This is a genomic window from Streptomyces sp. NPDC047981 (assembly GCF_040653315.1).
Lineage (GTDB): Bacteria > Actinomycetota > Actinomycetes > Streptomycetales > Streptomycetaceae > Streptomyces.
Genome location: NZ_JBEZNQ010000049.1, coordinates 1 through 55,152, shown reverse-complemented (window position 1 = coordinate 55,152; position 55,152 = coordinate 1). Strand labels below are relative to the sequence as shown.

At 72.8% G+C, this 55,152-nt stretch carries 56 protein-coding genes and 1 tRNA gene; 19 read left to right on the top strand and 38 right to left on the bottom strand.

The genetic code is table 11. From position 1 onward, the window contains the following. Positions 1 to 83: 83 nt before the first annotated feature. The 8 genes from AB0E14_RS26280 to rsmI all read right to left on the bottom strand — a co-directional run bounded on the left by AB0E14_RS26280 (position 84) and on the right by rsmI (position 8,157). On the bottom strand, positions 84 to 1,421 hold the full coding sequence (locus AB0E14_RS26280; RefSeq protein ID WP_362422914.1) for an acyltransferase: 1,338 nt from the start codon (positions 1,419 to 1,421) through the stop codon (positions 84 to 86). Between the two features lie 69 nt (positions 1,422 to 1,490). Then, entirely contained in the window at positions 1,491 to 2,276 is a 786-nt protein-coding gene (locus AB0E14_RS26275) for a hypothetical protein (protein ID WP_362422911.1), read from the bottom strand. Between the two features lie 106 nt (positions 2,277 to 2,382). Continuing rightward, positions 2,383 to 3,312 (bottom strand): 4-(cytidine 5'-diphospho)-2-C-methyl-D-erythritol kinase, encoded by a 930-nt coding sequence (locus AB0E14_RS26270; RefSeq protein WP_362422908.1) that lies wholly within the window; start codon positions 3,310 to 3,312, stop codon positions 2,383 to 2,385. Next, positions 3,309 to 4,181, bottom strand: a complete 873-nt coding sequence (gene rsmA, locus AB0E14_RS26265) for a 16S rRNA (adenine(1518)-N(6)/adenine(1519)-N(6))-dimethyltransferase RsmA (RefSeq protein WP_362422905.1) — start codon at positions 4,179 to 4,181, stop codon at positions 3,309 to 3,311. Before rsmA ends, AB0E14_RS26270 begins: the two co-directional genes overlap by 4 nt. Before the next feature lie 28 nt (positions 4,182 to 4,209). Then, on the bottom strand, positions 4,210 to 5,400 hold the full coding sequence (locus AB0E14_RS26260; protein WP_362422925.1) for a ubiquitin-like domain-containing protein: 1,191 nt from the start codon (positions 5,398 to 5,400) through the stop codon (positions 4,210 to 4,212). Positions 5,401 to 5,583: 183 nt separating this feature from the next. Further along, positions 5,584 to 6,453 (bottom strand): TatD family hydrolase, encoded by an 870-nt coding sequence (locus AB0E14_RS26255; RefSeq protein WP_362422902.1) that lies wholly within the window; start codon positions 6,451 to 6,453, stop codon positions 5,584 to 5,586. A gap of 121 nt (positions 6,454 to 6,574) precedes the next feature. Then, a complete protein-coding gene (locus AB0E14_RS26250) occupies positions 6,575 to 7,069 on the bottom strand; it encodes a hypothetical protein (RefSeq protein WP_362422899.1) in 495 nt (164 codons plus the stop codon). A 227-nt stretch (positions 7,070 to 7,296) separates the two neighbouring features. After that, the gene (gene rsmI, locus AB0E14_RS26245; RefSeq protein ID WP_362422896.1) at positions 7,297 to 8,157 is read right to left on the bottom strand and encodes a 16S rRNA (cytidine(1402)-2'-O)-methyltransferase; all 861 of its coding nucleotides are present in this window, start codon (positions 8,155 to 8,157) and stop codon (positions 7,297 to 7,299) included. 52 nt (positions 8,158 to 8,209) lie between these two features. Here rsmI and AB0E14_RS26240 point away from each other — a divergent pair, with 52 nt between their 5' ends. Further along, entirely contained in the window at positions 8,210 to 9,955 is a 1,746-nt protein-coding gene (locus tag AB0E14_RS26240) for a phospholipid carrier-dependent glycosyltransferase (RefSeq protein ID WP_362422893.1), read from the top strand. 266 nt (positions 9,956 to 10,221) lie between these two features. Continuing rightward, the gene (locus AB0E14_RS26235; RefSeq protein ID WP_362422890.1) at positions 10,222 to 10,638 is read left to right on the top strand and encodes a hypothetical protein; all 417 of its coding nucleotides are present in this window, start codon (positions 10,222 to 10,224) and stop codon (positions 10,636 to 10,638) included. Between the two features lie 106 nt (positions 10,639 to 10,744). Here the strand turns inward: AB0E14_RS26235 and AB0E14_RS26230 are convergent, their stop codons facing one another. Continuing rightward, positions 10,745 to 11,581: an aldo/keto reductase gene (locus tag AB0E14_RS26230; protein WP_362422887.1), complete on the bottom strand. Its 837-nt coding sequence runs from the start codon at positions 11,579 to 11,581 to the stop codon at positions 10,745 to 10,747. 216 nt (positions 11,582 to 11,797) lie between these two features. Then, a complete protein-coding gene (locus tag AB0E14_RS26225) occupies positions 11,798 to 12,616 on the bottom strand; it encodes a hypothetical protein (RefSeq protein ID WP_362422884.1) in 819 nt (272 codons plus the stop codon). Between the two features lie 272 nt (positions 12,617 to 12,888). On the opposite strand from AB0E14_RS26225, the gene AB0E14_RS26220 reads away from it, so the two are divergent. The 3 genes from AB0E14_RS26220 (at position 12,889) to AB0E14_RS26210 (ending at position 15,930) form a co-directional block, all read left to right on the top strand. Further along, positions 12,889 to 14,526: a penicillin-binding transpeptidase domain-containing protein gene (locus AB0E14_RS26220; protein ID WP_362422881.1), complete on the top strand. Its 1,638-nt coding sequence runs from the start codon at positions 12,889 to 12,891 to the stop codon at positions 14,524 to 14,526. A 64-nt stretch (positions 14,527 to 14,590) separates the two neighbouring features. Continuing rightward, on the top strand, positions 14,591 to 15,082 hold the full coding sequence (locus AB0E14_RS26215) for a YbaK/EbsC family protein (RefSeq protein WP_362422878.1): 492 nt from the start codon (positions 14,591 to 14,593) through the stop codon (positions 15,080 to 15,082). Then, entirely contained in the window at positions 15,079 to 15,930 is an 852-nt protein-coding gene (locus AB0E14_RS26210) for a DMT family transporter (protein ID WP_362422875.1), read from the top strand. The genes AB0E14_RS26215 and AB0E14_RS26210 overlap by 4 nt, the downstream gene beginning before the upstream one ends. A 9-nt stretch (positions 15,931 to 15,939) precedes the next feature. Here AB0E14_RS26210 and AB0E14_RS26205 read toward each other — a convergent pair whose 3' ends face one another. Further along, a complete protein-coding gene (locus tag AB0E14_RS26205; RefSeq protein WP_362422872.1) occupies positions 15,940 to 16,512 on the bottom strand; it encodes a GNAT family N-acetyltransferase in 573 nt (190 codons plus the stop codon). A 50-nt stretch (positions 16,513 to 16,562) separates the two neighbouring features. Further along, a complete protein-coding gene (locus AB0E14_RS26200; protein WP_362422869.1) occupies positions 16,563 to 17,321 on the bottom strand; it encodes an SDR family oxidoreductase in 759 nt (252 codons plus the stop codon). Between the two features lie 179 nt (positions 17,322 to 17,500). Here AB0E14_RS26200 and AB0E14_RS26195 point away from each other — a divergent pair, with 179 nt between their 5' ends. Together AB0E14_RS26195 and AB0E14_RS26190 are read left to right on the top strand one after the other, a co-directional pair. Then, positions 17,501 to 18,232, top strand: a complete 732-nt coding sequence (locus AB0E14_RS26195; protein ID WP_362422865.1) for an alpha/beta hydrolase — start codon at positions 17,501 to 17,503, stop codon at positions 18,230 to 18,232. A 130-nt stretch (positions 18,233 to 18,362) separates the two neighbouring features. Further along, the gene (locus AB0E14_RS26190) at positions 18,363 to 18,845 is read left to right on the top strand and encodes a GNAT family N-acetyltransferase (RefSeq protein WP_362422862.1); all 483 of its coding nucleotides are present in this window, start codon (positions 18,363 to 18,365) and stop codon (positions 18,843 to 18,845) included. 56 nt (positions 18,846 to 18,901) lie between these two features. On the opposite strand, the gene AB0E14_RS26185 is transcribed toward AB0E14_RS26190, so the two are convergent. Beyond that, positions 18,902 to 19,417 carry a DinB family protein gene (locus tag AB0E14_RS26185; protein ID WP_362422859.1) on the bottom strand — a complete coding sequence of 172 codons (516 nt, stop codon included), beginning with the start codon at positions 19,415 to 19,417 and terminating at the stop codon, positions 18,902 to 18,904. A 226-nt stretch (positions 19,418 to 19,643) separates the two neighbouring features. Between AB0E14_RS26185 and AB0E14_RS26180 the strand changes: the two genes are divergently transcribed. Further along, positions 19,644 to 20,162, top strand: a complete 519-nt coding sequence (locus tag AB0E14_RS26180; RefSeq protein ID WP_362422856.1) for a cupin domain-containing protein — start codon at positions 19,644 to 19,646, stop codon at positions 20,160 to 20,162. Positions 20,163 to 20,343: 181 nt separating this feature from the next. Here the strand turns inward: AB0E14_RS26180 and AB0E14_RS26175 are convergent, their stop codons facing one another. The 4 genes from AB0E14_RS26175 to AB0E14_RS26160 all read right to left on the bottom strand — a co-directional run bounded on the left by AB0E14_RS26175 (position 20,344) and on the right by AB0E14_RS26160 (position 24,189). Beyond that, on the bottom strand, positions 20,344 to 21,519 hold the full coding sequence (locus AB0E14_RS26175) for a serine hydrolase domain-containing protein (protein WP_362422853.1): 1,176 nt from the start codon (positions 21,517 to 21,519) through the stop codon (positions 20,344 to 20,346). Positions 21,520 to 21,632: 113 nt separating this feature from the next. Next, positions 21,633 to 22,382 carry an ABC transporter ATP-binding protein gene (locus tag AB0E14_RS26170; RefSeq protein WP_362422850.1) on the bottom strand — a complete coding sequence of 250 codons (750 nt, stop codon included), beginning with the start codon at positions 22,380 to 22,382 and terminating at the stop codon, positions 21,633 to 21,635. Beyond that, positions 22,379 to 23,143 (bottom strand): cobalt ECF transporter T component CbiQ, encoded by a 765-nt coding sequence (gene cbiQ, locus AB0E14_RS26165; protein ID WP_362422847.1) that lies wholly within the window; start codon positions 23,141 to 23,143, stop codon positions 22,379 to 22,381. The genes AB0E14_RS26170 and cbiQ overlap by 4 nt, the downstream gene beginning before the upstream one ends. 14 nt (positions 23,144 to 23,157) lie before the next feature. Then, the gene (locus AB0E14_RS26160; protein WP_362422844.1) at positions 23,158 to 24,189 is read right to left on the bottom strand and encodes an energy-coupling factor ABC transporter permease; all 1,032 of its coding nucleotides are present in this window, start codon (positions 24,187 to 24,189) and stop codon (positions 23,158 to 23,160) included. Positions 24,190 to 24,322: 133 nt separating this feature from the next. On the opposite strand from AB0E14_RS26160, the gene AB0E14_RS26155 reads away from it, so the two are divergent. Beyond that, on the top strand, positions 24,323 to 24,682 hold the full coding sequence (locus AB0E14_RS26155; protein WP_362422841.1) for an SsgA family sporulation/cell division regulator: 360 nt from the start codon (positions 24,323 to 24,325) through the stop codon (positions 24,680 to 24,682). Between the two features lie 63 nt (positions 24,683 to 24,745). On the opposite strand, the gene AB0E14_RS26150 is transcribed toward AB0E14_RS26155, so the two are convergent. The 3 genes from AB0E14_RS26150 to AB0E14_RS26140 form a co-directional block, all read right to left on the bottom strand. Then, entirely contained in the window at positions 24,746 to 25,129 is a 384-nt protein-coding gene (locus AB0E14_RS26150; protein WP_362422838.1) for a nuclear transport factor 2 family protein, read from the bottom strand. A gap of 250 nt (positions 25,130 to 25,379) precedes the next feature. After that, entirely contained in the window at positions 25,380 to 27,566 is a 2,187-nt protein-coding gene (locus AB0E14_RS26145) for an MMPL family transporter (protein WP_362422835.1), read from the bottom strand. A 109-nt stretch (positions 27,567 to 27,675) separates the two neighbouring features. Next, entirely contained in the window at positions 27,676 to 28,248 is a 573-nt protein-coding gene (locus AB0E14_RS26140) for a TetR/AcrR family transcriptional regulator (RefSeq protein ID WP_362422832.1), read from the bottom strand. 177 nt (positions 28,249 to 28,425) lie between these two features. Between AB0E14_RS26140 and AB0E14_RS26135 the strand changes: the two genes are divergently transcribed. Then, positions 28,426 to 31,713, top strand: coding sequence for a S41 family peptidase (locus AB0E14_RS26135; protein WP_362422829.1), 3,288 nt, complete (start codon positions 28,426 to 28,428; stop codon positions 31,711 to 31,713). Here the strand turns inward: AB0E14_RS26135 and AB0E14_RS26130 are convergent. The 5 genes from AB0E14_RS26130 to AB0E14_RS26110 form a co-directional block, all read right to left on the bottom strand. Next, a complete protein-coding gene (locus tag AB0E14_RS26130) occupies positions 31,656 to 32,174 on the bottom strand; it encodes a GNAT family N-acetyltransferase (protein WP_362422826.1) in 519 nt (172 codons plus the stop codon). The two genes, AB0E14_RS26135 and AB0E14_RS26130, sit on opposite strands and share 58 nt — an antisense overlap. A gap of 132 nt (positions 32,175 to 32,306) precedes the next feature. Beyond that, positions 32,307 to 32,492 (bottom strand): hypothetical protein, encoded by a 186-nt coding sequence (locus tag AB0E14_RS26125; RefSeq protein ID WP_362422823.1) that lies wholly within the window; start codon positions 32,490 to 32,492, stop codon positions 32,307 to 32,309. A 94-nt stretch (positions 32,493 to 32,586) separates the two neighbouring features. Then, positions 32,587 to 33,468 carry an SDR family oxidoreductase gene (locus AB0E14_RS26120; RefSeq protein ID WP_362422820.1) on the bottom strand — a complete coding sequence of 294 codons (882 nt, stop codon included), beginning with the start codon at positions 33,466 to 33,468 and terminating at the stop codon, positions 32,587 to 32,589. Next, the gene (locus tag AB0E14_RS26115; protein ID WP_362422817.1) at positions 33,465 to 34,397 is read right to left on the bottom strand and encodes an alpha/beta hydrolase; all 933 of its coding nucleotides are present in this window, start codon (positions 34,395 to 34,397) and stop codon (positions 33,465 to 33,467) included. Before AB0E14_RS26115 ends, AB0E14_RS26120 begins: the two co-directional genes overlap by 4 nt. Then, on the bottom strand, positions 34,394 to 35,926 hold the full coding sequence (locus AB0E14_RS26110) for an NAD(P)/FAD-dependent oxidoreductase (protein WP_362422814.1): 1,533 nt from the start codon (positions 35,924 to 35,926) through the stop codon (positions 34,394 to 34,396). The genes AB0E14_RS26115 and AB0E14_RS26110 overlap by 4 nt, the downstream gene beginning before the upstream one ends. 205 nt (positions 35,927 to 36,131) lie before the next feature. Between AB0E14_RS26110 and AB0E14_RS26105 the strand changes: the two genes are divergently transcribed. From AB0E14_RS26105 to AB0E14_RS26080, 6 genes are all read left to right on the top strand, one after another. Further along, entirely contained in the window at positions 36,132 to 36,749 is a 618-nt protein-coding gene (locus AB0E14_RS26105; protein ID WP_362422922.1) for a MerR family transcriptional regulator, read from the top strand. Positions 36,750 to 36,837: 88 nt separating this feature from the next. Then, positions 36,838 to 37,431 carry a hypothetical protein gene (locus AB0E14_RS26100; RefSeq protein ID WP_362422812.1) on the top strand — a complete coding sequence of 198 codons (594 nt, stop codon included), beginning with the start codon at positions 36,838 to 36,840 and terminating at the stop codon, positions 37,429 to 37,431. A 6-nt stretch (positions 37,432 to 37,437) separates the two neighbouring features. Further along, positions 37,438 to 38,874 carry a peptidoglycan-binding domain-containing protein gene (locus AB0E14_RS26095; protein WP_362422809.1) on the top strand — a complete coding sequence of 479 codons (1,437 nt, stop codon included), beginning with the start codon at positions 37,438 to 37,440 and terminating at the stop codon, positions 38,872 to 38,874. Next, positions 38,871 to 39,578 (top strand): ABC transporter ATP-binding protein, encoded by a 708-nt coding sequence (locus AB0E14_RS26090; RefSeq protein WP_362422806.1) that lies wholly within the window; start codon positions 38,871 to 38,873, stop codon positions 39,576 to 39,578. Before AB0E14_RS26095 ends, AB0E14_RS26090 begins: the two co-directional genes overlap by 4 nt. Further along, a complete protein-coding gene (locus tag AB0E14_RS26085) occupies positions 39,575 to 40,867 on the top strand; it encodes an ABC transporter permease (protein WP_362422803.1) in 1,293 nt (430 codons plus the stop codon). The genes AB0E14_RS26090 and AB0E14_RS26085 overlap by 4 nt, the downstream gene beginning before the upstream one ends. 389 nt (positions 40,868 to 41,256) lie before the next feature. After that, entirely contained in the window at positions 41,257 to 41,619 is a 363-nt protein-coding gene (locus AB0E14_RS26080) for an SH3 domain-containing protein (RefSeq protein WP_362422799.1), read from the top strand. A gap of 50 nt (positions 41,620 to 41,669) precedes the next feature. Here AB0E14_RS26080 and AB0E14_RS26075 read toward each other — a convergent pair whose 3' ends face one another. From AB0E14_RS26075 to AB0E14_RS26065, 3 genes are all read right to left on the bottom strand, one after another. Then, positions 41,670 to 43,322, bottom strand: coding sequence for an ATP-binding protein (locus AB0E14_RS26075; protein ID WP_362422796.1), 1,653 nt, complete (start codon positions 43,320 to 43,322; stop codon positions 41,670 to 41,672). Further along, on the bottom strand, positions 43,319 to 44,038 hold the full coding sequence (locus AB0E14_RS26070) for a response regulator transcription factor (RefSeq protein WP_362422793.1): 720 nt from the start codon (positions 44,036 to 44,038) through the stop codon (positions 43,319 to 43,321). The genes AB0E14_RS26075 and AB0E14_RS26070 overlap by 4 nt, the downstream gene beginning before the upstream one ends. Positions 44,039 to 44,138: 100 nt before the next feature. After that, the gene (locus AB0E14_RS26065; RefSeq protein WP_362422790.1) at positions 44,139 to 44,936 is read right to left on the bottom strand and encodes an exodeoxyribonuclease III; all 798 of its coding nucleotides are present in this window, start codon (positions 44,934 to 44,936) and stop codon (positions 44,139 to 44,141) included. A gap of 50 nt (positions 44,937 to 44,986) precedes the next feature. Between AB0E14_RS26065 and AB0E14_RS26060 the strand changes: the two genes are divergently transcribed. After that, positions 44,987 to 45,469: a GNAT family N-acetyltransferase gene (locus AB0E14_RS26060; RefSeq protein ID WP_362422787.1), complete on the top strand. Its 483-nt coding sequence runs from the start codon at positions 44,987 to 44,989 to the stop codon at positions 45,467 to 45,469. 114 nt (positions 45,470 to 45,583) lie between these two features. Then, positions 45,584 to 45,940 carry a hypothetical protein gene (locus AB0E14_RS26055; protein ID WP_362422784.1) on the top strand — a complete coding sequence of 119 codons (357 nt, stop codon included), beginning with the start codon at positions 45,584 to 45,586 and terminating at the stop codon, positions 45,938 to 45,940. A gap of 7 nt (positions 45,941 to 45,947) precedes the next feature. On the opposite strand, the gene AB0E14_RS26050 is transcribed toward AB0E14_RS26055, so the two are convergent. The 4 genes from AB0E14_RS26050 to AB0E14_RS26035 form a co-directional block, all read right to left on the bottom strand. Next, a complete protein-coding gene (locus tag AB0E14_RS26050) occupies positions 45,948 to 46,661 on the bottom strand; it encodes a DUF4232 domain-containing protein (RefSeq protein WP_362422781.1) in 714 nt (237 codons plus the stop codon). A 486-nt stretch (positions 46,662 to 47,147) separates the two neighbouring features. Beyond that, positions 47,148 to 47,534, bottom strand: a complete 387-nt coding sequence (locus tag AB0E14_RS26045; RefSeq protein WP_362422779.1) for a hypothetical protein — start codon at positions 47,532 to 47,534, stop codon at positions 47,148 to 47,150. An 11-nt stretch (positions 47,535 to 47,545) separates the two neighbouring features. Next, positions 47,546 to 48,421: a hypothetical protein gene (locus tag AB0E14_RS26040; protein WP_362422776.1), complete on the bottom strand. Its 876-nt coding sequence runs from the start codon at positions 48,419 to 48,421 to the stop codon at positions 47,546 to 47,548. Positions 48,422 to 48,598: 177 nt separating this feature from the next. Next, the gene (locus tag AB0E14_RS26035) at positions 48,599 to 49,765 is read right to left on the bottom strand and encodes a nuclear transport factor 2 family protein (RefSeq protein ID WP_362422773.1); all 1,167 of its coding nucleotides are present in this window, start codon (positions 49,763 to 49,765) and stop codon (positions 48,599 to 48,601) included. A gap of 86 nt (positions 49,766 to 49,851) precedes the next feature. Here AB0E14_RS26035 and AB0E14_RS26030 point away from each other — a divergent pair, with 86 nt between their 5' ends. Further along, positions 49,852 to 50,742: a LysR family transcriptional regulator gene (locus tag AB0E14_RS26030; RefSeq protein WP_362422770.1), complete on the top strand. Its 891-nt coding sequence runs from the start codon at positions 49,852 to 49,854 to the stop codon at positions 50,740 to 50,742. 292 nt (positions 50,743 to 51,034) lie between these two features. On the opposite strand, the gene AB0E14_RS26025 is transcribed toward AB0E14_RS26030, so the two are convergent. From AB0E14_RS26025 to glp, 6 genes are all read right to left on the bottom strand, one after another. After that, positions 51,035 to 51,108, bottom strand: a tRNA-Ala gene (locus tag AB0E14_RS26025). Between the two features lie 96 nt (positions 51,109 to 51,204). After that, positions 51,205 to 52,251 (bottom strand): hypothetical protein, encoded by a 1,047-nt coding sequence (locus AB0E14_RS26020; RefSeq protein WP_362422767.1) that lies wholly within the window; start codon positions 52,249 to 52,251, stop codon positions 51,205 to 51,207. Between the two features lie 142 nt (positions 52,252 to 52,393). Further along, positions 52,394 to 53,017, bottom strand: a complete 624-nt coding sequence (locus AB0E14_RS26015; protein WP_362422764.1) for a GNAT family protein — start codon at positions 53,015 to 53,017, stop codon at positions 52,394 to 52,396. After that, complete coding sequence (locus tag AB0E14_RS26010) at positions 53,014 to 53,679, bottom strand: MogA/MoaB family molybdenum cofactor biosynthesis protein (RefSeq protein ID WP_362422761.1); 666 nt, start codon at positions 53,677 to 53,679, stop codon at positions 53,014 to 53,016. Before AB0E14_RS26010 ends, AB0E14_RS26015 begins: the two co-directional genes overlap by 4 nt. Further along, entirely contained in the window at positions 53,676 to 54,161 is a 486-nt protein-coding gene (moaC, locus tag AB0E14_RS26005) for a cyclic pyranopterin monophosphate synthase MoaC (protein WP_362422758.1), read from the bottom strand. Before moaC ends, AB0E14_RS26010 begins: the two co-directional genes overlap by 4 nt. Positions 54,162 to 54,218: 57 nt before the next feature. Continuing rightward, positions 54,219 to 55,152, bottom strand: a 934-nt coding sequence (glp, locus tag AB0E14_RS26000; RefSeq protein WP_362422755.1) for a gephyrin-like molybdotransferase Glp, incomplete at its 5' end; no start/stop codon positions are given.

The following is a 55,152-nucleotide window of genomic DNA, read 5'->3' as shown; positions in this document are numbered from 1 at the left end:
CCGTCCACCACGCCAAAGGCACCAGGGTAGGCACAGCCGACCGGGCGCTCGTCAACGGCTCCGGGCACTCCCTCACCCGACCCTCACTCGGCGGGGCGCGCCCCTCGCCCCACCCGTTCCACGAGCAGCCAGCCGGCGAGGGCCATCGCGACTGCCGCGGGCGCGGTGATCCGCAGGGCGACGAGGGTGGCCGAACGGCCCTCCAGGAGCCCGCCGAAGCCGACCATCGACAGGCCGAGGATGCCGAAGAGGGCCAGGGTGATGCCGAGGGCGGCGACGGGGCCGCCGGCGGAGGTCGCGCTCGTGGGCGCGGCCCTTCGGGCGGGCGGGCGTTCGAAGCGGCGGAAGGCGGCGACGAGCAGCCCTGTGAGCAGGGCCGCGGCGGCGATCCGGAGCGGGACCTGCGCCCACCAGGCGCCGGTCGCGGGCGCGGGCAGGGTGACGTCGAGGGCGAGGAGGGCGCCGTACACGCCGAGCATGGCGGTCAGGTGCCACAGGAAGGCGGTCATGGCGATCCCGTTGGCGACGACGACCTTGTGCCAGACCCCGGCGCGGGCGACGAACCGGGCGCCCGGGCCCTTCAGCAACTCGACGGCGCCGACCAGCCAGAGGCCGTGCGCGAGGAGGGCCAGGGTCGGCGGGGCCATGTTGGAGACCTTCTCGCCGGGCATCCCGACCATGGAGAGCGGGTAGGGACCGAGGGCGACGAGCCCGGCCGCGGCGAGCAGCCCGGCACCGGCGAGGACGGCGGGGAGCCGGATCATGCCGTCGGCGCGCAGGAAGCCGAGCTGGTGGATCGCCAGCCAGACGAAGGCGAAGTTCAGGAACTCCACGAAGGGCACGTCGAAGGCGAAGCGCAGCACGTCCACGGCCACCGCCCCGCCGACGAGCGCGCCGAAGGCGCCCCAGCCCCACCGCTCGTGCAGCTTCACCAGCGGCGGGGTGAACGCCACCATCGCGAGGTAGATGCCGATGAACCACAGCGGCTGCGTGACGAGCCGCAGCGCGACCCCGGTCAGCCCTCCGTCGGCCCCGAGCAGCTGTATCACCAGCGCGGCGGCGCCCCACACGGCGACGAACACCATCGTCGGCCGCAGCAGCCGCTGGAGCCGGGCGCGCAGGAAGGCGGCGTACGCGGGGCGGGAACGGTGGGCGAGGGCGTGCGAGAAGCCGCCGACGAAGAAGAAGACCGGCATGACCTGGAGCGCCCAGGTGACGATCTGGAGTTCGGGGACGACCGCGAGCAGGTTGCCCACCGACCCGTCGGAGGTCACCGCGGCCATCAGCCAGTGCCCGAGGACGACGACCCCGAGCGAGGCGACCCGCAGCAGATCGACGTACCGGTCACGTGTCGCAGGCGTGGCGGCGGCGAGCTCCCGCGCGCTGACGCCCGTGGCGTCTCCGACTCCCCTGATTCCCATGGGCGTACGGTCCCGCGCCCACCCCACGGCACGTCAGGGCGCGGATACTCAACCGGCGTCTGAGTACGTTCACAGGACGACGGTGCCGAGGACCATCCGCAGGAGCAGGAGGGAGCTGATGATCACCGAGGCCATGAGGGCCGGGCTGCTGAATCTGCGGAGCAGCTGTACCGCGAGGGCGACGGAGACCGCCAGGCCGGCCGCCATGACGAGGAGCAGCAGGACGTAGAGCACGCCGGCGATGCCGCCGGTGCCGCCGGCCACCGAGACGAGGACGCTCAGGACGACGTACGTGACGATCGCCTGCGGCAGGCCGAGCAGCAGGACGACCCACATCCGGCGTCGGTAGGTGTCGGGCAGCGGGGGCCGGGAGCCCGGCGGCGCCGTCGAGGGCCACGGCTGCGACGTCCCCGCGGGGGGCGGCAAGGGCGGCTGCGGGGGCGCCGGCGGGACACCGGGCGGTACGGGACCGGGCGGAGGTACGGGACCCGGAGGTACGGGACCCGGAGGTACGGGACCCGGAGGTACGGCGCCCGGAGGCACGGCGCCGGGCGTTGCGGGGCCTGGCGGTACGGCGCCCGCGTCCCCGACCGCACCGACCACGTCCGTCAGCAGGGCGGCGAAGGCGGCGTCCCGGGCGATCTCGTCCGCCAGGACCTCCGCGGCGATCGAGGCGGCCGCCTCGCCGGGCTCGTGCCACAGCCGTTCCAGGGCGGCCGCGCCCAGCTTCCCGCGGCTGAGCCGGTCCTCGACGAGCACGCGGACCTTCGCCCGCCGCTCGGCCCCCTCCTGGGTGGTGGGCGCGCCCTGTGTCAGTAACCGGATCGCCGCACGTGCCAGTTCCCTACCGTGCACTCCAGCCTCCCCCGCCGACCTACACCGAAGCCGAGGGTATCCGCATCAACTCCCGGAACCCATAAGTCCGTTGGAAGTCGACGACGGGGGCCGCCCCTGGGGCAGGTCAGAGGACGACGGCTCCGACGGCCGGGGACGTCGCCACGCGTGCCGTGCGGCAGGTGCCCGAGGCGATCAGGGCGTCGGCGACCGCGTGGGCCGCCTCCTCGTCCTTCACCAGGAAGGCGGTCGTCGGGCCCGAGCCCGACACCAGTGCGGCCAGGGCGCCGGCCGCCGTACCCGCCTCGAGGGTGGCCGTCAGGGACGGACGCAGCGAGACCGCGGCCGGCTGGAGGTCGTTCGCCAGGGCGCCGGCCAGGGCGGTCGTGTCACCGGTGCGCAGGGCCTCCAGGAGCGCGGGAGAGGCGACCGGTTCGGGGACGGCGACGCCCTCGTTGAGGCGGTCGAACTCGCCGTACACCGCGGGGGTCGACAGGCCGCCGTCGGCGACGGCGAAGACCCAGTGGAAGCCGCCGCCGACCGGCAGCTCGGTCAGCCGCTCACCGCGGCCGACCCCGAGCGCCGCCCCGCCGACGAGGCTGAACGGCACGTCGCTGCCGAGCTCCGCGCAGATCTCCAGGAGGTCGGCGCGCGAGGAGTTCAGGCCCCACAGCGCGTCGCACGCGAGCAGCGCGCCCGCGCCGTCGGCGCTGCCGCCCGCCATGCCGCCGGCGACCGGGATGTCCTTGGCGATGTGCAGGTGGACGTCCGGGGAGATCCCGTGCCGGGCGGCCAGCAGCTCGGCGGCGCGGGCGGCCAGGTTGGTGCGGTCCAGGGGGACCTTGTCCGCGTCGGGCCCCTCGCAGGTGATCGTCAGCTCGGCGGCGGGGGTCGCCGTCACCTCGTCGTGGAGGGAGACGGCGAGGAAGACGTTCGCCAGGTCGTGGAACCCGTCGGGCCGCGCCCCGCCCACGGCGAGCTGCACATTGACCTTCGCGGGCACGCGGACGGTCACGCTCCGCGCGGCCGCACCCGACCCCGCACCGGACCCGCTCATGCCTTCGCCTCCGCGATCCTCGCGAACTCCTCGACCGTCAGCGACTCGCCCCGCGCCTGCGGCGAGACACCCGCCTTCACCAGCGCCTCCTCCGCCGCGGCGGGCGAGCCCGCCCAGCCGGCGAGGGCGGCGCGCAGGGTCTTGCGGCGCTGCGCGAAGGCCGCGTCCACGACCGCGAAGACCTCCCGCTTCGAGGCGGTCGTGGCGACCGGCTCCGTACGGCGGACCAGCGAGACCAGGCCCGAGTCGACGTTCGGCGCCGGCCAGAAGACGTTGCGGCCGATGGAGCCGGCCCGCTTCACGTCGGCGTACCAGTTCGCCTTCACCGACGGCACGCCGTACACCTTGTTGCCGGGCTTGGCCGCGAGCCGGTCGGCGACCTCCGCCTGGACCATGACGAGCGTCCGCTCGATGGTCGGGAAGCGGTCCAGCATGTGCAGCAGGACCGGTACCGCCACGTTGTACGGGAGGTTCGCGACCAGCGCCGTGGGCGGCGGGCCGGGCAGCTCCTGGACGTCCATGGCGTCGGAGTGGACCAGCGCGAACCGGTCCTGCTTCGCCGGCAGCCGGGCGGCGATCGTCGACGGCAGCGCGGCGGCCAGGATGTCGTCGATCTCGACGGCCGTCACCCGGTCCGCCGCTTCGAGCAGCGCCAGGGTCAGCGAGCCGAGCCCGGGGCCCACCTCGACGACCACGTCGTCGGGGCGCACCTCGGCCGTGCGGACGATCCGCCGGACCGTGTTGGCGTCGATGACGAAGTTCTGCCCCTTCTGCTTCGTGGGGCGTACGCCAAGGGCTGCTGCCAGTTCACGGATGTCGGCGGGGCCGAGGAGGGCGTCGGGGCCTTCGGGGCCGGTGGTGGTGCTCACCGCTACAGCCTAGCGAGGTCGTGGCGGCTCACCGGTACAGCCTGCGGCCGCAGTGCGGCCAGGGGCTCGCGCCGCGGCTCACGTACAGCTTCTTCGCCCGGTACGTCTGCTCCGACGCGCTCGCGTCCTGGGCGACGCCGCTGCCGCCGAGCGAGCGCCAGGTGCCGGGGTCGAACTGGTAGAGCCCGCCGTAGGTCCCCGACGGGTCGACCGCGTTCGGCCGGCCGCCGGACTCGCAGGCGGCGAGGGCGCCCCAGTCGAGCCCGTCCGCGCCCGCGACGGAGGTGGGCAACGGCCGGGTGCCGACCTTCACCAGCTGGGTGACGGGCTCCCGGACGATCTCCTCGCCGGTCCTCCGCGGCTTCTGCCGGACCCCGTTGACGGTCCGCAGGGCGTACGTGACGCGGCGCACGCCCTGGGCGCCCTGCCGTTCGACGACCTCGGTGCCCGCGAACAGCTCGGGGTCGCCGGTCCGCTCGACGGCGTACGGGATCGGCTCCTCGCGGATCTCCTGGCTGCCGGTGATCCGCAGGACGGTGATCGTCTGGCCGTCGCGCGGGAAGGAGCCGGGCGGCACGGAGGTGGTGTCCTGGCCGGAGAGGGTGATCCCGGCCTCCGCGACGGCCTCGCGGACGGTGGCGGCGTTGGTGCGCAGGGTCCGCTCGCGGCCGTCGGCGAGGAGGGTGACGGTCCGTTCCGTCCGGACGTCGAGGGTGAGGCCGCGGCGGGAGATGGGGGCGGCGCGGGAGACGGAGAGGTACGCGCCCTCGGCCCGTACTCCGAGCTGGCGCAGGGCGCCGTCGACGGTCCTGGCCGTCGTCCACACCTGGCGGCGCTGCCCGTCGAGGGTGAGGGCGACCGGGCGGCCGTAGCGGACCACGACCTCGTCGCCGCTGGCCAGGTCGGTGCCGGGGGCCGGGGCGACGATGTCGTGGGAGCCGACGGCGAGGCCCTCGTCGGCGAGGAGCTCGTCGACGTCGTCGGCGAAGGTGTGCAGGGTGCGCGGGACGCCGTCCACGGAGAGCCGGATCGCCTTGTCGTTGGCGACGAACGCGCTGGTGCCGCCGGCCAGGAAGGCGACGACCAGGGCCTGCGGGACGATCCGCCGCAGGCTCTCGGCAGGACCCGGCCTGGCCTTGCGGCGCCGGGCGGCCCGCCGGGCCTCGGCGCGGGAGCCCTGGGTCAGGGGCTGGGTTCGGGCCTGGCCCTGCGGCGGCAGGAGGACCGCCGCCTGCGTCAGCTGGTCGTGGAGGGGCACGGGCGTGGGCGCCTGCGCGGGCGCGGGCCCGGAACGCCGCGGGGAGCGGTGACTGCCCTGGGAAGTGCTCACGAGGCCGGGACCCTAGCCCCGGCCGCGATCACTCTCCAAAACGACCCGACTACAACACGTAACCGTTATGCATCAGTAATCGAAGGCGCGGGCCGTGTTCACGGCGATCGCCTCGCACAGCTCCTCCTCCGTGATCCCGCGTACGGCGGCCATCGCGCGGACGGTCACCGGGATCAGGTACGGCGCGTTCGGCCGCCCCCGGTACGGCGCGGGCGTCAGGAAGGGGGCGTCCGTCTCGACCAGGACGAGGCCGAGCGGGGCGACGGCGAGGGCGTCGCGCAGCGGCTGGGCGTTCTTGAAGGTCATGTTGCCGGCGAAGGACATGTAGTAGCCCTTGGCGGCGCAGATCTCGGCCATCTCGGCGTCGCCCGAGTAGCAGTGGAAGACGGTCCGCTCCGGCGCGCCCTCCTCGTCCAGGACCCGCAGGACGTCGGCGTGTGCGTCGCGGTCGTGGATCACGAGCGCCTTGCCGTGCCGCTTGGCGATCTCGATGTGGGCCCGGAAGGAGCGCTCCTGGGCGGCGATGCCCTCGGGGCCGGTACGGAAGAAGTCGAGCCCGGTCTCGCCGACGGCGCGGACGTACGGCAGGGCGGCGAGGCGGTCGATCTCGGCGAGCGCGTCGTCGAGCGCCGCGTCCCCGCCGGCGTCGCGGGCGCCCTGCCGGGACCAGCCGTCGGGGTCGCCGAGGACGATCCGGGGCGCCTCGTTGGGGTGCAGGGCGACGGCCGCGTGCACGTTCTCGTGGGCGGCGGCGGTCTCGGCGGCCCACTGGGAGCCCTTGATGTCGCAGCCGACCTGGACGACCGTGGTGACGCCGACGGCGGCGGCCTTGGTGAGGGCCTCCTCGACGGTGCCGGACTGCATGTCCAGATGCGTGTGGGAATCCGCCACCGGGAGGGGAAGCGGCTCGGGCAGCGGCGGCGGGGCGTCCTTCGAACTCATGGTCCCGATCGTACGAGGACCATGAGTTCGGCCGCGAAGGATTACGGGCGGGGCGGACGGCACCCGCTCCCGTCCCGGAGCCGGCTACGTACGCCGGAGCGGGCTCCGCGCGCCCGAGCCGCTACTTGCCGCGGAACGGGCGGAGCAGATCCGAGAACCGCCAGTGTCGGCGCTCCTCCTCGATGTGGACGGGACCGGGGACGTCCCCTGTGGGAGCCGCGGGGGCCGACGCGGCGACAACCGTCGTCGTCTCCTCGCGCTCCAGGTCCTGGCCGATCGGCCCCGCCAGGCCGATCGGTCCGGCCGGGACGGCCGTGCCGCGGGGTGTCCCGGCGGCGTCGCGGTGGTGGGCCTGCTCCCAGGAGTGCAGGACCGAGGAAACCTGACCCGCGCGCATGATGCGGACGACGTGCCCGCCGCAGTTCATGCAGGTCGGACTGGACAGCGGCGAGGGAACGCGCTCACCACCGGCCTTGTAGACGATGAATTCCTGGCCGGCGGCGTCGACGTGGTGCTCGATGTCGTACGCCTGCTCCCAGCCGTACCCGCAGCGCATGCAGGCGAAGGCGTACGCCTCGTGGGCGACGGGTATGCCGGTGCCGGTGATCTCACTCATGCCAGCTCCTCTCCACCGACCAGTGGACGCCTTTTCGGGCCGGAGCGCATCAGCGCCGGTCGAACAATGGAAGGCTCTTGGGCCTTCCCTTGCTCTCAGGCCCTCAGGAGGCCCGCCGCACGGGGTTTCGCTTTGCTTTTCACGATAGCTCTTTACCCATTCCTGAGCTTCTCAGGGAATTCCCGGGGATTGCCCGACCCGCTTTTTTCCTTTCCGCCCGGCTCGGCTCAGCCGCGCTCGGCGTTCTTCGCGGCGACGACGGCGTCGAAGACCTCGCGCTTGGGCAGGCCCGCCTCGGCGGCGACCGCCGCGATGGCCTCCTTGCGCCGCTCCCCCGCCTCCTCGCGCACCCGCACCCTGCGCACCAGTTCCTCGGCGTCCAGCTCGGCGGGGGCGGCCTCGGGGGCGCCCTCGACGACGACGGTGATCTCGCCCCGTACGCCGTCCTTCGCCCACTCCGCCAGCTCGCCGAGACCGCCGCGCCTGACCTCCTCGTACGTCTTGGTCAGCTCGCGGCAGACGGCGGCGCGCCGGTCGGCGCCGAAGACCTCGGCCATCGCGGCGAGGGTGTCGTCGAGGCGGTGCGGGGCCTCGAAGTAGACGAGGGTGCGGCGCTCGTCGGCGACCTCGCGGAGCCGGCCGAGCCGCTCGCCGGCCTTGCGCGGCAGGAAGCCCTCGAAGCAGAAGCGGTCCACGGGCAGCCCGGACAGGGCGAGCGCGGTGAGCACGGCGGAGGGGCCGGGGACGGCGGTGACCTTGATGTCCTGCTCGACGGCGGCGGCGACGAGCCGGTAGCCGGGGTCGGAGACGGAGGGCATGCCGGCGTCGGTGACCAGGAGCACGCGGGCGCCGCCGACGAGCGCCTCGACCAGTTCGGGCGTACGGGCGGACTCGTTGCCCTCGAAGTAGGAGACGACCCGGCCCGAGGTGTGCACGCCGAGGGCCCTGGTCAGGCCGCGCAGCCGCCGGGTGTCCTCGGCCGCGACGATGTCGGCGGTCTCCAGCTCGGCCGCGAGCCGAGGCGGCGCGTCCGCGATGTCCCCGATGGGCGTCCCTGCAAGTACCAGCGTTCCTGTCACAAGGGTCATCCTCGCAGCCCGGACGGAGGACTCGCACAGAAGCGTTCCCTACGATGGCGCGGTGACCAGTACCGCACCCGAGACCCTGCAGGGTCAGCGCGCCGTGGAAGAGCCCCCGTCGTGGCAGCAGCGTCTGCGGCGCTTCGGCTACACGCCCCCGCCGAAGGGGGTCGCGGGCCCGGGGCTTCGGGAGCGTCTCGTACCCCCGTACACGCGCCCCTCGGAGCGGATGTGGTCGCTGCTCGGGCTCTCGGCGGGCGCCGGTGAGCGGGTGTGGCGGCTGGCCGGCTGGGGCGGTCCGCTGCTCGTCGCGCTGGTCGCGGGCGTGCTCCGGTTCTGGAACCTGGGCAAGCCGCACGCGGTGATATTCGACGAGACGTACTACGCGAAGGACTCCTGGGCGCTGATCAACCAGGGGTACGAGGGCGCCTGGCCGAAGGACATCGACAAGACGATCCTGAACGACCCGGACTCGGTGCTGATCCCGACGGACCCGGGCTATGTCGTCCATCCGCCGATGGGCAAGTGGGTCATCGGTCTGGGCGAGAAGCTCATCGGCTTCGAACCGTTCGGCTGGCGCTTCATGGTGGCGCTGCTCGGCACGCTGTCGGTCCTGATGCTCTGCCGGATCGGCAGGCGCCTGTTCCGCTCCACGTTCCTCGGCTGCCTGGCGGGGCTGCTGCTCGCGGTGGACGGCCTGCACTTCGTGATGAGCCGCACGGCGCTGCTCGACCAGGTGCTGATGTTCTTCGTGCTCGCGTCGTTCGCGTGCCTGGTCCTGGACCGGGACTGGGCGAGGCGCCGGCTCGCGGCGGCGCTCCCGGTGGACGAGGAGGGGGTGCTGCGGCCGGACGCGGACGTCGCGGAGACGCTGCGGCTCGGCTGGCGGCCGTGGCGGATCGCGGCGGGCGTGTCGCTGGGGCTCGCGGCGGCGACGAAGTGGAACGGCCTGTACGTGATGGTCGCGTTCGGACTGCTCACGGTCCTGTGGGACGTGGGCGCTCGACGCACGGCGGGCGCGTTCCGCCCGTACGTGGCGGTGCTGAAGCGGGACCTGATCCCGGCGTTCGTCTCGGTGGTGCCGGTCGCGATCGTCACGTACCTGGTGACGTGGACGGGCTGGATCGTCACGGACAAGGGCTACTTCCGCAACTGGGCGGAGGAGCAGGACAAGATCGACGGGGGCGGCTTCTGGTCGGCCGTCCTGCCGGACTGGCTGCGCAGCCTGTGGCACTACGAGAGCGAGGTCTACACGTTCCACGTGGGCCTGAACTCGCCGCACACGTACGAGTCGAACCCGTGGAGCTGGATCGTCCTGGGCCGCCCGGTCTCGTACTTCTACGAGTCCCCGGCCCCGGGAACGGCGGGCTGCCCGTCGACCGCGACGGAGAAGTGCGCCCAGGAGGTCCTGGCCCTCGGCACGCCCCTGCTGTGGTGGGCGGCCTGCTTCGCGATCCTGTACGTCCTGTGGCGCTGGTTCTTCCGCCGCGACTGGCGCGCGGGCGCGATCGCGTGCGGCATCGCGGCGGGCTGGCTGCCGTGGTTCCTCTACCAGGAACGCACGATCTTCCTCTTCTACGCGGTCGTCTTCGTCCCGTTCCTGTGCCTCGCGGTGACGATGATGCTCGGCGCGATGATCGGCCCAGCGGGCTCCTCGGAACGCCGCCGGACGTTCGGCGCGGTGGGCGCGGGAGTCCTGGTCCTGCTCATCGTCTGGAACTTCATCTACTTCTGGCCGATCTACACGGGCACGTCGATCCCGATGGACCAGTGGCGCAACCGGATGTGGCTGGACACCTGGGTCTAGCTGCTGAGACACCCCAAGAGGGCCCGACCGCCGGTCGGGCCCTCTTGGTAGTTGTCGGTGGCTGTCGGTGGCCGCCCGATCCCGTGGCCCGCTCACACGACTCCGCACCCACCGACCTCGCCACGGGACCGGCCCAGCGCAGGACTTCCACTCGGGTGGCCGCTCGCGGTCGCGGTGCGAACAGGGCGAGGCGAGACTGTGTCAGAGGCGGCGGCCCGCCCTCGTGGTGCGTGACGGTCGCTGCTCTGTTCAGGAAGGTGGAGACCATGGCGGAGATGTCCGGCGGGGCGCGGAAAGGCGCGACGCGGTCCCACGACAGCCAATGGGTCACCGGCCCGCACCTCTTCGCGGGTGTGGCTCTGGAGTTGAGTGGGACGCTCAGCATTCTCATGGGCGCTGCCGGCATCGGACAGGAATCCATCTTCAGGGCACCCGGGTACGCATACCGGTTCGACGTGACGGCCTGGGGCTGGCTGCACGTGGTCATCGGGGTCGTGCTGATCGCTGCGGGTCTGGGGGTGCTGCTCGGCCAGAGCTGGGCCAAGGGCGCCGGTGTCGCGGTGGGTGCGGTGAGCCTCATCAGCCAGTTCATGTTCATCCCGTACTACCCGGGGTGGTCGATCATCGTGATGGTCCTCGACCTCGCCGCCATTTGGACACTGGCAAGATTCAGCGCGACGTAGAGCGCGTCCTGCGTGTGCGGCGGACAGCCCTGCGAGGGGGCGCGGCCGACGGCCGCGCCCCCTCGTGGTTGTCGGCGGTAGGCACCGGCCTACGACGGTCGGCCCGCTAGGCAGGCACGGACGTGGCGTCGAGGCGCTGCCGCTGGGAGTCGGTGAGCCGGAGGTCCGCCGCAGCGACGTTCTCCTCCAGATGGGCGAGCGAGGTGGTTCCGGGGATCGGCAGGACGACCGGGGAACGGGCGAGCAGCCAGGCGAGCAGGACCTGGGGGGCGGTCGCGCCGACTTCGGCGGCGACGGCGGCGACCGCGGAGGCCTGGCCGGAGTCGGCTGCTGCGGCGACGGGGCGCCAGGGAAGAAAGGCGATGCCGGCGGCCTCGCATGCCTCCAGAACCGACTCGTGGTCTCGGTCGAAGAGGTTGTAGCGGTTCTGTACGCTCGCGATCTCGGTGGTCTGCCGGGCCTCGGCGAGCTGCGCCGGGGTGACCTCGGACAGCCCGATGTGCCCGATCTTCCCTTCCCGTTGGAGCTCTCGGAGCACGCCGACCTGTTCGGCGACCGGAATGCTCGGGTCGATGCGGTGCAGTTGCAGGAGGCCGACGCGCTCGGTCCGGAGGCGGCGCAGGCCCTGCTCGACCTGCTCGCGCAGGCTCTCCGGCAGTCCGTCGTGCGCCCACCCATCCCGCCCGGACGGGGCGACCCCGACCTTGGTGGCGATCAGCAAGTCGTCCGGGTACGGACACAGGGCCTCGGCCAGGAGTTCCTCGTTGGCACCCCATCCGTACATGTGGGCGGTGTCGATCAAGGTGACGCCCAGCTCGACGGCGCGCCGGGCCACCGCGACGGCGGCTTCCCGCTCGGAGCCGGGCTCGGCAGGCAGGCGCATGGCACCGAACCCAAGCCGCGTCACCCGGAATTCGCCTCCGATGGAGAACGTGCTCGCCATGCCCGGAGTGTTCGCTGCGCTCGAAGTCATCGCCTTCCCCTCACCTGCTCGACGATACCCAGGACCGCCTCACTCCATCGATCTCTCGGGGCGGGATCCTGGCGGACTTCGAGGCGGACGGGTTCGAGCGGGTGAGGACCCGGATCGGCGAGCCGTACGCGGTCAGGGGGCCGCTGAGGAGGAGCGCCCGGGGGTCGGGTGCTCCTCCTTGTTCGTTCAGGCCGCCGTGCAGGTCGCTTCCGCGGTGACCTTCTGGGCCGTGCCGGTGCGGTTCTCGGCGGTGATCTGCCATCCCCTGCCGTCGGGGAGTGGACGCGAGGCGCCGATGAAGGCCTGGCCGCTGGGGAAGGAGCCGCCGCCGCTGGCCACTTGGCCGGGGTCGCAGTGGGCGGTCGCGACCCCCTCGGCGCCGGGCTGGACGGTGATCTGGCTGCCGAGGCGCGGCTCATGGACGATCGTCGAGCACAGGACGACCGCGTTGAAGCTCTGTGTGGTGTTCGAGTTGTTGAACACCACGGCGTGGTACGAGCGGGTCCCCCCGGTGAACCGCAGGCCGACGACGTCCGTGCCCGACGTCTCCCATCCTCCGCCGGTGGGCGACTGGTTGGTGGGGCAGCTGAGGAAGCTGCTGACGCTCTGCTGGTGGGGGTCGACCGTGAGGGGGGAGTCGGCCAGGCGGGTGTGGGACCCGGTGGCGCAGATGACGTAGGCCGCCCCGCGCCGCTCGACGCCCGAGGCGTTGCTGAACTTGACCTCCCACCCGTTGCCACGGGGCGTGGAGCCGGTCATGAAGAGCCCCGTGCCCGACCTGACGGCGCCGCCTCCGCTCGGTTGGCGGTCGGCTGGGCAGGGCACGAAGGCCGTTCTGGTCTGCCCCGCCGGGACGACGACGTCACCACCCTGACTCCCGACGTGGTCCGCGGGCGCCGCGGCCCTGGACCCGGGCGCGGGAGCGCCGATCGCGGCGTCGGCCGTCCCCGCGGTGAGGGGCAGGGCGGCCACCGCGGCCATCAGGGGAATCTTGATCCACTTCACTTGGTACTCCCTGGTGCTGGTGCTGGTACGGGTGCCCGTGCCGTTTGGCACATGCCAAGCGGATATGACCCCTTGAAGGAGCCGCATCACCCGGGTGCGCCGATTCGGTTCAAGACCTTCACCCGTGCGAGCGGCGACGCCCGACGCGGAATCCGTCGCACCCTCCCTCACCCCGAACACACACTCGACAACCGCCCGTGACAACGTCCGCACTGGATGCTTGACTGAGCAACCTGAGACTGCTGGGGCTTCTGGGGAGGGGAACCACAGGGATGCGCAGTGGGGTGAAAGTTGCGATCGTCGGCGGGGTCTTCGTCGTCGTGGCGGGCGGGGTCGCCTACGGGGGGTACAACCTCTGGCAGGGCATCAGCGGGGGTGCCGGTGGTGGTGTCTCCGCCGCGAAGTCCGAGGAGAAGCGGAGCGGTCCCGTCACCGCGGACGAGATCACCAACACCGCCGCGGAGTTCCTCGCCGCGTGGGCGGCCGGAGAGCCCGAGAAGGCCGGGCAGTCGACCAACAACCCGGTCGAGGCCGCGCCGGTCGTGGCCGACTTCGCGGTGGGCGCGAAGGTCTCCGCGGCCGAGATCGTCCCCGGCACGCCCGTCGGGCCGAAGGTGCCGTTCACGGTGAAGGCGACCGTGACGTACGAGGGCCAGTCGAAGCCCTGGACGTACACCTCCGAGCTGACCGTCGTCCGCGGGATCTCCACCGGGCGGGCCCTGGTCGACTGGAAGCCGGCCGTCATCCACCCCAAGCTCACCGAGGGCGCGACCCTGCGCACCGGGCCGGCCAAGACCGGCGAGATCAAGGCGGTCGACCGCAAGGGCGTCGAGCTGACGGCGGAGAAGTACCCCTCCCTCGGCCCGATCCTGGCCCAGCTCCGCGAGAAGTACGGGGCGAAGGTCGGCGGGCAGCCGGGGGTGGAGACCTGGATCGAGTCCGGTACGGAAGGCGGACCGGTCACCACGCTCGCCACCCACGTCAAGGGCAAGCCCGGGCGGCTCGAGACGACCATCGACGCCCAGACGCAGGCCGCCGCCGAGCGGGCCGTGCAGCAGTACGGGGAGGGGTCGGTGGTGGCGGTCAAGCCGTCCACCGGCGAGGTGCGCGCCGTCGCCAACGCCCCCGCGGCCGGCTTCAACGCGGCGTTCGAGGGCAAGCAGGCCCCCGGCTCCACGTGGAAGATCGTCACCGCGGCGCTGCTCCTGGAGAAGGGGCTCGTGACCGCGAACGGACCCACGGAGTGTCCGCCGACCGCCCGCTACTACACCCGCACGATCAGCAACCTCAAGGACTTCTCGCTCGGCACCGTCCCCTTCAAGCGGAGCTTCGCCCGCTCCTGCAACACCGCCTTCGTCAAGCTGATCGACGACGTCGACGACGACTCCGCGCTCGCCAAGGAGGCCCGGGACGTCTTCGGCATCGGCCTCGACTGGAAGACCGGCATCGTCTCGGTCGACGGGTCCGTCCCCGAGGAGACGCAGGGCGCGGCGGCGGAGCAGTACATCGGACAGGGCACGGTCCAGATGAACGTGCTCAACATCGCCTCGGTCACCGCCACCGCGAAGTACGGCACGTTCAAGCAGCCCTTCCTGGTGTCGAAGGACCTCGACGGGCGGACCTTCGCCGAGGCCTCACGCTCCCTGTCGCCCTCGGTATCGAGCCAGCTGCGCGCGATGATGCGGGCGGCTGCGACCGGCGAAGGAACCGCCGCCGGGGCGATGGCCTCGGTCGGCGGGCAGGACAAGGGCGCGAAGACGGGGTCGGCCGAGGTCGACGGCCAGACCACCTCCAACAGCTGGTTCACCGGCTACTCCGACGACCTCGCGGCGGCTGCCGTCGTCCAGTCCGGCGGGCACGGCGGAGACGCGGCGGGGAAGGTCGTGGCGAGCGTGCTCCGGGCGAAGTGAGGCCCGCTTCTTCCGGCGTGAATACAGTCGCGTGGCCCGTACACCGAACGCTAGCGTGCGGGCCATGAGCTCACCCGAATCCCTCGCGCACCCCCAGTTCGCCGCCGCACTCCGGGACCTCGGTCTCGCCGACGTCGAGATGCGCCGCTTCCCCGACGAGACCCGCACGGCCCTCCAGGCCGCCGAGGCCATCGGCTGCGAGGTGGCCGAGATCGTCAAGTCGCTGGTCTTCGCGGCGGACGGGGTTCCGGTGCTCGTGCTGATGGACGGTGCGTCGCGGGTCGACGTGGAGCGGGTGCGGGCCGAGCTGGGCGCCGAGGCCGTGACGCGGGTCGACGCGAAGGTCGTCCGGGAGACGACCGGGTACGCGATCGGGGGCGTCCCGCCCTTCGGCCACCGCACCCGGACCCGGGTCCTGGCCGACCGGGGGCTGCTCGACCACGCCGTGGTCTGGGCCGCCGCCGGCAACCCGCACACCGTGTTCGCCCTCGACCCGAAGTCGCTGATCGCCCACGCGGGCGGCGCGCTCGTGGACGTCCGCGAGCGGACCGCGTGACCCCGCTGGTCGTCGCGGCGGTGCTGCTGGCCGCCGTGACCCACGCCTCCTGGAACGCGATGGCCCACACCATCCGCGACCAGCTGCTGTCCTTCACCCTCATATCCGGCGGCGGCGCGCTGATCGGCGGCGTCGCCGCCCTCTTCGTACCGCTGCCGGCGGCCGGGGCGTGGCCGTACCTCGCCGCCTCCGCCGTGCTGCACGTGGCGTACATGATGCTGCTGATGCGGTCGTTCACGCTGGGCGACTTCGGGCAGATGTATCCGATCGCGCGCGGTACTGCCCCGCTGGCGGTGACCTTCCTCGCTGCGGTCTTCGTCGACGAGATCCCCAGCGGCCCGCAGCTCGCCGGAGTCGCGGTCGCCTGCGCCGGCCTGACCGGCCTGGCCCTGTGGGGCATCCGGGGCTCGGGCCGCCGCCCCGACTGGGCGGCGCTGCTCGCGGCCGGGGCCACGGGCCTGGCCATCGCGGGCTACACGGTCGTCGACGGCGTCGGGGTCCGCGCCTCCGGCACTCCGCTCGGGTACATCGCCTGGCTGATGCTCCTGGAGGGCGTGGCCATCCCGGCGTACGCCCTGTGGACCCGGCGCGGGGCCCTGCCGTCCCAGCTCCGCCCGTACGCCGCCCGGGGAGTGCTCGGGGCGGCCCTGTCGGTCGCCGCGTACGGACTCGTCCTGTGGGCCCAGACCCGGGCGGCGCTCGCGCCGATCGCGGCGCTGCGCGAGTCGTCGATCATCGTCGGGGCCGCGATCGGGGCACTGTTCTTCAGGGAACGCTTCGGCGGACCGAGGATCGCGGCGGCGGGGCTGATGGTGGTCGGCATCGGTCTGATGCTGACGACGGCCTGAGCTCGGCCTTCAGCGCAGGTCGAGCCGCATCAGGACGCGGGGGTGGCCGGCGAGCACGGAGGTGGTGTCGGCGGCATGGACGAACCCGGCCCGTTCGAAGTTCTTCCGCAGCCCGGCGTACGCCATGGTCAGATCGACCTTCGCGTCCCCGTTGTCGAGCGGGTACGCCTCGATCGCCGGGGCGCCCTGGGCGCGGGCGAACTCGACGGCGCCGGTGATGAGGGCGTGTGAGATCCCCTGCTTGCGGTGGCCGGGACGGACCCGGACGCACCACAGCGACCAGACCGGCAGGTCGTCGACGTACGGGATCTTCCGGCTGCGCGCGAAGGAGGTGTCGGCGCGGGGCGCGACGGCGGCCCAGCCGACGGGCTCGTCGCCGTCGTAGGCCAGCACTCCCGGGGGCGTCGCGCCCCGGCACAGCTCGGCGACATAGGCGCCGCGCTCCGGCCCGCGCAGCTCGTTGTTGAGCTTGGACGGGACGCGGTAGCTCAGGCACCAGCAGACATTGGCGTCCGGCGACTTCGGGCCGAGCACGGCCCGCACGTCCGCGAAGACCGAGGCCGGCCGCACATCGATGGTCATGGCCCCAGCCTGCCACGACCCGCGCTCGCCGCGACGCCGACAAGCGCCCGTCAGAACTCCCCGAGCACCTCGCCGAAGTGCGTGTTGACGGCCAGCAGCCCGCCGTCCACCCGAAGCGTGGTGCCCGTGACCCAGGCGGCGTCCGCCGAGGCGAGGAAGGCGACGGCGCCCGCGATGTCGTCGGGGGTGCCGACCCGGCCGAGCGGATACACGCGCTCGGCGAGCGCGGTCAGTTGCTCCTGCCGGTCCTGCCAGCCGCGCGTGGCGATGGTCCCGGGCGTGACCTGGTTGACCCGCACGCCGTGCGGCGCGGCCTCGCCGGCGAGAGTACGGGTGAAGGAGGCGAGCCCCGCCTTGGCGGCGCTGTAGGCGTGGTTGCCGAAGTACGCCTCGGAGTTGACCGACCCGATGTTGACGACCGCCCCTCGTCCGCCGGCCGCGGCGAGCAGCGGCATGGCGGCCCGCGCGCACCGGACGGCCCCCATGAGGGTCACGTCCCACTGCTCCCGCCACTCCCCCTCGGTGTCCTCCGCGAGATCGGGCGCGAAGGCGTTGTTGACGAGCACGTCGAGCCGTCCGAACGCGTCACGCGCGAACGCGACGGCCGCCGCCACCGAGTCGGCGTCCCCCACGTCGCACCGCACGACCCGCACCCCGCCCACCCCGTCGAAGGTCTTCCGCGCGGCTTCCTCGTCGACATCGGCGACGACGACCCGCGCCCCTTCCCAGCGAAGGCGCCGCACGACCGCGGCCCCGATCCCCTGCGCCCCACCGGTGACGAGCGCCGCATACCCCTGAAACCTGTCCATGCCCCGATCTCACACCGCCGCCACCGAACGCACCAGCCTCCCCCGTGATACGTTGCCGTCGCCGTGCGTGACCATGCGACGAAGGAGGTGAGACCGATCAACGCTTCGACAGATCGGGACTCCCTCCTCCGCATGGCCGGGGAGTGCCCGAAGTAGGCATTCCGAAAGGCTGGAACGCTATGCGCTTCCTCTCCGAGACGTCGGCCGACGGCGTCCGTGAACGACTTTTCCTGCTCGGCGAGATCCCCGGTGTCCTGTGGACACCCGAAGGCGCCGTCGGCGCACGGCCGTTGATCGTCATGGGGCACGGCGGCGGACAGCACAAGAAGGCGCCCGGGGTACTGGTCCGGGCACGGCGGTTCGTCGTGGAGTGCGGGTTCGCCGTGGTCGCGGTCGACGTGCCGGCCCATGGCGACCGGCCGAAGGTCGAGGAGTTCGACCGGATCGTGGCCGAGAACCAGGCGCGGGTGGAGGCCGGCGAGGAACTGGCCCCGCTGATCGCCGACTTCCAGGCCCTCGTGGCCCGTCGGACCGTGCCCGAGTGGCGGGCCGTCGTCGATGCCGTCCAGGGTGTCGCGCACGTGGGGGCGGGGCCCGTCGGGTACTGGGGCGTGTCGCTGGGCTGCGGGCTCGGCGTGCCGTTCGTCGCCGCCGAACCCCGGGTCCGTGCGGCGGTCCTGGGTCTCGGCGGGGCGCTCGCCACCGCCGAGGACGCCGCGCGGATCACCGTCCCCGTCGAGTTCCTCGTCCAGTGGGACGACGAACGCGTGCCCCGGGACCAGAGCCTGGCCCTCTTCGACGCGCTGGGCTCCGCCGAGAAGTCGCTGCACGCCCATCCCGGCCTGCACGGGGAGATCCCCGGCTTCGAACTGGACAGTGCCGTACGGTTCTTCGCCCGGCACCTGCGCTGAGACATCCCTTACGGAATCCACGGCGGCGAGCGACGGCATCCTCGCGATGAGGTCCGCGCCATGACGTCCGGCCTGATTCCGCCCTGGACACACCACACCGAGCAGTCGAACGAACAGGAACACGCGAACGATGACGCAGGAATTCACCGACCGCCAGAACCGAGCCGTGGCGCTGGAGGAGATCACCGACGACAACTGGCGCGCCGTCGCGGACGTGGCCCCGGCCGACGACCAGCGTCGGTTCGTGGCCGCTCTCGGGGCCCGCTATCTGCTGCTCTCCGCGCGCGGTGGGGTCTGGAACTCCCTCGGGGTCCGGGCCGGCGAGGAGATCGTGGGGCACGTGATGTGGGCCTTCGACGACGAGGACGCCTCCCACTGGATCGGCGGCATGATCGTCGACGCCGCCGAGCAGGGGAAGGGCGTCGGCCACGCCGCCGTGCGGGCCATGATCGAGCGCCTCTCGGCCCTTCCGGAGTGCCGGGAGATCCGCCTCTCTTACCACCCGGACAACACGCACGCGGCCCGTCTCTACGCCTCCCTCGGCTTCGCGCCCACCGGCGACCGGGAGGACGAGGAGATCGTGGCGGCCCTGACCGTGGCACGGGCGGCCTGACGCGGGGGCGGGCGGGCGGCGCGCTCCGGCCGGCCGCCCGCCCTGCCCGCGCTCGGCTACACGCCCGTCCGGCCGTCGAGGAGTTCGCGGACGACGTCCAGGTGCCCGTTGTGGCGGGAGGTCTCCTCGATGAGGTGCAGGTACACCCAGCGGAGGTCCACGTACCGGCCGTCGCGGATCGGACGCTTGGCCTTCGCGTCCAGGTCGTGGTCGGCGAGGAGTTCGCGGTAGCGGGCGCTCTGCTCCTCGTACTCGGCGAGGAGTTGGGGCAGCGGGACGTCGACCGCCGTCCGCATCTCGGGGTCGGGGTCCTCCTCCGTCGCCTCGGCGAGCGGGCCTCCGTCCTCCTGGCCGAGGAAGACGACGTGCACCCACCAGTGCTCGACCCAGCGCAGGTGGCTGATCAGCCCGCACAGGGTCATCAGCGGCGAGTCGGGGAGCGGGGACCGGCGGGCGTCCTCCGGCGACACGCCCTCGCACTTGGCGCGGGCCGTGTCACGGGCGTAGTCGAGGAAGGTGTTCAGCTGCGTGCGCTCGTCCCAGGTGGGAGGCGTATCGGTTCGTCGAGTCATCGCGGGAAGTGTGCAGGAGCCCGGGGTGGGTGTCGAGCGGATTTGCCGCCGCGCCCCGTCTCGCCTGCGACGCGCTTGGGACGGGCCTCCGACGGGCCCTGTGCGCCTAGGTCGTCGGGCCTCCGTCTCCGTACGTACAAGATCGTTCCGGCGGCCGATGCGGCCTCCCGTGCCCGCGCGACAGCATGGCAGCGCAGACCGAAACGATCCTGCCGAAGGAGCGCACATGTCCTACCCCGAAGACCTCGTCTACCCGGAGCCGCGCTACCCCGGAGACAAGGGGGAGGTGAACGCCGTCTTCCGGCCCGCGAGCACTCCCGCCGACATCTCCTCGCCCGGCGGCTCCACCCACTACCTCGCCACGAACACCTCGACCGGTGGCGAATACGGCTTCTACAAGGTCGACCTGGCCGCCCGCGCCGCCGGGGCCAAGCCGCACTTCCACAAGGCCATGTCGGAGTCCTTCTACATCCTCTCCGGTGAACTGGAGCTCTACGACGGCGACAAGTGGGTCACGGGCCGCGAGGGCGACTTCCTCTACGTGCCGGTCGGCGGGCTGCACGGCTTCAAGAACGTGACCGACGAGCCCATGTCGATGCTCATGCTCTTCTCCCCCGGCGCCCCGCGCGAGGAGTACTTCGAGCAGGTCGCGGAGGTCGCGCGGCGCGGGCCCGAGGAGCTCAAGCGGTTCCGCGTCCGGCACGACAGCTACTTCGTCGAGGACTTCGAGGACGGGGAGGCCTGAGCGGAGGCGGAGGGGCCGGAGGGGCCGAGGAGCCGGCTGGGGGCGGGCGGTGGGGGGGGGGGGGGGGGGGGGGGGGGGGCCGGGGGGGGGGGGGGGGGGGCCCGCACACGCGCCCCCGGTGCCCGCCCCGCGGGCCGGGGCTTTCACGCGCCCGCCACGACGGGCCTGCGGCCCGGGTCGTTCACGCGCCCGCGGCCAGGCTCGCCCCGACCGCCCGTACCAGCGCCTGGGCCCGCGGGTCCGCCGTCACCGTCTTGCGCATGCCGTTCGTGACGTACCCGAAGGCGATCGAGGACTCCGGGTCCGCGAAGGCCAGGGAGCCGCCGCGGCCGGGGTGGCCGAAGGAGGTGGGGCCGAGGAGCGGGGACGCCGGGCCGTGCAGCATGTGGCCCAGGCCGAAGCGGGTGCCGACCATCAGGACGCGGTCGGGGCCCGCGGACTCCACCGTGCGGGCCAGGGTGAGCGTCGCCGGGGCGAAGAGGCGGGGGCCGCCGTCGACCGGGCCGAGGGTCGAGGCGTAGAAGCGGGCGAGTGCGCGGGCCGTGGAGACGCCGCCCGAGCCGGGGAGTTCGGCGGCACGGTAGACCGGGTCGTTCTCGTCCGGCTTGGGGTCGATCACGCCGAACGCGCGGCGCGTGAGCGACTCCGGGTCGCGGTAGGCCTCGGTGACCGCGCGCTTGGGGCGGAGCCTGAGCGCGCCGCTGTCCGCCGGCTCGACCTCCTCGACCGGGCCGAGGCGGCCGACGCGGTGCGCCTCGTCGGCCGGCAGACCTATCCAGAGGTCGAGGCCGAGCGGGCGGGCGATCTCCTCGGCGACCCAGCGCCCGATCGTGCGGCCGGTGACCCGGTGGACGAGGCCGGAGAGCAGCCAGCTGAAGGTGTGCGCGTGGTAGCCGTGGGCGGTCCCCGGGGCCCAGACGGGGGCCTGCGCGGCGATCGCCGCCTGGGCGGTCTGCGGGTCGACGGCCTCCGCGAGGGTCAGCGGACGGTCCAGGACCGGCACCCCGGCCTGGTGCGCCAGCAGCTGCCGTACGCTCACCCGCTCCTTGCCGGCCGCCTTGAACTCGGGCCAGTACGTGCCGACCGGAGCGTCCAGGTCGAGCTGGCCGCGCTGGTGGAGCAGCAGCGGCACGGCGGCGGCGACGCCCTTGGTCGCCGAGCGGACGACCTGCGCGGTGTCCACGGCCCAGGGCTCCTGGCCGTCGACATCGCGCGTCCCGGCCCACAGGTCGACGACCTTGACCCCGTCGCGGTAGACGGCGACCGCCGCGCCGCGCTCGCCCCGCTGCTCGAAGTTGCGCAGGAACGCGTCCCTGACCGGCTCGAACCCCGCCTTCACCGTGCCCCGGACGTCCACGTCCCCACGCTCCTTCCCACTCGCCTGCCCCCATGGTGCAACGTCGGCCCGAAGGCTCCGATTCCGGGGTGGGGGAGGGTCGGGGAAGGCGTCGGGGAAGGGGTCGGGGACGGTCAGGCCGTCGCTTTCGGCACGAAGCCGTACGGGAGCTCAAGACGGTTGCGCGCCATCAGCTCCTCGTCGGCGAGGACGTCCGCCGTGGGCCCGTCGCCCGCGATGACGCCCTCGCTGAGGATCACCGAGCGCGGGCACAGCTCCGCCGCGTACGGGAGGTCGTGGGTGACCATCAGGACGGTCACGTCGAGCGAGCGCAGCACGTCCGCGAGCTCGCGGCGCGAGGCCGGGTCCAGGTTGGAGGAGGGTTCGTCCAGGACGAGGATCTCCGGCTCCATCGCGAGGACGGTCGCGACCGCCACCCGTCGCCGCTGCCCGAACGACAGGTGGTGCGGCGGCCGGTCCGCGTACGGGGCCATGCCGACCCGCGCGAGCGCCTTCGTCACCACGGCTTCCAGCTCGGCGCCGCGCAGCCCGGCCGCCGCCGGGCCGAAGGCGACGTCCTCGCGGACGGTCGGCATGAACAGCTGGTCGTCCGGGTCCTGGAAGACGATCCCGACCCGGCGCCGGATCTCGGCCAGGTTCCGCTTCTCCACCGGCAGCCCGGCGACGGCGACCGTGCCCGCGCCGCCGGTGAGGATCCCGTTGAGGTGGAGGACGAGGGTGGTCTTGCCGGCGCCGTTGGGGCCCAGGAGCGCGACCCGCTCGCCGCGTCCGACGGTCAGGTCGACGCCGAAGAGGGCCTGGTGGCCGTCGGGGTAGGCGTAGGCGAGGCCGCGGACTTCCAGCGAGGGGGCGGGGGTCGTCATCGGAGGGTCCATCCCAGGAGGCAGATCAGGAGTGCGGTGAACGGGAGCGAGGCGGCCAGGACCCACTGGGACCGGGTCGCCCTCACCTCGTCGATGACGGGCATCGAGCCCGTGTACCCCCGGCTGACCATCGCCAGGTGGACACGTTCGCCGCGCTCGTACGAGCGGATGAAGAGCGCGCCGGCGGACTTGGCGAGGACGCCCCAGTGCCGGACGCCCCGGGCCTCGAAGCCGCGGGAGCGGCGGGCGATCGACATCCGGCGCATCTCGTCCGTGATCACATCGCCGTACCGGATCATGAAGGAGGCGATCTGGACGAGGAGCGGCGGGAGCTTCAGCCGCTGGAGGCCGAGGAGCAGTTCGCGCAGTTCGGTGGTGGCGGCGAGGAGCACGGAGGCGGCGACGCCGAGGGTGCCCTTGGCGAGGACGTTCCAGGCGCCCCAGAGGCCGGGGACGGAGAGGGAGATCCCGAGGACCTCGGTCCGCTCGCCCGGCACCACGAAGGGCATGAGGACCGCGAAGGCGACGAAGGGGATCTCGATCAGCAGGCGGCGCAGCAGGAAGCCGGCCGGGATGCGGGCCTTCGCCGCGACGAGCGCGAGGAGCAGGGCGTAGCCGCCGAAGGCCCAGACCGCCTCGCGGGGCGTGGAGACCACGACCACCACGAAGGCGAGGACGGCGGCGAGCTTGGTGTGCGGGGGCAGCCCGTGGACCGGCGAGTCGCCCCGCCGGTACAGCTTGTGCGCGTGTCCCGCACCCATGTCGTCGGTGCCGGTCAGACCTGGGCGCCGTCGGTCTGCCTGCGGCGGCGTACGGCCCAGAAGGCGCCGGAGCCGACGGCGAGGGTCGCGCCGACGCCGATCACGCCCGCGAGACCGCCGGAGAGGCGGGCCGCGTCGATGCCCTTGACGCCGTAGTCGGCGAGCGGGGAGCCGGCCGCCGCGTGCTCCTCGACCTTCTCGTCGATGCCCTGGTCTGCGGCGACCTTCTCCAGGCCGTCGGGGCTGGCGGAGGCGTAGAAGGAGACGAAGCCGGCCAGGACGAGGGCGGCGACCAGGCCGCCGATCCAGACCTTCTTCGGGGAGCCCGCCGCGGGAGCCGCTTCGGTGGCGGGCTCCGCGTCGACCAGTTCGCCGTTGACCCGCAGCTTGAGCGGGGCGGTCAGGCCACGGGCGCCGTACACGAGGTCGGGGCGGACGGCGATGACCGCGCCGACGGTCAGCATGGTGATGGCGGCCTCGCCGATGCCGATCAGGGTGTGCACGCCGACCATCGCGGTGAGCACCTTGCCCAGCGGTACGTCGGTGGTGCCGCCGATCGCGTACACGAGGGTGAAGGCGGCGGCCGCGGCCGGCACGGAGACCAGCGCGGCGGCGAAGGAGGCCACGGTCACCGAGCGGCGGGTGCGGGGCAGGATCAGGACGAGGCCGCGGAAGAGCGCGTAGGCGACGACGACCGTGACCACACCCATGACGGTGATGTTCACGCCGAGGGCGGTGAGCCCGCCGTCCGCGAAGAGGATGCCCTGCATCAGCAGCACGACGGCGATCACGAGGACGCCGGTGTACGGCCCCACCAGGATGGCTGCCAGGGCGCCGCCGAGTAGATGGCCGCTGGTGCCGGCGGCTACGGGGAAGTTCAGCATCTGCACGGCGAAGACGAACGCGGCGACGAGCCCGGCCAGCGGCGCGGCCCTCTCGTCCAGTTCTCTGCGCGCTCCGCGCAGGCTGACGGCGACGGCGCCGGCGGCGACGACACCGGCGGCGACCGATACGGGGGCGTTGATGAATCCGTCAGGTACATGCACGTCCCGAATGATGAGCGCTGCTGCAAAGCACTTGCAAGAGCGCACAGATCACAGAAAGGCAGCGCTCGCCACGCGCGCGCCCCAAAATATGGGACATTAGGGGATAAATAAGACGAGTGTGAGGAGTGGCTCCATGTCCCCCACCGCGGACGACCATGAGGTCGAGGATCACGCCAAAGGCCGGATCATCAGCGACGCACCCCTCTCCCGCCCCGTCCCGGTCGCGCTGCGCTACGACCCCGACTTCACCCCTGCCACCGTCCGCTTCGTCTTCCCCGGCAACATCGAGTGGTCCTTCCCCCGAGCCCTCCTCGAAACGGGCCTGCGCGCCCCCACGCGCCGCGGCGACATAGGCGTCTGGCCCTGCGGGCGGGTGCAGACCGTGGTGGAGTTCCACACGGACGACGGAGTGGCGGTCGTCCAGTTCGACACCACGGCCCTGCTCCGCTTCCTCAAGCACACGTACGCCGTGACGGCGTCGATCAGCCCCTGAGGCAGCCCTCGAAAAGGCCCCTGAAACGGCACCTGAAGCAGCCCTGGCCCCGGGTCCCGTCGGTCACTCCTCCGGCACCGGCGTGGCCTGGTGGTAGTACATCCGCCACCCCGACGCCTCGTCCCGCTTCCGCCAGATCGAACTCCGCCGGGCCCGCCTGCCGTCGACGACGGTCTCGAACGTCAGGTGCACGATCCCCGGCGCCAGGACGGTGCCGGTCATCCCGCTCGGCACGTACTGCGGGCCGTCCTCGTCCGCGCCCTGCATGGTCGGCAGCGACGCGAGCATCGACGCGCGGTCCCACCTGCGCCCCGAGGCGCCCACTTCCGCGAACTCCGGGTCGAGGAGTCGCCCCGACAGCTCCACGGACGACCGGACGGCCGGACTCAGGAGCAGCAACTCCCGCTCGACGACCTCGGCCACGATGCTTTCGCTGTCCCTGTTCATCCGGGCATCCTGCCCCGGCCGACCCGCGCGGGCGCAAGCGCGTTTCGGAGCCGGGCGCCCCGGAACGCACCCGCGCCGCCCCCGCGTCGCGTACGACACGGAGGCGGCGCGGGGCCGCGTCGGCTTCCCGTCCCCACAGGTTCCGGCGCGATCCGGGGCCAAGGCGCTCCTCCGCTCAAAGGAGCCGGCCCCGCGGGTCCGGGGCGTACCGCGCCGCTCACGCGGTCGCCCCGGAGTTCTCAGGAGCAGGTCAGACCTTCACCAGCTCACGGTCCTGGCCGGCCGGCGGCCCGTCCGCGTCCTTCTCCGCGGCCAGACCCTCGCCCTCCACGTCCACGTTCGGCAGCGCCCGGTCCAGCCACTTCGGCAGCCACCACGCCTTGTGGCCGAGCAGTGCGAGCACCGCGGGGACGATGGCCATGCGGACCACGAAGGCGTCGAAGAGGACGGCCACCGCGAGACCGAAGCCGATCATCTTGATCATCTGGTCGGTCATGCCGATGAAGCCGGAGAAGACCGCGATCATGATCACGGCGGCGGCGGTGACCACCCGGGCGCTGTGCCGGAAGCCGGTCACGATCGCCTCGCCGGGGCGCTCCCCGTGGACGTACGCCTCGCGCATCCGGGTGACGAGGAAGACCTCGTAGTCCATGGCCAGACCGAAGACGACACCCACCATGAAGATCGGCATCATCGACATGATCGGGCCGGTCTGCTCGACGCCGAACAGCGAGCCGAGCCAGCCCCACTGGAAGACCGCGACGACCGCGCCGAGGGCGGCGACCACCGAGAGCAGGAAGCCGAGGGCCGCCTTCAGCGGGACCAGGATCGAGCGGAACACGACCATCAGCAGCAGGAAGGCGAGCCCGACCACCAGTGCCAGGTACGGCACGAGCGCGTCGTTCATCTTCTGCGAGAAGTCGATGTTCATCGCCGTCTGACCGCTGACCAGGACGTTGTCGCCGGTCGCGCCCCGGATGTCGTGGACAAGATCCTCGGTCGCCACCGAGGACGGGCGGTCCTTCGGGATCACGGTGATCATCGCGGTGTCGCCGGCCTTGTTCGGCATCGGCGGCATGACCGCCGCGGCGCCGTCCAGGCCCTTGATCGTCTCCATGGTGGCGTCGGCGGTGGCCTTGTCGCCGTCGACGACGACCATCAGCGGGCCGTTGAAGCCGGGGCCGAAGCCGTCCGAGAGCATGTCGTACGCGCGCCGCTCGGTGGCGGAGACGGGCTTGGCGCCGTCGTCCGGCAGACCCATCTCCAGCGAGGCGGCCGGCACCGCGATGGCGCCGAGGCCGAGGACACCGACGAGCAGGACCATGACCGGGCGGCGGATGACGAACCGGGCCCAGCGCGTGCCCATGTTGGGCTTCTCGCCCTTGTCGCCCGCCTTCTTCGGGCCGTCGCCCGCCTTGCGGTCCTTGCGGCCCAGCACCCTGGAGCCCGCGAAGCCGAGCAGGGCCGGGATCAGGGTCAGCGCGATCAGGACCGCGATCACGACCGTGCCGGCGGCTGCGAAGCCCATCTTCGTCAGCATCGGGATGTTGACGACGGCCAGGCCCACCAGGGCGATGACGACGGTCAGACCGGCGAAGACGACGGCCGAACCGGCCGTGCCGACCGCGCGGCCCGCGGCCTCCTCGCGCTCCCGGCCCTCGGCCAGCTCGGCGCGGTAGCGGGAGACGATGAAGAGGGCGTAGTCGATGCCGACCGCGAGGCCGATCATCATCGCGAGGGTCGAGGTGGTGGAGCCGAGGTCGAGGACGTTGGCGAGTGCCGTGATCGTGGAGACGCCGATGCCGACGCCGATGATCGCGGTCAGCAGCGGGAGTCCGGCGGCGACCAGCGAGCCGAAGGTGATGACGAGCACGATGCCGGCGATGACCACGCCGACGATCTCGCCCGCGCCGGTCTCGGGCATGGTCTGGAGCGCGTCACCGCCGATCTCGACGGTGAGCCCCTTCCCCTGCGCGTCGTGCCCGGTCTTCTGCAGGGCCTCGCGCGTCGCGTCGCTCAGCTCCATGCCGGAGACCTTGTAGCTGACGGAGACGTAGGCGGTCGAACCGTCCTTGGAGACCGCCTGCGCGGTGTACGGGTCGGTGACCTGGGCGACCTGGTCGGAACCGGCCTTCAGCTCGGCGACCACGTCCTGGACCTTGGCCTTGTTGGCCGGGTCGGTCATCTTCTGGCCCTCGGGGGCCTTGAACACGACCCGGGCGGTGCCCCCGTCGGCGTTGCCGCCGGGGAAGCGCTGCTCGAGGAGGTCGAAGGCCTTCTGGGCCTCCGTGCCGGGGATCGAGAAGGACGAGGAGGTCGCGGCGGGCGCGGTGGCCGCGCCGACCCCGGCGACGGCGAGAAGCGCCACCCACAGGAGGGCGACGAGCCGTCGGCGCCGGAAGGCGGAGCGACCCAGCTTGTAGAGGAACGTGGCCACGGGGGCGTACTCCCATTTCGTGGTGGGACAGGGCATGGGGAGCCGGCCCGACGGCGTGAGCGGTTCGACGTCAGGTGGTGCGGATGGTGCGGGTGGTGCTGCGGGGAGGTCAGACGCCGAGTGAGGGGAGCACCACGGCGTTGACGTAGTCGATGACGAAGGCGTGGTCGATCGGCTGATCGTCGATCAGCGGACGAGCGACGAACGCCCCGATGATCATGTGCGGGACGTACTTCAGCGCCGGGTTGTCGGCGCTGATCTCTCCCCGCGCCACCGCTCGGTCCAGGGTTTCGCGCAGGTTGCTCATCTCGGGTTCGATGAGCAGTTCGCGCAGTGCCTGGTGCAGATCGGGGTTGGTGTGGACCGCCTGGGCGAGACCCCGCATCAGCGCGGTGTCCTTCTCCATCTGGCAGTCGTCGGTCAGCGCCATGATCGCCTGGAAGTCGCCACGCAAGGTGCCCGTGTCGATCTCGGTGAGCTTGATGGGCTTGTTGTGGCGCATGGCCTTGGCGACCAGCTCCGGCTTGCTCCCCCACTGGCGGTAGAGGGTGGCCTTGCTGGAGTGGGTGCGGGCGGCGACGGCGTCCATGGTGAGGGCGTCGTAACCGACCTCGCGCAGGAGTTCCAGCACGGCTCCGTACAGCTCCGACTCACGCTCTGGTGTGAGCCTACTGCGAGCCATGACCGGCCTCCCATTCGAACGAAACGGTTTCGTACAGTTCGAAGATACCCGAGGCGTCAGCGAAACGAAACCGTTTCGTACGTGTCCTGGGCCACAGGGCCGGCCCCGGTCCTGAAGGGCCCCGCCCACACACCCGTACGAGTTGCCGCACCCCCTCCCCGCGGAAAGCATGAGGAGGTGAGTGAAGACGCCGCGTACCTCCGCTTCCCGCACCTCCACGACGAGCTGCTGTGCTTCGCGGCCGAGGACGACCTCTGGGTCGCGCCCCTCGTGCCCGAGGGCCACCACCCCGGCCGGGCCTGGCGGGTGACCGTCGACCGGACCCGGGTCGGCCACCCCCGCTTCTCGCCCGACGGCCGCCACATCGCGTACACGACCTGGCGCAGCCTCGACCCCGAGATCCATCTCGCGCCGGTCGAGGGCGGCCCCTCGCGACGGCTCACCTACTGGGGCTCCACCGACACCCGGGTCTGCTCCTGGTCACCGGAGGGCGACATCCTCGCGGTCTCCTCGCACGGCCAGCCGTTCTCGTACTACTCCTGGGCCTACACCGTCCCCACCGACGGGTCCCCCGGCGGCCGGATGCCCTGGGGGCCGGTGTCGGACATCGCGGTGGCCGACCTGGCGGGCGAGCGCCGCACGCTCCTGCTCACCGGGAAGCCCCCGCACGAGCCTGCCTCCTGGAAGCGCTACCGCGGCGGCGCCACCGGCCGGCTCTGGCTGCACGGGGATCAGCTGGTGCCGGACATCGGCGGCCATCTCGACGCGCCGATGTTCGTGGCCGGCCGGATCGCGTTCCTCTCCGACCACGAGGGCGTCGGCAACCTCTACTCCTGCCTGCCCGACGGCACCGACCTGCGCCGCCACACCGACCACGACGCCTTCTACGCCCGGCACGCCTCCAGCGACGGGCGGCGGGTGGTCTACCAGTGCGCGGGCGACCTGTGGATCGTCGACGACCTGACCGTCCCCGACGCCGTGCCGCGCAAGCTGGAGGTACGGCTCGGCGGCCCGCGCGCAGGACGGCGGCCCTACCAGGTCCCGGCGGCCAACCACGTGGACGCGCTCTCGGTCGACGACACCGGGCGGGCCAGCGCGGTCTCCGTGCGCGGCAGCCTGTACTGGCTCACCCACCGCGACGGCCCGGCCCGCACCATCACGGACACGCCGGGGGTACGGGTCCGGCTGCCGGAGATGCTGGGCAGCGGCGGCCAGGTCGCCTACGTCACCGACGCGGAGGGCGAGGACGCCATCGAGGTCGCGTATCTGCCGCGCGCCAGCGGCGACCGCGAACCGCGCCGGCTCGCGAGCGGCGAACTGGGCCGGGTCGAGGAGATGATCGCCGACCCGGACGGCGAACGGCTCGCCATCGCCTCCCACGACGGCCGGCTGCTGCTCATCGACGCGACCGAGGACTCCGACGGAGAGGCGACCGAGCTGATCCGGTCCATCAACGGGCCGGTCCGCGACCTGGCCTTCTCCCCCGACGGGACCTGGCTGACCTGGGCGCACCCGGGCATCGGCCGCTCCCTGCGGCAGATCAAGATGGCCCGGATCGGCGGGCCGGGTCCCCGGACGATCGTGGACGTCACCAACGGCCGCTTCGAGGACGAGAACCCGGTCTTCACCCGCGACGGCCGCTACCTCGCCTTCCTCTCCTGGCGCGGCTTCGACCCGGTGTACGACGTGCACACCGGCGACCTGTCCTTCCCGCTGGGCTGCCGCCCCTATCTCGTACCGCTCTCCTCCGCGACCCCGTCCCCCTTCGCGCTGCTGCCCGACGGACGGCCGGCTGCGGGCGGCATGGACCCGGCGGAGACGGAGCCCGAGGGCGGCGCGGTCGTCGCCGCGGAGGGCATGACGATCGTGGAGGTGGAGGGGCTCGCGGACCGGGTCACCCCGTTCCCGGTGTCCGCCTCCAAGTACTCGGCGCTGCACCCGGTCAGCGGCGGAGGACTGGTCTGGCTGCGCTGGCCGATCTCCGGTGCGCTCGGCGAGACCTTCGCCAACCCGGCCGACATGACGGGCCGGCCGACCCTGGAGTACTTCAACATCACCAAGGCCCGCAAGACCGAACTGGTGCAGCACCTGGACTGGTTCGCGGTCAGCGGGGACGGATCGCGGCTCGTCGTCGCCGACGAGGGCGAGCTGCGGGCGGTGCCGTCGACGGAGTCCGGGGACGGCGACTCGACCGTCTACATCGACCTGCGGCGGATCATGCACGAGGTCGACCCCGAGGCGGAGTGGCGCGGCGCGTACGAGGAGGCGGGCCGGATCGTCGCCTCCTACTTCTGGGACCCCGACATGTGCGGCGTGGACTGGCCGGCCGTCCTCGACCAGTACCGCCCGCTCGTCGAACGGGTCGCGACCCCCGACGACTTCGCCGACCTGCTGCGGGAGGTCATGGGCGAGCTGGGCACCTCGCACGCGTACGTGACCCCCGCGCGGCGCAACGAGGGACCCCCGCACTACCAGCGGGCGATGGGGCTGCTCGGCGTCAACCTCGTGCACCGGGAGGGCGGTTGGATGGTCAAGCGGATCCTGCCCGGCGACTCCTCCGACTCCAAGGCCCGCTCGCCGCTCGCGGGCACCGGCATCCGGGAGGGCGCGGTCCTCACCCATGTGGACGGCCGCCCGGTGGACCCGGTGACCGGCCCGTATCCGCTGCTGGCCGCCTCGGGCGGCACGACGGTCGAGTTGACCTTCCAGCCCGCGGAGGGCCAGGGGCGCGCCCGCCGGGTCGCGATCGTGCCGCTGGTCGACGAGCGGCCGCTGCGCTACCAGGACTGGGTGGCCAAACGGCGGGCGGTGGTACGGGAGGTCAGCGGCGGCAAGTGCGGGTATCTGCACATCCCCGACATGGGCGGCTCCGGCTGGGCCCAGTTCAACCGGGACCTGCGGATGGAGGTCTCCCGGCCGGCCCTGATCGTGGACGTGCGCGGCAACGCGGGCGGGCACATCAGCGAACTGGTCGTGGAGAAGCTGACCCGCAAGATCCTGGGCTGGGACCTGACGAGGAACGCCCAGCCGGTCAGTTACGCCTCGAACGCCCCACGCGGCCCGGTCGTGGCCCTCGCCGACGAGGCGACCTCGTCGGACGGCGACATGATCACGGCCGCCTTCAAAATCCTCGGCCTCGGCCCGGTGGTGGGCCAACGCACCTGGGGCGGGGTGGTCGGCATGACCGGCCGCCACCGGCTCGGCGACGGCACGCAGATCACGGTGCCGATGAACGCCGCCTGGTTCCCCGAGTACGGCTGGTCCGTCGAGAACCAGGGCGTGGAACCGGACCTGGCGATCCTGCGCACCCCGCTGGACTGGGCCGAGGGCCGGCACGCCCAGCTGGACGACGCCGTCGAGGTGGCGCTCTCGCTCCTCGCCGAGACCCCCGCCGCGAACCCGCCGGGCTACGCCGACGTGCCGGACCGCTCCCGGCCGAAGCTGCCGCCGAGGTCCAGCTCGTAGGCGACTCCGGGCTTCCCGTCGAGGGTGACGCTGCCGACGGCGCCGAACCCGAGGCGGGTGAGGACAGAGCGGGAGGCGGTGTTGTCGACGGTGGTGACGGCGGTCAGCCGGCTCAGGCCGTACTCCTCGACGGCGAGCCGGCACAGCTCCCGTACGCCGGACGAGGCCACCCCGCGGCGGGTGGCCTTCTCGGCGACCCGGTACCCGAGGTCGGCGCCGCCGTCGGCCAGGTCGACGAGGTTGAACCGGCCGAGGACCTCGCCCCCGTCCCCCACCAGCACGTGCATCCGGACCGTGCCGGCCTCCTGCTCGTCGAGCAGCGCCCGGTGCCGGTCTCCGAACTCCTCGAAGTACGCGTCCCCGCGGTCGGGCACATGGGCGGCGAAGTACGCCCGGTTCTCCGTCTCGAAGGAGAGGAGCGCGGGCGCGTGGTCGGCACGGAGCAGCTGCAGTTCGGGCATGATCCGCACGCTACGCGGACGACGGACGCGTGGCGTGTGATGTGCGACACCCCCGGTACGCGCGCGAAAGGCGCACCCGGCGTCCCGGGTGCGCCTTCTCGGAGGACCTGAGCGGTCCTCGTCGGACAGACGTCAGGCGTCGTAGTCCTGGTCGAAGCGGTCCTGGGCCTCCTGCTGGGCCCGGCGCTGCTCCTCGTCGGAGGGGCGCTTGGCCTGGGAGGCTCGCTCGGACGCCTCGTCCCGCGCGTTGCCCATGCGCTGCTTCGCCTGCTCGGCGGCCTGCTTCGCCTTGTCCTGGAACTGGTCCTTCATGCCCATGAAAGTTCACTCCTAGACGGGTGTGAGGGGATCGGGGCGTCTCGCCCCTGGGCCTCGACCAGCGTGGCACGGCGGAACATTCCGCGCATTTCGATCAGGCACTCTCCGTACGCGCCGCCTCGTCGGCCGCCCCGCCCGCGCCCACGAGGCCCTTGGAGACCCCGCCCAGACGGGGTTCGAAGCGCCTCATCTCGCGCTGCCCGACCGTGGCGATGATCCCCGGCAGATAGCCGCGCGACGCCTGCATCCCGCGCAGCCACCACTGGGCGTAGACGTGCGCGGAGCGCCGCTCGATGCCGGCCACGATCCGGTCCACGGCCGGGCCCAGCGGGTACGTGCGGTTGGACGGCCAGGGCAGCCGCTGCCGCAGCTCCTTCATCACGTCGTCCTGGTCCGCGCCCCGCACCATGTCCGTGTCGGTCCAGGAGAGGTAGCCGACGCCGACCTTCACCCCCTTGTAGCCGACCTCGGCGCGCAGGCTGTGCGCGAAGGCCTCGACGCCCGACTTGGAGGCGCAGTACGCCGTCATCATCGGCGCCGGGGTCATCGCGGCGAGCGAGGCGATCTGCAGGAAGTAGCCGCGCGACTCCATCAGGACGGGCAGGAACGCGCGTCCCGTCACCGCCCCGCCGATCAGGTTCACCTCGATGACCCGCCGCCAGGCGGCCGGGTCGGAGTCCACGAACGGGCCGCCCGCCGCGACGCCCGCGTTGGCCACGACGATGTCGACCTTCCCGAAGCGCTCCTTGACCTCGGCGGCCACCCGGGCCATCGCCTCGTGGTCGGTGACGTCGGCGTGCCACCAGTCCGCCTCGGTGTGCAGCCGGCCCGCGACCTGCTTCAGCTCGTCCGGCTCCAGGCCGACGAGCGCGAGTTTCGCGCCGCGCGCCGAGAGTTTGCGGGCGAGGAGTTCACCGACCCCACGGGCCGCCCCGGTGACGACCGCGACCTGGCCCTCCAGGCTGACCCTGCTCATGCCACTTCCTCCTTCTTCTGCTGCTCCACGGGCAGGTACGTCGTGACGAGGGCGCGTATCCGCGCGGTCACCGCCTCCGGCGCCTCCACCGGCGTCATGTGACCCATACCCGCCAGCTCCTCCAGGCCCACGCTCTGGGGCAGCGCCGCCGCCAGGCCCCGGGAGTGGACGGGCGGGGTGAGCCGGTCGGCCGTGCCCGCGATCACGGCCACGGGCAGCTCCAACTCCCGTACGCCCGCTTCGAGGTCCAGCTCTCCGAGGACGTGGGACCAGGCCACCCGGGCGCGGCGCGGGCAGGCGTGCACGATCCGGGCGCAGGCGTCGACCCGCTCGGGAGCCGAACCGGGGCCCATCGTGGCGTACTTGAGGATCTTCCGGGACACGGCGTTGACCGGCCCGAGCGGCGCCCGCGCGCCGAGGATCGCCTTCGTGAGCCGGGTCCGTACGCCACCCGCCGGCAGCGGCAGGACGAGGGACTCGGCGACGAGCCGGGACGGGCCCGTGGAGCAGAGCAGGGCCGCGGCGGCGTGCTCGCGGAAGGCGGGCCGGGTGGCGGCCGCCATCAGCGTCATGCCGCCCATGGAGTGCCCGGCCAGCACGGCGCGCTCGCCCGGGGCGAGGGTCGCGGCGAGCACCGCCTCCAGGTCGTCGGCGAGCGCCCGGGTCGAGTAGCCGGCCGGGTCCGCGGGGGCGGGGGTGAGGCCGTGGCCGCGCTGGTCGTAGGCGATGACCCGGTGGTCGCGGGCGAGGTCGCGGATCTGCTCGGACCAGAAGGCGATCGAGCAGGTCCAGCCGTGGGCCAGGACCACGGCCGGGGCGCCCTCGGGGCCGTACACCTCGACGTGGACGCGGGCGCCGTCGGCGGAGACGGCGATGAGCTCCTGCGGGTGCGGGAGCGATCCCGTACGGGATCCGAAGAGCCGGCTCACTTGACCGTCTCCTTCTTCCGGGGCGTACGGCCCGGCCGCTTCGGCCGTTCCTCCGCCGCCGTCGGCCTCAGCACCTCGTACTCGGCGAGGTCCACCCGTCGCGTCTCGCGCCGGAACTCGCTCGTCGTCCCCGGCCACAGCGTGGTGTTGCGGCCGTCGGCGTCGAGGTACCAGCTGTCGCAGCCGCCCGACTTCCACACGGTCCGCTCCATCCGGTCCTGCACCCGGCGGTTCCAGGCGCCGACGGCGGAGGGCCGGGCGGCGAGGGCCGCGCGGCCTCCGAGGACGTCGAGCTGGCGGAGGTAGTCGGCCATGTAGTTCAGCTGGGACTCGATCATCAGGATCATGGAGGAGTTCCCGAGGCCCGTGTTGGGCCCGATGATCGTCATCCAGTTGGGGAAGCCGTCGACGGTCGCGCCGCGCAGCGACTGGACCCCGCCCTTCCAGGCCTCGGAGAGCGCGACGCCGTCGGCGCCCACCACCCGGTCGGCGATCGGCATGTCGGTGACGTGGAACCCCGTGCCGAAGACGATCGCGTCGACCTCGGTCTCCGTCCCGTCGGCGGCCACGACGGTCGAGCCGCGCACCTCGCGAAGGCCGGACGCGACGACGTCGACATTGGGCTGCGCCAGCGCCGGGTAGTAGGCGTTGGAGAGCAGGATGCGCTTGCAGCCGATGCGGTACGAGGGCGTCAGCTTGGCCCGCAGCGCCGGGTCCTTGATCGACTTGGCCATGTTGGCCTTGGCGAGCGACTCGACGAGGCCCAGCTCGCCGGGGCGCTTGGTGAAGGCGCTCACCTGGAGTTCGCGGATGCCCCAGAGCAGGCCCCGGCGCGCGGTGCCGGTGAAGGGGAGCGTGCGGTGGAGCCAGCGCTCGGCGCCCGTGATGGCGCGGTCCATGCGGGGCATCACCCACGGGGGCGTGCGCTGGAAGAGGGTGAGCCGGCCGACCTGCGGCTGGATCGCGGGCACGATCTGGATCGCGGAGGCGCCGGTGCCGACCATGGCGACGCGCTTGCCGGTCAGGTCGTAGTCGTGGTCCCAGCGCGCCGAGTGGAAGACCTTGCCGGGGAAGTCGGCGAGCCCCGGGATGTCGGGGACCTTCGGGTCGGAGAGCGGGCCGGTGGCCGAGACGATGACGTCGGCGGTGAAGGAGCCCTGGCTGGTCTCGATCTCCCAGCGCAGCTCGTCGCCGTCCCAGCGCATCAGGGTCACCTCGTGGTTCAGCCGCAGGTGCGGGCGGAGCCGGAAGGTGTCGGTGACGTGCTCGAGATAGGCGCGGATGTGACGCTGCCCCGAGAAGGTGCGGGGCCAGTCCGGGTTGGGCGCGAAGGAGAAGGAGTACAGGTGCGACGGGACGTCGCAGGCGCAGCCCGGGTAGCTGTTGTCGCGCCAGGTGCCGCCGACGGAGTCGGCCCGCTCCAGGACGACGAAGTCGGTGATCCCCTCGCGGCGCAGCCGGACGGCCGCCCCGAGTCCGCCGAACCCCGATCCGATCACCGCCACTCGTACGTGCTCGTGCTTCGCCATGCCGCCTCCCATGCGCCCGGCCCTGCCCATTACGCCAGCGATCACTGGCACAATCGGGACTGTAGAGCAGCGGCATACCGAGCGGTAGGGGTCCGGCAAGGGAAAGTTACCGGCGGTACAACATAGGCTGGCGGGCGTGGCAGAACGATCGGAAGACGTGAAGGCGGACGGGAAGGCGGGCGTGACAGGCGTACGCGAGTACCGCATGGACGAGCTCGCCGCCGAGGCCGGCATCACCGTGCGCACCCTGCGCTTCTACCGCGAGCGCGGACTGATCGCACCGCCCCGCCGCGAGGGCCGGATCGCCTGGTACGACGAGCACCACCTGGCCAAGCTCCGCACGATCGCCGCCCTCCTCGAACGCGGCCACACCCTCAACGGCATCGCCGACCTCAACACCGCCTTCGAGAGCGGCAAGGACGTCAGCGAGGTGCTCGGCCTCGGCGAACCGAGCGAGGAGGAACCGGTCCGGCTCACCCCGCAGGAACTCGCCGACTACTTCGCGGGCGAGGTCACCCCCGAGAACCTGCTGGCCGCCCTCGACCTCGGCTACCTCGCCACCGACGGCGACGCCATCGTCCACATCAGCCGCCGGCTGCTCGACGTCTCCGCCGCCCTGGTGAAGGAGGGCGTCCCGCTCGCGGCCGTCCTGGAGGCGGGGCGGGCGGTGCGCGAGCACGCGGACGCGCTGGCCGGGCTCTTCACCGAACTCCTGCGCACCCACGCGGAGGAGAAGGACATCCAGCGGCTGCGCCCGCTCGCGAAGAGCGTGGTCGAGGCGGAACTCTCGATGGCCCTCGACCGACGGCTGCGCGAGCCCTGAACCCCACCTGAGGGTGTCGGCTCGCCCCTCATGATCGCGTGACAGGTTCTTCAAAGGTTCTTCATCACCTCCGCCCTACGGTCGGCCCATGAGGACGACCAACCGCGTACTGATGGCCGCCGCCGCGTCGGCCATGGCCCTGGCACTCGCCGGATGCGGCAGCGACGACGGCGGCTCGAAGGTACCGACGGCCGGCGGCGCCACCACCGCCGCCACGTCCGGAGGTTCGGGCGGCGCCGGCGGTGACGGCAGCGGCGGTGGCGAGCTCGCCGCGTACATCGACGGCAAGCGCGCCTTCGTGAAGTGCCTGCGGGAGAACGGCTTCGACGCCCCCGACCCCGACGCCAAGGGCCAGATCGACCTCGGCGACAACGCCGCGCTCAAGAAGGACCCGACGTATCTGCGGGCCTCACAGAAGTGCGCCTCGCTCAACCCGCCCGTCCCCGAGAGCGTCGAGAAGAGCCTCGCGCCGAAGCTCTCGCCCGAGCAGATCAAGGTCCGGCGCGAGTACGCGGAGTGCATGCAGAAGAACGGCGCGCCCGACTTCCCCGAGCCCGGACCCGACGGAAACGTCTACGGCGACGCCCAGTGGGACCAGACCTCGGCCGGCGCAAAGCGGGCCACGCGCACCTGCGCGCCGATCATCGGCGACCCGGTCGACGCGGGCGCGGGCAAGGGCTGACCTGACATGACGGGCACGGAGACGTACGGCACGGGCCCGCAGGCCACGGGGCCGGACGGCACGGAGACGGACGGCATGGAGTCGTACGCCACGAAGTCGTACGCCACGGAGGAGAGCGAACCGGTCGCCGAGGACCCCGCGCCGACGCGGCGGCGCCGAGCGCGGACCCTGCTCGTGGCCTCGGGGTTCGTGGTGGTGACGGCGGTCGCCATAGGGGGCGCGCTCGGCCTCGGCGGCGGCGGCCCGGAGAACCCGGCGGCGCCCCCGCGCCCGGATTCCACGGTCGCGGTCACCCGGGCCACTCTCGTCGAACGGACCAAGGTGGACGGCCAGTTGGGGTACGGGGCCGAGATACCGCTGCCGGTCAAGGCGACCGGCACCGTCACCTGGCTCCCCGAGCCGGGCGCCCGCGCCGAGCGCGGGGACGCGCTGCTGCGGGTGGACGACCGGCCCGTGGTGCTGCTGTACGGAACCCTGCCGATGTATCGCGAACTGGGGCTCGGGCGCGCGGAGAACGAGAACGTCCGGCCCTCCGGGGCACCGACGCCGGGGGGCGCCGGTGCCCCGGAAGGGCCGGACTCGGGGACGACCGGGAACTCGGGGACGGCCGGGAACTCGGGGACACCCGAAAACTCGGGGACGGCCGGGAACTCCGGGGCGCCCGGGAAGGGGTCGGCGGCCCCCACGTCGCCGCCGTCCGGGCCCCCGCCGGCCGCCGTCCCGATGCGCGGCATGGACGTCCTGCAGTTCGAGTCGAACCTCGCCGCGCTCGGCTACAAGGGCTTCACGGTGGACGAGCAGTACACCTCCGGCACCGTCGACGCGGTCAAGCGCTGGCAGAAGTCCCTGGGGCTCCCCCGGACCGGCCGGATCGGTGTCGGCGACGTCGTCTACGCCTCGGGGACGGTCAGGATCGGCCACGCGGGCGTCCGCCTGGGCGCGGCGGTCTCCGAGAACGCCCTGACGTACACGGGCACGAGCCGGAAGGTCGTCGTGGACGCCTCGGCCCTGGAGGCGACCTGGGCCGTACGGGACACCGAGGTCACCGTGCACCTGCCCGACGGGCGCCCGGTCGGGGGGAAGGTGACGTCCGTCGGGAACCGCGCGACCGCGCCCGAGGGGGGTGGCGGAGGGGACGGCGGCACCTCGGGCGGCTCGGGCGGGGCGGCCGCGACCGTTCCGGTGACGATCACGATCGCGGACCAGCGGGCGATCGGGCGGCTGGAGAGCGGCCCCGTCACGGTCGAGTACGTGGGGCGCGAGCGCAAGGACGTCCTGACCGTCCCGGTCGCCGCGCTCGTGGCCCTCGCCGAGGGCGGGCACGGCCTGGAGACCTCGGAGGGCACGTTCGTGGCGGTGAAGACCGGTCTCTTCGCGGACGGCCGGGTCGAAGTGAGCGGCGCGGCGGTCCGCGAGGGCCTGAAGGTGAGGGTCCCGCAGTGACGGACTCTCCCACTTCTCCGGCGCCGGTCGTGGAGTTCGAAGCGGTCTCGAAGACGTACCCCGGGGGTGTCGCGGCCGTACGGGACGTGAGCCTGCGGGTCGGCCGGGGCGAACTGGTCGCGATCGTCGGCCCGTCGGGCTCGGGCAAGTCCAGCATGCTCAACCTGATGGGCAGCCTGGACCGGCCCTCGGCCGGCCGGGTCCTGGTCGACGGGCACGACGTGGCGGCGCTGACCGACCGCGAGGTCTCGGCGCTGCGGGCCACCCGGATCGGCTTCGTCTTCCAGCAGTTCCATCTGGCGGTCGGTGTACCGGTCCTGGACTCCGTCGCCGACGGGCTGCTCTACGCCGGAGCGCCACTGCGCCGCCGACGGGCCCGCGCGGCGGCCGCCCTGGACCGGGTCGGCCTCAGCCACCGCGTCCACCACCTGCCCCACCAGCTCTCCGGCGGCGAACGCCAGCGGGTGGCGGTGGCCCGCGCGGTCGTCGGCGAGCCGGCGGTCCTGCTCGCGGACGAGCCGACCGGCAACCTGGACTCCGCGTCGGGCGCCGCGGTCCTCGGCCTGCTCCGCGAACTCCACGCGTCCGGCACGACGGTCGTGATCATCACCCACGACCGCGACATCGCCGCCGCGCTCCCCCGCCGCATCGAGATGCGCGACGGTCACGTCGTCGCGGACACGGCGACGGAGGCCGTCCGATGACGGATCGCGGCGGGCGTGACATGCGCGACGGGCGCGACGGGCCGACCGGCCCCGACAAGAGGCCGACCGGCCCCGACAGCAGACCCCTGCGCGCCGACAGCAGACCCCTGCGCGCCGCGCGCCTGCGCCCCGCCGACATCGTGCGGCTCGGCGGCACCGGGCTGCGCACCCGCCCGCTCCGGGTGTTCCTGTCCGCGCTCGGCATCGCGATCGGCGTCGCCGCCATGATCGCCGTCGTCGGGATCTCCGGCTCGGGCCGGGCCGAGGTGGACCGCAGGCTCGACGCGCTCGGTACCAACCTGCTGCGGGTCGCCCCCGGCAACACCCTCGAAGGCGGCAAGGCCGAACTCCCGGCCGAGTCCGTGACGATGATCGACCGCATCCCGCCCGTGCGCCAGGTCGCGGCCACCGGCGCGACCGGCGCGCACATCTACCGCAACGAACGCATCGCCGTCGGCCGCACCGGCTCGCTCGACGTGCTCGCCGCGGGCCGCGAGCTGCTGCCCGCCGTGGGCGGCCGGCTCCACCGCGGACGCTGGCTGGACGCGGCGACCGAGACGTACCCGGCCGTCGTGCTCGGCTCCACCGCCGCCCAGCGGCTGGACGTGTACACCCCCGGCACCCGGGTCTGGCTCGGCGGCCGCTGGTTCTCGCTGGTCGGCGTCCTCGACCCGGTGCCCCTCGCCCCGGAGCTGGACAACGCGGCGCTCGTCGGCTGGCCGGCGGCCCGTACGTACCTCCGCTTCGGCGGGCATCCGTCGACCGTGTACGTACGGACCGAGGACAGCCAGGTCTCGGCCGTACGGTCCGTGCTCGCCGCCACCGCCTTCCCCGAGAAGCCCGGCGAGGTCCAGATCTCCCGCCCGTCCGACGCCCTCGCCGCCCGCGAGGCCACCGAGTCGGCCCTCACCGGGCTGCTCCTCGGCCTCGGCGGGGTCGCCCTGCTCGTCGGCGGGGTCGGGGTCGGCAACACCATGGTGATCTCGGTCCTGGAGCGCCGCCCGGAGATCGGCCTGCGCCGGGCCCTGGGCGCCACCCGGGGCCAGATCCGCACCCAGTTCGTGACGGAGTCGCTGCTCCTGTCCGTGATCGGCGGCCTCGGCGGCACCGTGCTCGGCACCCTGATCACCGCCGTGTACGCGACCTCCCGCGGCTGGCCCACGGTCGTCCCGGTCTGGGCGAGCGCGGCGGGGGTTGCGTCCACGCTCCTGATCGGGGTGATCGCCGGCCTCTACCCGGCGGTCCGCGCGAGCCGGCTGTCCCCGACGGAGGCGCTGGCGGGCACCTGAGCGACATCCGAGCACATCTGACGGCCCGACAGAAAGCGGCCAACCTGCCGGACCGACCTCCGGGACCGGGCTGGCCGCTTTCCACCGACCCGGTACGGGAGCCTCCGGCGGGACCGGACGGCCGAGGCGCCGACGGGCCCCGCAGCCAGGGCGCGCGGAATATCGCCGACCGGAATTCCGCGGCTCCTCGGCGAACGCCCGCACAACAGTCCGGAAATACTCACGAGCGCCGCGCGAATCCCCTTGTACGCCACCGCACAAAAGCGGCCGAGGAGGCCGCCGGGCATTGAACTGCCGCACTCGGCGACGCAATTCTTTCTCCGTACTCGAACGAACGAACAGGCCCCGCTCGGACCGAGCGGGAATTCCCCAGAGTTCAGGAGAGATTGATGCGTCTTCGGACGAAGCTCGCCGCGGTGGCCTTCGGTGCCGCCGTGGCCACCGGTGGACTTGTCCTGCCCACCACGGCCGTCGCGGCGCCCACCGACGCCGCCGCGTGCACCCAGCCCGGCTGGTCGAACAAGGACAACGCGGGAGGCGGCACGAACTCCAACTCCGTGAACATCCGCTCCGGCCCCACGACCGAGTGCGTGTCGCACGGCCAGGCGCAGATGAGCCACAGCCTCACCCTGCACTGCTGGGTGAGCGGCCAGGGCGGCACGTGGTCCCACATCCGGGACAACAGCACCGGCGTCTCGGGCTGGATCAAGGACAGCCTGCTCATCAACAACGGCGCGCGCAACCAGTGCTGACCTAGCGGAACGGCCCCCGGGGCTCCCCCGGGGGCCACCCCCGACCGGGCCTAGGACGGCGCGGGCAGCACGATCGTGAAGACGGTGCCGACGCCCACCTCGCTCTCCACCTCGATGGCCCCGTGGTGGTCGGCGACGATCTGCCGGGCGATCGACAGACCGAGGCCGCTGCCCCCGGTCGCCCGCCCGCGCGCCGCGTCCGCCCGCCAGAAGCGGTCGAAGAGGCGCGGCAGCTGCTCCGCCGGGATCCCGCTGCCCGTGTCCCGGACCGCGATCCGGACCATCTCGTCCCGTTCGGCCAGTTCCAGCCGGACGCCGCCCCCGGGAGACGTATGCCGTACCGCGTTGCCGACCAGGTTGCTCAGCGCCTGGCGCAGCCGCCCGGGATCGCCGTACAGCGGCACTCGACGGGCGGGATCGGCGATGTCGCTGGTCAGCAGCACCCCTGCGGCCGAGGCCAGCGCGCCGTGCGCGGTACGGCAGGCCTCCACGAGCTCACGCGCGTCCAGCTCGCGCCGGTGGTACGTGAGGGCTCCCGCCTCCGCGAGCGCGAGGTCCTGCAGGTCGTCGACGATCCGCTGCTGGAGGAGCACCTCCTCGTGGAGCGAGTCGAGCAGCTCGGGATCGGGCTCAAGGACCCCGTCGCGCAGCGCCTCCAGATAGCCCCGGAGGTTGGCCAGCGGGGTGCGCAGCTCGTGCGCGATGTCCCCGACCAGGCGCCGCTGCCGCTCCTCGCTCTCCTGGAGCGAGTCGGCCATGCGGTTGAAGGAGCGCCCGAGTGCGGCGATCTCGTCCCGGCCCGCGCCGGGCACGCGCCGCGCCAGATCGCCCTCGCCGAGGCCCCGGGAGGCCGCGGTGAGCGCCCGTACCGGCCGCAGGACCGCCCGGCTCAGGAGCAGCGCGCAGACGACGGCCGCCCCCGCGACGCCCGCGGCGACGGCCGCGGTGGGGCCGACGGCGAGCGTCCTGCCGGCCCCGGTGTCGTCCAGGGCGCCGAGGTGGACGCTGAGGGGCTGCGGGGCGACGCTCGCGGTCCGCTCGTGGAACACCCGCTGCAGGCAGGCGGCGCGCGCCGGCTGCCGGACGACCTCGCAGCCGAGGACGGCGTCCAGGTCGCTGCCGGCGGCCCGGACCTGCTCCTGCTTGACGCAGGAGGCGCCCCGGCCGGTCTCCGCCCCCCGGGCCCCGGCGTCGGTGAAGACGGGCACGCCGGTGTCGCCGGGGCGGGTGGTCACGGTGTGCCCGGCGCGGGTCAGGCAGGCGGCGTAGGCCACGCCGTTCGCGTACGCGTCGATGGCGCTCGCGGTGACCTTGGCGACGGAGGGGAAGTACTCCCAGGTGGGCAGGGCCAGCGTGGGCCGGGGGTCGACGAGGAGGGGCGGCGCGGTGCCGCCGGGGCGCGGTTCGCGGCCGAGGACGGTGTCGGAGTCGGCGATCTGGCCCTGGTCGGCCGTACTGATCCGGATGCGCTGACCGGTGTCGAGGGCGAGGGTACGGACGACCCCGGCGACCCCGTCCCAGGTGCCGTGGGTCTGCCCGTACCGGAGGAGGTCGTCGGTGATCCGGGCGGTCACCCGGCGGTCGGCGGCGGCCGACTCGCGGAGCTGGCTGGTGGCCTGCCGCAGGGTCAGCCACGCGGTCGCGGCGGTGGCGGCGACGGCGACGAGCAGCACGAGCCCGAGCACCCGCACACGGAAGCTCACGCGTCGCCCCCGGCCGCCGTGCCGCCGTCGGCGAGCCGGTACCCGCGCCCGTACACGGTCTCCAGATACCGCGGCCGGTTCGGTTCGTCCTCGACCTTGAGCCGCAGGTTGCGCATGTGCGCGTCGACGGTCCGCTCCAGAACGTCCCGGTCGAAGCCGAAGACGCGCTCGATGATCTGGGCCCGGGTGAAGACCCGGCCCGGTTCGCGGGCCAGGGTCTCCAGGATGGAGAACTCCTTCGAGGTCAGCGCCACGGACCGGCCGGCCACGCGCACCTCGAACCGCGCGGTGTCCAGCTCGACGTCACCGACCCGGAGCAGGGCGTCCCCGGCGGCCGCCGCCGCGCCCCGCGCCGAGCGGCGGAGCAGGGCCCGCACCCGGGCGGTGAGTTCGCGGGGGCTGTAGGGCTTGGTGAGGTAGTCGTCGGCGCCGAGGTCGAGGCCGAGGAGCATGTCCTCCTCGGTGGAGCGGGCGGTGAGCAGCAGGATCGGCACGTCGGAGGCCTCGGCGCGCAGAATGCGGCACACGTCGAGGCCGTCGACGTACGGGAGCATCACGTCGAGCACGATCAGATCCGGCCGGATGGCGCGGGCCTTCTCCAGCGCGGTGCGCCCGTCGGCCACGACCTGGACGGCGTGACCCTCGCGTTCGAGATAGACGCGAATGAGCCGTGACTGTTTCGCGTCGTCCTCGGCGACCAGAATACGAGCGCTCAACGATTCCCCCCGGCACGGCTCCATGGAATTCCCGAGCACGCTAATACAGAAGGGCCACGCCCATGCAGAGGTGTCCGAAAAGCACCGGAGGAATTCCCGCCTAGAGTTCGTACACCGCGGTGACGGGCGCATGGTCGCTCCAGCGCTCCGCGTGGGTGGCGGCCCGCTCGACGAAGGCCTTCACGGCCTTGGCGGCGAGCCCCGGGGTGGCGACCTGGTAGTCGATGCGCCAGCCGCTGTCGTTGTCGAAGGCGCGGCCGCGGTAGGACCACCAGGAGTAGGGCCCGTCCTGGTCGGGGTGGAGGGCGCGCACGACGTCCACGTACGCCGCCTCCTCGAAGACCCGCCCGAGCCAGGCCCGCTCCTCGGGCAGGAAGCCGGCGTTCTTCTGGTTGGCCTTCCAGTTCTTGAGGTCGGCCTCGCGGTGGGCGATGTTCCAGTCGCCGCAGACGACGACCTCGCGGCCGTCGGCGGCGGCGCGCTCCTTGAGCTCCTTCAGGTACGGCAGGAACTCGTCCATGAAACGGATCTTCTCGTCCTGGCGCTCGGTGCCGACCTCGCCGCTGGGCAGGTACAGACTGGCGACGGTGACGCCGGGAAGGTCGGCCTCGATGTACCGCCCACTGGAGTCGAACTCGCTCGAACCGAAGCCGACGCGCACGGCGTCCGGCTCACGCCGGGTATAGAGGGAGACCCCGGCACGCCCCTTGGCGGCGGCGGGCGCGTGCGCGGTGAACCAGCCCTCGGGCGCGCGCACCTCGGCGGGGAGCTGGGACTCCTCGGCGCGGACTTCCTGCAGGCAGACGGCGTCGGCGGAGGTGCCGGCGAGCCACTCCACGAAGCCCTTCTTGGCGGCGGCCCGGAGACCATTGACATTGACGGACGTCACAGTGAGCATCCAAGGAGAGTACCGACCACACGAGCCCGCATACCCATACACTCTTCAACATGAACATACGCCCCACCACCTATGACCACCCCGACGCGGTGAAGCTCCAGGACGAGGTCATGCAGGAGTACGTGGTCCGCTACGGCGGTGAGGGCGACGCCACTCCCCTCGACCCCGGGATGTTCGCGCCGCCGCACGGCCTCTACCTCCTCGCGTACGACGACGAGGGCCGCCCGGTCGCGTCCGGCGCCTGGCGCACCCAGGACACCAACGACCAGGGCTACGCCGACGGCGACGCCGAGCTCAAGCGCATGTACGTGGTCCCCGAGGCCCGCGGCCTGGGCCTGGCCCGCCGCATCCTGGCGGCCCTGGAGGACGACGCCCGCGCGGCGGGCCGCACGCGCATGGTCCTGGAGACGGGGACGGCCCAGCCGGAGGCGATCGCCCTGTACACCTCCAGCGGCTATGAGCCGTGCGCGAAGTTCGGCCACTACCGCGACTACGACAACAGCCGCTGCTTCGCGAAGCCCCTGAACCCCTGACTCCGGAGCGGGGCCGCGAATGCGGCATTCGGGTGGTATGGCGATGGCCCTGCAACCCGCCTCGGCCCGAGCGCTGTCCCCTCCCTCAGTGGCAGGACAACCGAGGAGGCACGCATGACCGAGCTCCGTCCTTTCCCCACGGCCCCGACGTCGCTGTCGGACTTGGACCCGTACCGGTTCCCCGCCGCGTACCTGGCCGATCTCCCGGAGGAGCCGCCTGCGGCGCACGGCGCGCCGCCGGCCCCTCCCGCTCCGGCGTCGCACGGCGCGCCGCCGGCCCCTCCCGCTCCGGCGGCACGCCTCTCCGTCCCGCTGGAGCCGACGGACCGCCGCCGCCTCGACCTGCACGCGGCCCTCACCACGGCCGGCGTCGCGCCGCTGCCGGGTGACCTCGCCGCCATCGAGGCGCTGTGCAGGCTGGACGACGCCACGCACATCGCGCTCCAGCGCTGGATCACCCGGGCGCCCTGAGCCGGGCTCAGAACTCGTCGGCCCCGTTGCGCAGCTCCGGCGTCCAGTAGCCCGTCTTCGCGACCGCGTCGTTCACGGCGATGCCGCCGGCGGGGGCGGAGACGACCTTGCTGCCCTCGGCCGGCCCGTCGGCGGCGAACAGGTTGACGCTGAAGGAGGACACGACACGGTTGTCCTCGTGGACGCCGCCGCCGCTGATCCGCACGGCGGCGTAGGCCGGGGCGCCGGGATTGAGGACGACGGCGGTGGCGGGCCTGCTCTTGGCCACGGACGGGACGTCCTTGGCGGTCTGGATGTCGCCGAACGCGATCAGCGGGTACTTCAGCAGCGTGCAGGAGCGGCCCGAGACGTTGGTGGCGGTCAGCGTGATGTGCGTGGTGGGCACCCCCTCCTGCTTGGCGGCGGTGACCTTCACATCACGCACGGTGCAGGCGGGGGCGGTGCGGGAGCCCGGCTTCTTGGTGGCCCGGGTCTGCGCGGCGGCGGTACGGGTACCGGCGGAGGCGGCGGCGGAGTCGGCCTCAGGATCCGCGGCCGCGGCGGAGGCGGACGGCGTGACGGTCACGGACGGCGCGGCGGCCGGCGCGGCCGAGGCCCCACCCGAGGCACCGGCCCCCGCCTGCGCCGCCGTCCCCTTCTCACCCCCGCAAGCGGTGAGCGAGAGAGCGAGCGCCGCGGTGACGGCGGCGAGGACGGTGGTGCGGGTGCGGTAGGTACGCATGGGAACTCCCCGTGAAGTACGGCGCGATGGCCGGGCTGTCGCCGCCCTGTCGAGCGGCCTCGGCAGGACTCTCCAGCCCCACCGACCCCCACCACCAGCCCCACCGCCCCCAACGGGAAACGGAAACGTTCCACCCCACCTGACCTGCAGGAACACCCACATCTCGAACGCGGCCTGGAACAAGAAGGAGTGACCCACATGCACCGAAGGCCAGTGCTGTGCGACGCCCTGCGAGCACCTACGCCGGCACCGCAACCCCGAATCGCGCACCACAGCGGACAGACACGTCCTGTCCTGCGCCGCCTTCCCGACCGCCATCGCTCCCGGCGGCTTCGACCACCGACACCCCTACCCCGGGGACGGCGGGGTCCGGTTCGCTCCGAAGCACGGGAAGGAAGCACTCGTGACCCTGTACGAGTCGGTCACACCGGCGACCCGCCGGCTCCCGGAGGAACGACCGCCTTCCCCTCTCGCCCTCCCGCCCCGTCACTTCCGACCGCGCCGCAGGAACTCCAGAGCGGCGTCCTGAAGCTCCTTCTCGGGCCTGCCCGCCCGGTAGTCCCGGGACTTGATGTAGGCGTAAAAATCCGCATCGGGCCCCACGCCGTACTGCTCCAGGTAGTAGGCGTGCGCCAGCGTCCAGATCCAGGCCCCATCGGTCACCGTCACGACAGGAACCACCCTCCCCTTGGACGCGTCGACCTGATCCTGGGCCGATCCGGCCGCCCGCTCGATGGCGACGCCGCCCTCCGACAGAAACGCAAGCAGGCGTCCGCGCTCCACGGGATCGGCGATGCGCGGCCTGGATTCGTCAAAGTACGGCCCCGACTCCGGGTCGACACCGTCGAACAGTCGCGCACGCTTGAATTCCACTGCTTCTCTCCTCAGTTCTTGTCGTTCGGCTCGAACGTGACCCACTCGCCATCGGGCGGCCAGGTCGACTGCATGTCGCCATACTCATCGAACACACCGGATGCCACCCAGGAGTTCCCCTGCGAGTCGGACCACGCCAGCTCCGTCGGGGCCGTGACGGGAACGCCCAGGTTGTCGGCCAGCTCCTGAGCAAATGGCTCCTCACCCTGGCCGGTCTCGCACGACATCAATCTGACGGGCTCGCCGTCCCAATCTGATTGGTCACTGGTGAGGTAGGCGCCCAGTTCTTCCGCGCTGATGCTTCGCCCGTCAACCTCGACCGAGTTCGGGGTGCCGTGCAGATCGACCGTGAACGCCCCTTGCTCAGGTTCCAGCTTCGAAGCCATCTCCCGCATTTGAGCGTCGTCCAGGCCGTAGAACGCCTCGCCCGAATCGGTCGCCAACTTACGCTCGTCCAAGTGGGCGGCGGCCTCGGACATCTGATCCGTCGACTCCACCGGACTCACGGACTCCGACTCATCTTCCGACTCGTCCACGTCATCGGGAAGGAGTGGCGTTTCGCCGGAATCCTGCGCATCGCCGTCGACGATCGAGTCGGGGTCCTCCGGCTCCAGCGGCTCCTGTTCGTCCGCGTCGATGCCCTGCTCACTCGATGCGGATGGGTCAACATCATCCTGCTCCGGAGCATCAGGCTCCTCCGGAACTTCTGCATCGTCCGCCTCTTCGAGGAGATCCTCGGATTCAACGGACTCCTCGTAAGGAGCGTCGGGCTCAGCGGGTTCTATCGGCTCGTCGTCGACACCCTCATCCGATGGCGCATCACGGGCCGCATCACCCTGCGCATCCCTTGCCTCGTTTCCGCTCTCAGCGGTGTACAGCTCACTCACGGCGGCCCCCTGTCCGTGCCGTAGATACCGACAGCGCTCCCGGAGTCTCGCGAGCTCGCGCATCATGATCAGCACAGCCGCCACCCCATGGATCGCTTGGGCAACAACACCCTATCCACGCAACCTTCGTGATGGTCTGCCAGCTTGGGCAGCGCGGGGCAAGGATCGTTCCCGCCCTCAGGCGTGGCGGTGGTACGCCTTGTTGGCGATGCGCCAGCCGTCGTCGACGTGGGCCAGGAGGAAGAGGTCCGTGAAGGTGTCCGCGCCGTGGTGGAGCGTCATCGTGGCGGTCGCGACGGTGCCGTGGACGGCGGTGACGTCGACGCGGCGGGAGCGGGTCGGTTCGTCCGGGGCCGGGTGACCGGGGAAGAGGGCGCAGTACTCGTCCAGGCCCCAGGAGACGAACGCGCCGTCCCGGAGCCCCTCGATGTGGGCGGTGGGCAGGAAGGCCTCGCGGAAATGGGCCGGGTCGCCGGTGGCGTGGCCGCGGATGTAGGCGCGGAGCGGTTCGAGCACGGCGTCCTCGACGGCGGGGCTCGTCGCGGCGACGGCGATGTCCGCGTCGGGGCCTCCCAGGGACGCGGCGAGGCCGGCCGCGTCCCGCAAGGGGGTGTCCGACGCGGCGGCCAGCAGGTCCATGTCCTTGGCGAGCGCACCGACGGTGAACTCGGCCGGGCCGGCAGTCGGCGGGCCGGTGAGGAAGGCGCGCTTGTGGGCCACGAGCCCGCCGAGCCGGCCGAGTTCGAGGACGTCGAGGACCCGGTCGCGCGGAAGCCCGAGCGCGTCGCCCTGCCGCAGCGCGTCGCGCAGGGCGAGCACGGCCCCGGCGAGGCTGCTGTTGGCGATCAGCTTGAGCGCCGCCGCGGTGGGGGCGTCGTCGACGCGGTGCGGGGTGCCGAGCGCCTCCAGGACCGGGCGGACGCCCTCGAACGTGTCCTGGTCCGCGCCGACGAGGATCCTCAGGGCACCGGCTGCGGCGGCCGGAACCGAGCCGAGTACCGGAGCGTGGACGTAGGACCGGCCGATCCGCCGGGCGAACTCCGCCGCCTCGGCAGGGGCGATGGTGCTGGTGTTCAGCACGACGGTGTCCGCCCGCAGCGCGTCGCGGACGTCGTCGAGGACCTCCCGGCAGGCGGGCCCGTCGAACAGCGACAGGAGCACGACGTCGGCCCTCGCCACCGCGGCGCCCGGATCCGCGGTCACCTCGACCGTGCCGGGCGCCCGCCCGGAGCGTGTCCAGCCGACGACGTCCCGGCCCTGGGCGGCGAGTCGGGTCGCGAGTGCGGCGCCCATGCGGCCGAGGCCGAGGACTGCGATCGTGTGCGGTGCGGTCATGCGCGCCACAGTGGTGCACCACGAGGACTGCGACAAGCGAGGATCTCGCAGGCCCGCCCTGCGGAACACGCATACCGCCCGGTCATACTGGCGCGATGGACCTGACCGTGTGGCGGACCTTCGTGACCGTGTGCCGTCTCGGGTCGCTCGCGGCCGCCGCCGTCGAGCTCAACCACACGCAGTCGGCCGTCTCCCGGCAGATCGCCGGTCTTGAGCGGCAGATCGACGTGCCGTTGCTGGAGCGCCATCCACGCGGTGTGCGCCCGACCCCGGCGGGCGAGGCGTTCCGGCGCCATGCCCTCACCACCCTCAACGAGGCCGACCGCGCCGTACGCGCGGCACGGGACGTCCGGGACGGGGCGTCCAGCCGGCCGCTGGCCGTGGGCGCCGTCCCGTCGCTGGCCTCCGGGATCGTCCCCGAGGCCGTCCGGGACCTGCTGCGGCAGGCCGGGTCCCTGCGGTGGAGCCTGTCGCCCGGTCTGAGCGCACGGTTGCACGAGCGCGTGATCGACGGCGACCTCGACATCGCCGTCGTCACCGACGCCCCACCGGGGCTGCCCCAGGACCCGCGGGTCGAGCGCCGGTTCCTCGGCCTGGACGACATGGTCGTCGTGCTCCCCGTCGGCCACCCCCGGGCAGGGGGCGGCCCGGTGCACATGAGGACGCTCGCCGACGAGACCTGGGTCGAGGACAACGACGGCTCGGCGGCGCTCCTGCGCCGGCACGCCGCCCGCGCCGGGGTCAGCCCCCGTATCGACCTCGCCGCGGCCGACCTGCACGGCAAACTGGCCCTGGTCGCGACCGGCCACGCCATCGCCCTGATCCCCGGGGTCCTGACCTGCGCACTCCGCGCCGACGTCACCACGGTGAACCTCGTGGACCCCCCGACCCGCGGCATCTACACCCTCACCCCCCACCAAGACCCCCACCCCTGGGCCACCCCTCTCCACGACCACCTCGCCGCCGCGTTCCCCCCGGCCAACTGAAGATCGTTTCCCGCTGCTCCGGCCCGCCCTCGATACGAAGTGGAGTACGGACGGCTGCGGAAGGCGCGGGGCCGTCGTCACGGCTTCTGAGAGCTACTCAGAAACGGGGTGAGCCGCTGCCCGACTCTCACAGCTGCGGAGGGATGAAAACGGCTCAACGCCGTGCTCGGCTCGCGTGTGGTCACGTCCGCGGCCCTGCGACGCAGCGCACCAACGCCAAGATCCCGCCCCGCCTTTCGGCGGAACGGGATCTCGTGACGATTCTTGAGAGCTACTCAAGAACAGTCGCTTGTGGACCTGTGGGGATTTGAACCCCAGACCCCCTCGATGCGAACGAGGTGCGCTACCAGACTGCGCCACAGGCCCTTGCGACGTGTGAAACATTAGCATCCCGATCGGGGTGCATGGAAATCCGCTCCCCCGCAGGTCAGCCGAGGGCTCCGGGGAGCCCTCGGCCCGGGGTCATTCGTTGGCCGCGCGGGGGCGGTCGTCGTCCGCGTACTGGTCGAACAGCGGGGTGCGGCCGTGGTCGCGGCGGGAGCGGGGCGGGGTCGTGCGCTGGCGCGGGGCCGGGCTCGGGTTGGGGGCGGTCGCCGGGGCGGCCGGGGCCGCCGTGTCCGGGGTCGCCGTGGAGGAGCGGGCCGAGCTCCAGGTCTCCGGGTCCGTGATGTCGATGCCGCTCGTGGCGCGCGGGGCGACCGGGGCGGTGACGTAGGTGGGGAGCGGCACCGGGACCGGGTCCCAGCTGTCGCCGCGGGCCGGGCCGCGCTCGCGCTGCTGGTCCACCCACTCCGCGTGGTCCGTCTGCTCGACGAGCGCGCGGCGGCCGGCCTCCTGCGGGGAGACCTCGGGGGCCGCTTCGGGCTCGGGTCGGGCCGGTTCCTCCTCCGGCTCGGCGGGCGCGGCCGGCCGGCGCGGGCGGTTCTCCCGCAACCGGGCCGCCGCCGCCTCCGCGCGCCGACGGTCCATCACGTACACGAACCGCCGGCGCTCCGTCGTCCGCAGATGCACGATGTACGCGCTCAGCAGCACGGCCGGGACGGCCGGCGCCCACAGGAACGCGAGCCCGCCGACCGCCGCGACGACCGCGCCGGCGGTGAAGGCGAGGAAGAGGACGACCGTCGTCCGGCGGCGCCGGGCGAGGACCTTGCCGCGCCGGGCCCGTTCGACGGACGCCTTGGACGGCCGCCGCACGCGGGCGGCGGGCGCGGGTTCCGGGGCCTCCAACCGGGCTTCCGTCCTGGCCGCGGGCGCGGAAAAGGCCCGGACGTCGACCGAGCTCAAATGCTCGGTCTCCGCGTCCGGGTCGACGCCGGGCTCCCGGTCCTTCAGCTCCTTGGCGTACCGACGCTCCATTCCCGCCCGTCCGGACAGCAGCCGGATGGCGGTGCTGAAGCGTTCCGTCGGACGGGCCTCGTTGAGCTCGTCCTGCCTGCGGAGCCACATCGGCACCAAGTAGGCGGCCCAGGCCCCGACAATGACTGCGTAGATGAGGCCGCTGCTGCTCACGCCTCACACGGTAGAGGGGTTCACGGGAGGGCATCGGCCAATTGGCCCGGTGTGTCGCACGATCTGGCTGATATCACTGAACTTTTTTGTGATTGTTCAGATCGATTGGCGGTCAACTGCTGATTGAATTCGAACGTTTATTTCATTGTGCGGGATGCGGAGGACGCGCCTGGTGCCAGCGGCGCACCAGGCCCTCGGGGACTTCCTCGGCCGTCAGCGCGAAGACGAGATGGTCCCGCCACGCCCCGTCGATGTGGAGGTAGCGCGGACGCAGCCCCTCCTCACGGAATCCCAATTTCTCCACGACCCGCCGCGAGGGCAGGTTCTCCGGCCGAATGCAGACCTCGATCCGGTGCAGCCCCACGTTGCGGAAGCAGTGGTCGACGACGAGCGCGACCGCCGTCGGCATGACGCCCCGGCCCGCCACCGCGCTGTCCACCCAGTACCCCACGTGGCCCGAGCACATCGAGCCCCACGTGATCCCCGCGACCGTCAGCTGACCGACCAGCTGGCCCCGGAACTCGATCACGAACGGCAGCATCCGGCCCGCGTTCGCCTCGCCCCGCAGATGGCGGACCATCTGCCGGTACGTCGGCCGCTGCGCGACCGGGGCGCCCGGCGCGGGCGGCGGGACGGTCGCCTCCCAGGGACGCAGCCAGTCCCGGTTGCGCCGGTTCACCTCGCGCCAGGCCCGCTGGTCACGCAGCTTTATCGGCCGCAGCACGACATCGCCGTCGGCGAGGATCACGGGCCAGGACGGGATCATGACGGTCTCGGGTGGTCGCCGCCGCGGATCTGGTCGACGGCGTGGACGAGCAGGTGCTCCAGTACGGCGAGACCGTCACGGACCCCGCCCGAGGAACCGGGCAGGTTCACGATCAGCGTCCCGCGCGCGACCCCCGCGAGGCCCCGCGACAGCGCCGCCGTCGGCACCTTGTCCCGGCCGTACGCGCGGATCGCCTCGGGGATGCCGGGGATCTCCCGGTCGAGGACTCGGCCGGTCGCCTCGGGCGTCGCGTCGGTCGGCGAGATGCCCGTACCGCCGGTGGTGAGGATGACGTCGTACCCGGCTTCCACGCCCGCCCGCAGCGCGGCCTCGACGGGCGCGCCGTCCGGCACGACCTGCGGGCCGTCGACGGCGAAGCCGAGCCGCGTCAGGCCCTCCGCGATCAGCGGGCCGCCCTTGTCCTCGTACACCCCGGCCGACGCCCGGTTGGAGGCGGTGACGACGAGGGCCGCGTAGGGGGCGGTGAGGGCCGCGCCCGAGGGGGTGCGGGGCTCGGGTGCCGTGCCGTCGGCCGCCGCGCCCGAGTCGGCCGCATGACCCTCGTGGGCGTGCGGTGCCTCGTGGGCGTGCGGTGTCCCGCCCACCCGTCCGGCGCGCGCCTGGGTGTGGAGCTCGGCCGCCGCGGTCGCGTCCGTCGTCATGACCCGGCCCTCGTCCACGTGCCCGACTTGCCGCCCGTCTTCTCCTCCACCCGTACGTCGGAGATGACCGCGCCCTTGTCGACCGCCTTGACCATGTCGACCACGGTCAGCGCCGCCACCGAGACCGCCGTGAGGGCCTCCATCTCGACGCCCGTGCGGTCCGTGGTCTTCACGGTCGCCAGGATCTCCACGGCGTCGTCCGCGACCGTGAGGTCGAGGGTCACGCCGGAGACCGCCAGCGGGTGGCAGAGCGGGATCAGGTCCGGGGTCTTCTTGGCGCCCATGATCCCCGCGATCCGGGCGGTGGCGAGCGCGTCCCCCTTCGGGACGCCCTCGCCGCGGAGCAGCTCGATCACGCGCGGCGAGACGAGGACACGGCCGCTGGCGCGCGCGGTCCGCGCCGTGACGTCCTTCCCCGAGACGTCGACCATGCGGGCCGCCCCCGCCTCGTCGATGTGGGTGAGTCCTTGCTGCGTGCTCATGGCCGTGACACTCCCGGTCGCTGTGTGGGACGCCACGGTACCGCCACCAGGGCCTCCTCAGCCGAGGAGGACCACGTCCAGCTCGGCGCCGGGCGCCACCTCCGTATTCTCCTCCGGTACCACGAGCAGGGCGTTCGCGTGCGCGAGCGCGGCGATCAGGTGCGAGCCCGCTCCGCCCACCGGAGTGACGGTGCCGGCCTCGGCGTCGTACGTCCCGCGCAGGAACTGGCGGCGGCCGGCCGGGGACGACAGCGCCTTGTCGGAGGTGACGACGGCCCTGACCGTCGGCCGGTGGAGGTCCTCCAGGCCCATGAGCGCCCGGATCGCGGGGCGCACGAAGAGCTCGAAGGAGACGTACGAGGAGACCGGGTTGCCCGGCAGGGCGAGCAGCGGTGTGTGGTCGGGGCCGATCGTCCCGAACCCCTGCGGCTTGCCCGGCTGCATGGCGAGCTTGCGGAAGTCGACCTGGCCCTCGAACTGGCCCGCCGCCGTCAGCGCCTCCTTGACGACGTCGTACGCGCCGACGCTGACCCCGCCCGTGGTGACCAGGAGGTCGGCCCGGATCAGCTGGTCCTCGATGGTGGCGCGCAGCGTCTCGGCCTCGTCGGTGACGGAGCCGACCCGGTACGCGATGGCTCCGGCGTCGCGCGCGGCGGCGGCGAGCGCGAAGCTGTTCGAGTCGTAGATCTGGCCCTCGGCCAACTCCTCGCCCGGCTGGGCCAGTTCGCTGCCGGTGGAGATCACGACGACCCGCGGACGCGGCCGTACGCGCACGGTGGCGCGGCCGATCGCCGCGAGCAGCCCGATCTGCGGCGGGCCGAGGACCGTGCCCGCCTCCAGGGCCAGGTCGCCTGCCTGGACGTCGCTGCCGCGCGCGCGGACGTGCGCGCGCGCCGCGGCCGCCCGGTGGACCCGGACCTCGCCGCCCGCGCCCTCGGGGGCGGCGCTGGCGGCGCGCCTCCCGCTCGCCGCGCCCCCGCCCGGGCCGCCG

Excerpts from the sequence above, each read along its gene's own strand:
- AB0E14_RS26080 (WP_362422799.1), top strand. The coding sequence starts at position 41,257 with ATGCGTCTTCGGACGAAGCTCGCCGCGGTGGCCTTCGGTGCCGCCGTG.
- AB0E14_RS26140 (WP_362422832.1), bottom strand. The coding sequence starts at position 28,248 with ATGGCTCGCAGTAGGCTCACACCAGAGCGTGAGTCGGAGCTGTACGGA.
- AB0E14_RS26190 (WP_362422862.1), top strand. The coding sequence starts at position 18,363 with ATGACGCAGGAATTCACCGACCGCCAGAACCGAGCCGTGGCGCTGGAG.
- AB0E14_RS26120 (WP_362422820.1), bottom strand. The coding sequence starts at position 33,468 with ATGAGCAGGGTCAGCCTGGAGGGCCAGGTCGCGGTCGTCACCGGGGCG.
- AB0E14_RS26110 (WP_362422814.1), bottom strand. The coding sequence starts at position 35,926 with ATGGCGAAGCACGAGCACGTACGAGTGGCGGTGATCGGATCGGGGTTC.
- AB0E14_RS26255 (WP_362422902.1), bottom strand. The coding sequence starts at position 6,453 with ATGAGTTCGAAGGACGCCCCGCCGCCGCTGCCCGAGCCGCTTCCCCTC.
- AB0E14_RS26185 (WP_362422859.1), bottom strand. The coding sequence starts at position 19,417 with ATGACTCGACGAACCGATACGCCTCCCACCTGGGACGAGCGCACGCAG.
- AB0E14_RS26015 (WP_362422764.1), bottom strand. The coding sequence starts at position 53,017 with ATGATCCCGTCCTGGCCCGTGATCCTCGCCGACGGCGATGTCGTGCTG.
- AB0E14_RS26180 (WP_362422856.1), top strand. The coding sequence starts at position 19,644 with ATGTCCTACCCCGAAGACCTCGTCTACCCGGAGCCGCGCTACCCCGGA.
- AB0E14_RS26010 (WP_362422761.1), bottom strand. The coding sequence starts at position 53,679 with ATGACGACGGACGCGACCGCGGCGGCCGAGCTCCACACCCAGGCGCGC.
- AB0E14_RS26060 (WP_362422787.1), top strand. The coding sequence starts at position 44,987 with ATGAACATACGCCCCACCACCTATGACCACCCCGACGCGGTGAAGCTC.
- rsmI (WP_362422896.1), bottom strand. The coding sequence starts at position 8,157 with ATGACCCTTGTGACAGGAACGCTGGTACTTGCAGGGACGCCCATCGGG.
- AB0E14_RS26030 (WP_362422770.1), top strand. The coding sequence starts at position 49,852 with ATGGACCTGACCGTGTGGCGGACCTTCGTGACCGTGTGCCGTCTCGGG.
- AB0E14_RS26055 (WP_362422784.1), top strand. The coding sequence starts at position 45,584 with ATGACCGAGCTCCGTCCTTTCCCCACGGCCCCGACGTCGCTGTCGGAC.
- AB0E14_RS26230 (WP_362422887.1), bottom strand. The coding sequence starts at position 11,581 with ATGGCGAGCACGTTCTCCATCGGAGGCGAATTCCGGGTGACGCGGCTT.
- AB0E14_RS26095 (WP_362422809.1), top strand. The coding sequence starts at position 37,438 with ATGACGGGCACGGAGACGTACGGCACGGGCCCGCAGGCCACGGGGCCG.
- AB0E14_RS26150 (WP_362422838.1), bottom strand. The coding sequence starts at position 25,129 with ATGAACAGGGACAGCGAAAGCATCGTGGCCGAGGTCGTCGAGCGGGAG.
- AB0E14_RS26170 (WP_362422850.1), bottom strand. The coding sequence starts at position 22,382 with ATGACGACCCCCGCCCCCTCGCTGGAAGTCCGCGGCCTCGCCTACGCC.
- cbiQ (WP_362422847.1), bottom strand. The coding sequence starts at position 23,143 with ATGGGTGCGGGACACGCGCACAAGCTGTACCGGCGGGGCGACTCGCCG.
- AB0E14_RS26100 (WP_362422812.1), top strand. The coding sequence starts at position 36,838 with ATGAGGACGACCAACCGCGTACTGATGGCCGCCGCCGCGTCGGCCATG.
- AB0E14_RS26085 (WP_362422803.1), top strand. The coding sequence starts at position 39,575 with ATGACGGATCGCGGCGGGCGTGACATGCGCGACGGGCGCGACGGGCCG.
- AB0E14_RS26200 (WP_362422869.1), bottom strand. The coding sequence starts at position 17,321 with ATGGACAGGTTTCAGGGGTATGCGGCGCTCGTCACCGGTGGGGCGCAG.
- AB0E14_RS26270 (WP_362422908.1), bottom strand. The coding sequence starts at position 3,312 with ATGAGCGGGTCCGGTGCGGGGTCGGGTGCGGCCGCGCGGAGCGTGACC.
- AB0E14_RS26050 (WP_362422781.1), bottom strand. The coding sequence starts at position 46,661 with ATGCGTACCTACCGCACCCGCACCACCGTCCTCGCCGCCGTCACCGCG.
- AB0E14_RS26250 (WP_362422899.1), bottom strand. The coding sequence starts at position 7,069 with ATGAGTGAGATCACCGGCACCGGCATACCCGTCGCCCACGAGGCGTAC.
- moaC (WP_362422758.1), bottom strand. The coding sequence starts at position 54,161 with ATGAGCACGCAGCAAGGACTCACCCACATCGACGAGGCGGGGGCGGCC.
- AB0E14_RS26235 (WP_362422890.1), top strand. The coding sequence starts at position 10,222 with ATGGCGGAGATGTCCGGCGGGGCGCGGAAAGGCGCGACGCGGTCCCAC.
- AB0E14_RS26215 (WP_362422878.1), top strand. The coding sequence starts at position 14,591 with ATGAGCTCACCCGAATCCCTCGCGCACCCCCAGTTCGCCGCCGCACTC.
- AB0E14_RS26125 (WP_362422823.1), bottom strand. The coding sequence starts at position 32,492 with ATGGGCATGAAGGACCAGTTCCAGGACAAGGCGAAGCAGGCCGCCGAG.
- AB0E14_RS26130 (WP_362422826.1), bottom strand. The coding sequence starts at position 32,174 with ATGCCCGAACTGCAGCTGCTCCGTGCCGACCACGCGCCCGCGCTCCTC.
- AB0E14_RS26220 (WP_362422881.1), top strand. The coding sequence starts at position 12,889 with ATGCGCAGTGGGGTGAAAGTTGCGATCGTCGGCGGGGTCTTCGTCGTC.
- AB0E14_RS26105 (WP_362422922.1), top strand. The coding sequence starts at position 36,132 with ATGGACGAGCTCGCCGCCGAGGCCGGCATCACCGTGCGCACCCTGCGC.
- AB0E14_RS26280 (WP_362422914.1), bottom strand. The coding sequence starts at position 1,421 with ATGGGAATCAGGGGAGTCGGAGACGCCACGGGCGTCAGCGCGCGGGAG.
- AB0E14_RS26195 (WP_362422865.1), top strand. The coding sequence starts at position 17,501 with ATGCGCTTCCTCTCCGAGACGTCGGCCGACGGCGTCCGTGAACGACTT.
- AB0E14_RS26155 (WP_362422841.1), top strand. The coding sequence starts at position 24,323 with ATGTCCCCCACCGCGGACGACCATGAGGTCGAGGATCACGCCAAAGGC.
- AB0E14_RS26205 (WP_362422872.1), bottom strand. The coding sequence starts at position 16,512 with ATGACCATCGATGTGCGGCCGGCCTCGGTCTTCGCGGACGTGCGGGCC.
- AB0E14_RS26065 (WP_362422790.1), bottom strand. The coding sequence starts at position 44,936 with ATGCTCACTGTGACGTCCGTCAATGTCAATGGTCTCCGGGCCGCCGCC.